Here is a 56,646-nt window from a genome sequence, read left to right as displayed (position 1 = left end):
TCCACAGATCGAAACCGGTCATGAACAGATCGAGGTCGAATTGCACGGACAGACCGAGCAATTCGCTGCGACCGGTGTCGTCGACACCGGCGAACGCCTCGTCGAGGGCGAGCAGTCTCGGCGCGTGCGGATCGGCCGAATCGAGCATCACATGGGCCGCAGCGAACAACGGCAGGTGCAGTGAGACGGACTGCTCGCCGCCGGACAGTGCCGAGTGACGCGCCGGGGTGAGCCGGTCCTCACTGCCGTCCGCACCGATCAGGCTGAACGAAAACACCCGCCACCGACGGTAATCCAGCGTCGAAGCGAGGATCTCGGGATACGACCGCTCGGGGTGCGCCGCACGCTCGGTGCGGATACGCGATGCGAAGTGCGCGCGGATACCCGCGAGATCCTCCGCGGACAGCGCCGAGGCATCCCGATCGAGCAGTTTGCACACCGCGCGCGCCTGCTCGTCGAGGTGGTCGGCGAGCACCCAGTGCACACCGATGGTGTTGCCCGACGACATGTGCCGCTGCCGCATCTCCGTGCCCATGCGGGCGATGAGGTCGCGGGCGTCGGCGGTGCGCTCGTGGATCTGCTGGGCCAGACCGGTCAGCAATGCGTCCTCGAGGATGCGCCGTTCCGAGTCGGTGAGCAGGGCCTCCTGCTCCTGCCGCGCCCGGGCGATGCGCTCGGCGAAACGGGCGACGGAGGTGTAACCCTGTTCGTCCTGCACCTGCACGACGGTCACCCCGTCCGAACCGTCCCAGTGCAGCCGGTAGTCCCGGCCCCGTGCGAGTTCGGCGTCGAACTCCTGCAGCGCGCCGGTCAGGGCGGAGCCGGTGGACTTGCGGGCCGACTCGCCGGCCGCGACGGATTCGGTCGCCGCATCGAGTGCCTGCAGCAACGCGTCCACTTCACCGGGCAGCACTTCCACCGACTCGTCCCCGTGCGGGGAGCGCCGCAGCCGATACAGGACCTGGTCTGCGTCGAGCCACGCCGCCGAACTCGCCGGCCACGTGTGGTGCGTCCCGACACCGAGGAGGGTCAGCAGGTCGGTCCGGGCGAAGGGAGCCAGACCGGCCGCATCCGCCCGCGCTTCCACCAACGCCGATCGCAGGGCCTGCTCGGCAGCGACGTGCGCAGCGTCGGCCTTACCGATGCGCTCGAGCGCCGTCTCGAAGGCTTTGCGAGCGGCGCGCTCGGCGACCTTCGCGGTCTCGATCCGGGTGCGGGCCTCCTCGAGTTGGGCGTCGACGAGTTCGGCGCCGGCGCCGATCGCCTCGCGCAGCGTGTCGAGGCGTTGCTGCTGGTGTGCAAGCGACTCGGCTGCCTCGGCCGCGTGCTCGGCGGCCTCGTCCGCCGTGGATCGCGCCGCGTCGAGCCGGGCCTCGGCCTCGCGCACCCGTTCTGCCGCGGCCGCCTGCTCGCGCAGTGCCCGCATCAGCGCCTGCCCTTGCGACCGGAAGTGGCGGACGGCGGCATCGAGAGCATCCAGTTCACCGGTCGTGACCGGGGCGCGATGCCGCGCGGCGATCGAGCGCACACGCTGCTCCGCGACCGAGACGTCGGCGATCGCCTGGTCGAGGTCCCGTTCGGATGCCGTGGCCGAGTCCTGCGCTGTGCGCAAGGCACCTGCACATTCGGTGACCTTGCGCAGTGCGGACAGCACCGCGCCCGTCCGGGGCACTGCCTCGGCCGCGTGCTCGAGTGCGGTGATCCGCTCGCCGATCGCGCGATCGTGCTCACGCAAGGACTGCACCTCGGCGCGGGCGTCGGCAACGGCGGTCTCGATCTCGGTGATCCGCAGCCGACGCCGGCGTGCACGCGCGGTGGCGCCGATGAACTCCGCATGATCCTTCACGTGCCGCCCGACCTGCACGCCCTGCCGATAGCCACCGCGGGTGTCCACGGCCACTGGCATTCCCGGCCGCGGATCGGTGGTCAGCGCGATCGACGCGAGAACCTCCGCGACCCGGCTCTCGGGCACCGCGGTGTCCGGCTCGGGCACGAGCACGTCGGCCAGGCTCGGGCCCTCGGGACGATGGTCGGCGGGCAGTGCGACGAGCAGTTGATCGGATTCGATGTCCGGAAGCTCCGCGTCGCCGCCGACGATCCATCCGTCGAGCAGGTTCGCGGCCTGCAGCGCCGCTTCGAGGCCGGCTGCGTCCTCGGCGGACACCTCGTCCCGGAAGCGCACCAACTGCCACAACGGGGCGCCGGTCGGATCGTCGCGGCGTCCGGTGCGGGACGCGAAGGGCGGGGGAGCGTCGTCGCGTTCGGCGGCCACCGCAGCCCGTTCCGTCTCGAGTTCGTCGATCCGGGCGGTGAGAGTGGCGATCTCGGTGGCGGCTGCGCGGCGCCGGAAACGCAGCTCTTCGACGACCGGACCGATGTGCTGGGCCAGCACCGTGGCGGGCGCCGGCGCGTCGTCCTGGCCCACCGCACCCAGTGCGGCGTCCACGGCATCGAACACGGCGGACGACAACCCCACGGCAGCAAAGACATCCGTGTGGTCGGTCCACCACCGTCGCAGCTGTGCCGCGGCTTCTCTCCGGGAGAGTTCGACGACGGTTTCCGCCGCCTCCACCGCGGCGTGTGCGGTGTCGCGTTGCGCCCGGCTGCGGGATGCGGTGGCTTCCGCTCGCGCCCGGGCGGTCGCTGTCCCGTCGAGCTGCGAGACGGCGCTGCGCACCGCCCGGACGTCCGCTTCGCGTTCCTCCGCGTGGGCTTCGACCACGGTGACCAGCTGATCGATGCGTTCGACCCGATCGATTCCGGGCCAGACGATGCCGGCGTCCTCCGCGGCGCTGTGCAGCGCGTCCTCGCAGCGACGGCGCGCGGCCGTCGCGACCGTCGATGCCTCGCAGGCACGTTCGTGTTCACCCGTCCGGTCCGCCACGGCGGCCTGTGCGCGGGCCGCTTGTTCGGCCTGGGCGGTGGTGGTGCGTTCGAGATTGGCCACGACCGATGCGAGATCGTCGAGTTGCTGCTTTCCCTCGTACGCACTCGAGCGTTGCAGGGCATCCAGGGTCGTGCGGGCCTGCTCGTGCTCACGCTCGGCGGTCGCGAGGCGCTCCTCGGATTCCGCCCGGGCGGCCGCGGCGCCTTCGCGGTCGGCGGCGGTTGCCCGCAATGCCTGCATGGCCGTCTCCACGGCATCGAGACGGATGGATACGCGGTCGACCGCCGCGCGGGCCTGCTGCCTCATGTACTTCGAATACACGGCGACGAATCGCTGGGCCGCATCATCCGCGGCGGCGAGCGATTCGAGTGTCTTGGCGACCTCCTCCATGTCGGAGAACGACCGGGCGGCTTCGATCACGAGATCGTCGTCGAGCGGCCGCAGACCGTCGGTGAGGGCCTGCGACAGGCCTTTCGGATCGAGATTCTTCGCGAGCTGGGGCCGGCGCAAGGTGAGAATCAGATTGATCAGCTGGTCGTAGCGCTGCGCACCGAGCCCGAACATGCGGGCGTCGATCGCGGCCCGGTAGTCGACCGGTCGATCGGTGATCGCCTCGGCGCCGATCTGCTCGACGAGTTGCTTGCGGGTCAGCGGCCGGTCTTCCTCGTCGAGTAGGGAGAAGTCCACCCCGACCCTGCCGTCGACGACGAAATGCCACCGGGTGACCTTGTCGTTTCCGCGTGTGGCGCGCATCCCGATGCCGACGGTCACCGCTTCCGGATCGTCGGCGCGACCGCGGCAGAACTCCATCCAGACATACGAATGGGCGCTGTCCTGGCCCCGGTACAGCAGATTCGAGCGCATGGTGCGCTCCTCGCCCGCGAACGGATTCAGACGCCGCGGTTCGATACGGCCGTCGAGAACGAACGGGAACAGCACCTCGAGTGCCTTCGTCTTCCCCGAACCGTTCGGACCGCGCAACACGAGCCGTCCGTCGGCAAACGAGAACTCCTGGTCGCGGTAGTCCCACAGGTTGATGATCCCGGCACGTGTGGGGCGGAATCGGGCGCTGCTCATCGGATCTCCGTCGGGTTCGTATCGGTCGGTGTCGGAACGGGGGCGGGCGGGGCGGATCGCGGTGAGGCTTCGGGGAACAGGTCGATCTCCGGATCTCGTTCGCGCACACTCACCGTCACCCCGCGGTAGCGCGCCACGGCGGGCAGAGCGAGGATGCCGGCCGGGACCCGCGCCACCAGATCGAGCCTCTCGAGCATGTCGACGGCAGCGGCGGCCAGACCCGCCGGATCCGCCTGCCACTGTGCGGCGAAGGTCCGGCCGTAGATGTCGACGAGACGCCCGATCGTCGCTGCGAGCCACGAATGGTCGAGAACCGGATGGGTCGCGGGCTCCCGCTCACCCGCACCGTCGTCGACTCCTGCCTCGGCTTCGGAGGTCGCGACCGTCAGGGCGGTGAAGACACCGGCCCGCGGGAGCGCCGCGTCCACCGCTGCGACGAGCGTCTCGTGCAGGTCGACGGGTCGTGCGAGCCGGTCCGGGGCGGGGGCGTCGGAGTCGAGGACACGATCGCAGATCTCGCCGGCCAGCAACAGTGCGACCTGCGCGACGGTGCCGGTACCGGGAAACCGCACGTCCGACAGCCGTCCCGAGGTGTCCACCAGCGCGACCCCTTCGGCCCGCCGCTCGCACACCAGACCGGTGAGCAACTCGACGTCCGCTGTGGTGCGTGGCAGGGCGAGTTGCAGCGCCTCGTCGTCGTCGAGATCCTCGGCGTAGACGACCGGTCGCTGCACCAATGCGCGCCGCACCCGGCGTCGCACCTCGGCGGTGTCGGACTGCGGCGCCCCGGCCGCAGTGAGCAGATCACGCACCGACTCGAGATGCTGCAGTGCGCGCGGCGGGCGGAACAACGCGGCGACGACTTCACGATCGATGTCGAACAGGGCCTCGCCGACGCCCGGATCCGTGGCCCATGCTCCGGTGTCGCCGTCCGCCAGGGTGATCGCTCCGCGTGAATTCAGCCAGGTGATCGCGTCGACGAAGGCGTCGCGATCGGTGGCGCGTCCGGTATCCAGGTCCACGCCGTCCACACGCGTTGCCTCCGCCGCGACGTGCTCGGCCAGTTCGGACAACGTGATCTGCCCGGCACCGCGACCGAGCGCGGCGATCGACAACGCGAGATAGGCGTAGCGGCGTCGATCGAACGGCCGGTCGGTGGCGGTGGTCGTCCCCGAGCCGGCGTCGAGCCGGTCGGCGACGGTGAACAACCGCGCCGTGTTCTCGGTGACTTCGAGCCGGTAGCCGAAGGTGGCCAGCAGATCCTCGCGCAGTTCGGTGGCCCAGCGCCGCACCGCCGGCAGGGCCGACCGGTCCGGGAAGGTCGGTGTCACCAGATGGTGTGTCAGGACGATCCGTGCCGCCCGTTGATATACGTCGAGATCGACGGACGGGATCGAGCGCGCCCTCATCGCACCTCCACCGACAGGCCGTCCAGGTACAGCCGGCCCCGTGCCGTGCGCACCACCGTCGATTCGGCGCTGGGCCGCAGCGTGAGTCGAACTCCGTTCTGGCTGCCGGATGCGCTGTCGTCGTCGCGGACGCGACCGCTGACCGGAACCCGCGCCGAGAGCGCGGCGTCGAGCAGGCCGAGCAGCACCTCGGCTTCCGGCTCGGACAGCTCACGTTCCCGCACGCCTCCGGCCGCGAGCGACTTCGCGGCCTGCGCACGGCGGCGCTGCTTCTCGAGCTGGGCTTCCCGCAACCGCCGGACGCCGGCGTCGTTGCGCTGGATACGGCCCGGAGCACCCGCCGCGGGCCGGCGCCCGGTCTCGGCGAGCGTCCGGGAGATCTCCACCGGCGGGGCTTCCCACCAGGAACGGGTGACGGGAACGAGGTCGGCATCGGAGTGCGCCACGGAGAAGTGCCGGGGCCGGCCGAGGTCGAAGACCGCACCGAAGAGCGCGTGCGCGGCGTCCTCGCTCGGGGCGGCTGCGAACCATCCCGCCAGGTGCCGCAGCTGGGACTCGCGGCTGACCCCGCCGCGGCGCTGCTCGGTCAACCGGCGCAGCAGCGCCAGCACGGCCGAAATCGCGTTGATCGTCGCGCCGCGTAGCCGTTCGGCCTCGCTCGGCGCCGACCCGACCCCGACGAACCAGTGTTCGACGCCGCGCCAGCGCAACCGCCAGTCGGCCTCGCGTTCCTCGGGGGAGAGGAGTACCCGCTCGTCGTGCTGTGCCGCGAGCACCGGCAGTGTGTCGGCTCCGGTGGCGTGTACGCGTGCCAGTGCGGCGGTGAGCTTGGGGGCGTACCGGGCGAGATCGGAGCTGAACTCGCGCATGTGGGTGAGCAGCGCATCCTTCTGCGCGAGGAACAGTTCCGGGGTGACCTCGGTGGTGCGCACCAGGTCGCCGAGCACCAGATAGAAGCGGGCAGCGCGTTCGGCCATGTCCGACAGGGTCGCGTCGAGGCGGCTGAGCTTGCGGTAGACGAGTTCACCGTCGCCGCACGCATTCGCCTCGGCGAGATCGTGCAGATCGGCGAGCAGATCGGCCAGGGCGAGTCGTGAGAGCGACACGTCGTCGCCGCGGGAGGACAGGACGTCCTCGACAGCCCGGAAGGCGCGATAGCCCGACTGCGTGAACTGGTAGACGAAGTGACGGTTGCGGTACTCGGCGAGTGTTGCCGCCCTCGTGCCGTCGTAACTGCGCTCGAGGACACCCCACGCGTGCAACTGCTCGAGCAGCGCGGGAACGTCCGACGCGTGGGGCACCTCGGCGTCGTCGTCACCCGCGATGCGGTCCAGCACGGTCGCGACGTCACCGGCGTGCAGCAGCACCGTGTAGTTGCCCCGGGCATGGTCGAAGGCGCGCAGCACCCACAGATACCGGACGCGTTTCTCGGCTGTGGCGAAGGAGAACAAGCGCAGGCGGTCGTCCCGCACCGTCGGGTCCTCGACCGCCCCGATCCGGGCTCGACCTGTTTCACTCACCGTGACAGGTTAGGCGGATCGACCGACCGGATCGGACAACACCCGGGGTGAGTGTCGGCACGGTCGGCACCCCGTGGACGCCCGGATCAGCAGTGGACGAGCACCGCACCGGCTACCGTCGAGGTAGTGCACTCGACGGATGTACCACTCCTCCGGAACCGAGAACGATGAACGCCCACGAGATGGGACACGGCGCCCGCAGGGTGGGCGATCCGGGACCCGAGACACGCGCGCTGATCGCGGTCGTCGCCGAGTTGTCGGCGACGAGTCATTCCGAGATCACGCGATACATGACCGAGCGGATCTCCTCGGAGATCGAGGCGATGTCCCAGGACCCCCCCACCTCGCGCGCGCTGGAACGGGCAGCCCAGGACGGAGTCGACGCCATCACCCGCTTCCTCCGAGACGGCCTCGACGAGATCGAGATACCGGACGCGTCCTATGCGCTCGTCCGCATGCTGGCCCGGCAGGGACTTCCGGTCTCGGTGGTGGACCGGAGCAACCGGCTGGCTCAGGACAGCATCATGCGCTGGTGCCTCGAGGTCCTGGCCGACCTGAGCGAGGACACCGGGGCCGCGATGCGGGCGGGCGTCGAGATCCTGATGAAACTCTCGGCCGGGATCGACGGAGTGTCACAGACCCTGCTTGCGGTCTACGAGACCGAGCGCGACGCCTGGCTGCTCAACCGAAATGCTTCCCGGACCGCCCGTATCCAGGAGATTCTCGCCGGGCGCCCGATCGAGGTGGGCGAGGCCGAGGCCACCCTGGGGTATCGGCTCGGTCAGCACCATCTCGGTGTGATCATCTGGATCGACGACGTCAAGATGGTGGGCGCCGAGGGGGCCGGTACCGGCTGGAGCGGTCTCGAGCAGGCCGTGGCGACGCTCGTCGAGCATCTCGGACTGCGGGGCCGGGTGCTGTTCGATCAGTTCGACGAATACACGGCCTGGGCGTGGATACCGCTCGGGACGGTCGACACGATCGACACGAGCGGAGTGTCCGAGGTCGTCGCCGGGTGGCAGCACCCCATCGGTGTGGCGCTCGGTGCACCGCACGAGGGGATCGACGGCTTCGTCCGCACACACCGGCAGGCGTCCCAGGCGCGAGAGGTGGCACTGGCCTCGGGTCTTGCGTGTCCCCGCCTGGTCTCGATCGGGGAGGTGGGGGCGGTCGCCTTGATGTGCACGAATCTCGAGTGGGCCCGCGCCTGGGTGGGCGACGTGCTCGGCCACCTCGCCGAGGACAATCCCTCGGCCGCGCAGTTGCGCCACACCTTGCGCGAATTCTTGTCCGGCGGAGGCAGCTTCGTCGCTGCTGCCGAGCAGCTGCACCTTCACAGGAATTCCGTCGCCTATCGGATCAGCAAAGCCGAGGACCAGATCGGGCACAGTGTGCGCGAACACCGGCTCGATCTCGAGAACGCGCTGGCCCTGTGTCACTGGCTCGGACCCGCTGTACTCGCCCCGGACCGCGGGACGGCCACACCGCCGGAGTGAACTCCGCGCGCGAACTCGACTGCCGAGCCCGTCCCCGGCCGTCCTCGTCCCGGACGCCCCACCGATCGTTTCTTCTGCGTACATGCAGGTTGTTTGCCCGGTCTGTTCGGGCTGTGAGCACAGTGGCGGAAGGCGGCACTCGGTGCCGATGAGATGCCGCTCACTGAATGGGGCAGTGGAGCGGCAGGTCAAGGGCACCTTCGTACGGCCGTCCACGAGGACTTCGGCTACCCGAAAGTCCCTGGCGAAGGAGGCCGATTGTGCGCGGACACCAGCGCGGTGTCATGATCTGTGTGCTCGCGTACCGATGGAAACGCACGAGGAGCGACCTACCGTCGAACTCGGACGATGAACGGAGCCACGTCATCGACCCGGCGGGTTTCGACGCCTTTCGAACACAGACGACTGCCGTGGCTCGGATACTCTCCGTTGACGGAAGGACCGCGATGTTCCACCACGCGACGCAGCACAGCATGGAAATCCTGCGCTGTGGGAGTTGTGGCACTCTTCTCGCTCCCGACGCAACCCGCTGCTCTTCCTGCCGATGTGCGGACCTCGAGTCCGCTTGTTGCCCCGCGACCGGCTCCATCGTGTGTTGGAAGGTCATGGAACCGGTCGAGGGCGCCGGGGAGGAAGCAGAGCCGGTGACTCTCGCGATCGTCGAGCTCGACGACGGCCCGTGGGTCTACTCGAAGATCGACGGCACGTTTCCGGAGCACGCCGACGGGCCGGTACGCGTCGAACTGCAGGCGGCGGCAGGTACGGACAGATTCCCGGTGTTCGGGGTCTGTGCCGCCTGAGGGCGCCTTCCTCGGTCCGCGAGGATCGCCCTCAGTCGAGAACGGCGGTCGCCTCGATCTCGACCAGCACGCCGGGTTCGTAGAGCATCTCGACGCCGATCAGTGAGGCCGGCGGCATGGGGGAGGGCAGACCGATCTCCTGCGCCACCGCGTGGACGCCCGCCATGAATGCCTCGATCTTCTCCGGGTGCCAGTCGGTGACGTAGACCGTCATCCGTACGACATCGCGGAAACTCGCATCCGCTCCGGCCAGACCCCGTGCGACGTTGCGCAATGCCTGGGACACCTGGCCGGCCAGGTCGGCCGGGATCGATGCACCGTCGGGCATGTGCGCGACCTGGCCGGCGACATGGACCTGCCGGGTTCCGGTCGCTACGGCCACGTGGTGGTAGGGGGCGTTCGGCAGCATGTCGTCGGGACTGGACAGGGTGACCGGCACGGGATTCTCCTGGGTTCGGGAACTGGTGGTATCGGATTTATACTTGGTGTAGGAAAGTCACTTCAACGAAACCAGGTCGCATGTCGGATACCGTGCACAACGCCGAATCGGATCTCCTCGCCGTCGCGGCGCACCGGGAACTTCTGGGCCAGATCCTGGACAAGTGGTCGCTGAGCGTGCTCACCCGGTTGTGCGAGGCGCCGTGCCGTTTCAACGAGTTGCGGCGCGCCATTCCCGACATCTCGCAGAAGTCCTTGACCGGCACCCTGCGCAGACTCGAACGCAACGGAATCGTGGAGCGGCGAATCATCGGAACCCGCCCGATCGCCGTCGAGTACCGCATCACACCCCTGGGCAAGACCGTGCGAGAACCGATCGACGCTCTGCTGCTGTGGGCATCGACCCACCTTCCCCGAATCGAGCAGGCCCGCAGCAGATTCGACGACACACTCGACGAGTGAACGAGACGTCTCGGAACAGCGGGCTCTGGCGGAGAGTGCATATCGTTCGGCCGCAAGGGATCTCGTGTGGGGAACACTTCCCGGGCCGAGTCGGCTTCCACGTCCGGTCTGCCCGTGAGGCAGGATGGTGGCCATGCAGATCTCACCGTTGACCTTCCGCTCCTCCGTCGTCGTTTCCCGTGAGCCGGAGGAGGTGTACGCCCTCGTCTCCGATGTCACCCGCACCGGAGAGTGGTCGCCCGTCTGTGCGGAATGCTGGTGGGACGAGGGTCGAGGCCCCGAGGTCGGCTCCTTCTTCACCGGGCGGAACGTGACCCCGGAGCGCACTTGGGAGACCCGTTCGGAAGTCGTGGTCGCATCGCCCGGCCGGGAGTTCGCGTGGTCGGTCGGACCCGGGCTGGTGCGCTGGAGCTATCTGATGAAGCCTGCCGAGACCGGCACCGAGCTGACGGAGACCTGGGAGTTCACCGAGGCCGGGCTGAAGTTCTTCCACGAGAAGTTCGGCGCGGACGCTCCTCGCGAGATCGCTGCCCGGGAAGAGGCTGCCCGGAGCGGAATTCCCGCGACGCTCGCCGCGATCGAGCGCATCCTCGAGGGCTGACGCCGCACCGGCCGATCCCTTCCCCTTTCACGTTATCGCGCAGGTGGGGGCTTGCCGCAAGACCCCTGCGAGGTCCCATACTGCTCCTCCATGCCGAGGAGAGGGGCGAGCGTGCACGATGTGGTGATCGTCGGCTGTGGGCCGACAGGAATGATGCTGGCGGGAGAACTCCGCCTGGCCGGGGCGGACGTCGTCGTCGTCGAACGTCGCGTATCGCAGGAACTCGCGGGTTCGCGTGGCGGAGGGGTCCATGCCCGCACGATCGAACTGCTCGAACAACGGGGGATCGCCGATCGCTTCCTCAGCGAGGGGCGAGCGGTGCACACGGCGACGTTCGGTGGTACCCGACTCGATTCGAGCCGTCTGTCCACACGCCACCCCTACACCCTGGCGCTGTTCCAGAACCACATCGAACGGCTGCTGGCGGGCTGGGTCGACGAGTCGGGAGTCCCGATCCGGCGCGGTGCAGAGGTCGTCGGCGTCGATTCGGAGGACGAGGCGGTGACGGTCCTCCTCGCGTCGGGTGAGGCGCTGCGAGCCCGGTACGTCGTGGGCGCGGATGGTGGTCGCAGCGTGGTGCGACGCGAAGCCGGCATCGCCTTCGCGGGCCCGGATGCGACCCGCAGCAGTCTCCTCGCCGAGGTGCAGGTGAGCGAGGCGCTTCCGGAGAACGGGAAGATCGACGAGCGGGGGGTGCACGGCCTGTATCCGATGGGGGAGAACAGAGTGCGGGTCGTGGTGACCGAGGCCGAGCTCGGGCCCATCACGCAGCCCACGCTCGACGATCTGCGGCGAGAGTTGATCCAGGTGTTCGGCACGGACTTCGGCGTCCACGATCCCACCTGGCTGTCGCGCTTCACCGACGCCACGCGACAAGCGGTGACCTACCGCAAGGGACGGGTGCTGCTCGCCGGCGACGCAGCACACGTGCACTCGCCCACCGGTGGGCTCGGGATCGGACTGGGGATCCAGGACGCCGTCAACCTGGGGTGGAAACTCGGTCGGGTCGTGCGCGGTACGGCCGGGGAGGAACTGCTCGACACCTACCACACCGAACGGCACCCGGCCGGAGCGCGAGCACTGAAATTCACCATGGCCCAATCCCTGTTCCAGAAGGCAGATCCGAGGCAGGAAGCCCTCCGCGACCTGCTCGACGAGGTACTCCGTGTCGACGACGCGGGAACCCCGATCGCCGCACTGATCTCCGGCCTCGACGTCGCCTACGATCTCGGCGTGGGACATCCGCTTCTGGGCCGGCGGATGCCGGACCTCGAGCTCGTCGTTCCCGACGGCTCGGTGCGGGTCTTCGAGCTCATGCACCGGGCCCGGCCGTTGGTGCTGCAGTTCGGCGGGCCACCACTGGATCTCGCATCCGGGCGCGACCGAGTCGACCACGTCCGAGCGAGCTACGACGGACGGTGGGAACTGCCCGTGCTCGGCGAGGTGCGCGCGCCCACGGCCGTGCTGGTGCGTCCCGACGGGCACGTGGCGTGGGTGGGGGAGGGTTCGTCGGAGGGGCTTTCCGAAGCGCTCTCGAGGTGGTGCGGTGTAGTGGGGGATCCTCAGTGCGATCCGCGCCCGTCCGGACCGGAGGAAACGCCACCGAACGATGCGGCTCGTTCCGTGAGATGAGTGTGAAGTCGCGCAACGGCAGGTGAGGGTCTGCGCGTCCCGACCGTCAGTCCGATGGCTCGATTCTCTACGCCCGTGTCAGGGATTACCGAAGTGCCGGGTACGGCCGTCTCGGCGGATGGCAGGAGAGCAACACCGAGACCTCGGGCGACCATCCTCGGAAAATCGGAGTGCTGGCCTTCGGCACCGAGACCATCACCGGCGCTGAGGGCAGCATCGCCGGGCTCCTCGGGGCTTCGCCCGGCGCGTCGATCGCGCCGTCGGCCATGGTCGACGTGCTGACACGGTGCTTCCCGGAACAGATCCGCGAATGGCGGCCGTCGCTCGAACGGCTCATGCCGGACCTGTTCCGGGACAGCGACTGAGAAACGACCCGGTTGTCGTCCGGGTCCGGTGCCGGTGGAATCAGACCGGCTGCAGGAACGGATAGTCGGTGTAACCCTCGGCGCCGGATGCGTAGAACAATTCCGGTCGCGGTGCGTTCTCCGGTCGTCCGTCCCGCCAGCGTTCGGCCAGATCGGGATTCGCGAGCACCGCGCGACCCACCGCCACCGCATCGGCGTGCGAGTCCTCGATGAGCTGCACCGCTTCCTCGCGGGTGGTCGGCGAGCCGAATCCGCTGTTGGCGATCATCTTGCCGCCGAATCGGTTCCGAAGTTCCTGCACCAGATCGCCGGTGGGCACCCGGTGGAGCACCGACAGATACGCCAAGCCCAGGGGGCGCAGGGCGTCGACGAGCGCACCGTAGACTGCACGCACGTCGTCACGATCGGTCTCGAGCGCGTCCTGGATGTTGTGCTCGGGAGAGATACGCAATCCGACACGTCCGGCGCCGACAGTCTCCGCGACTGCCTGCACGACCTCGACGACCAGCCGGATCCTGTTCTCCACGGAACCGCCGTATTCGTCGTCGCGATCGTTCGAGGCGGGGGAGAGGAACTCGTGCAGAAGATAGCCGTTGGCGCTGTGGACCTCCACGCCGTCGAGTCCGGCCTCGATCGCTCGGCGAGCCGAGGCGACGAAGTCGTCGACAACGGACCCGATCTCCTCGGTCGTGAGTGCGTGGGGTACCGGATAGGGCTGCTTGCCCTGCATCGTGTGCACTTGGCCGTCGATCGCGATGGCGCTCGGTGCGACGACGCGGCGGCCGCCGTTCACCTCTGGGTGCGTGACGCGGCCACCGTGCATCAACTGCACCACGATGCGGCCGTCCCGCTCGTGCACGGCGTCGGCCACGCGACGCCAACCGGTGACCTGCTCGTCGGTGACGATCCCGGGCTGTCCGACGAAGGCCTGCGATTCGAAGTTCACGTAGGTGCCCTCGGCGATGATCAGGCCGACACTCGCCCGCTGACGATAGTGCTCGACTATCAGATCTCCGGGGACCCCGGCCGAACCACCCCGCAGCCGGGTCAGCGGGGCCATGACGATGCGGTTCGTGAGCTCGAGGTCGCCGAGGGCGACGGGCGTGAACAAGTCCATAGGGGGACGCAACGACACTCGCCCCGGTGAGATTCCCGGCGGAGGCCGGATTGTGAGGTGGGTCATGCTCCGGTCAGCCGGTCCGACCAGTCCTTCAGCCGATCGACGAACTCCGGCGGCGACGCCCGAACCACCCGTCCACCTGACATGCCCACGGCGATGACCGCCCAGTCCATGCTCTCGGCATCGATCTCGACTCGGCACCGTTCGTCGTCGATCGTGACCACCCTCGCCCACTGCCCGATCCTGCGCCGCACCTCGTGGGCGGGCGCGGTGAGTTCGGCGGCGACCTTCACAGTGGAGCGGCTGCGGATCCCGCCCTCCACGAATGCTGCGGCATCACCGGCCGGAAGTACGCGTGGCCGGAACCGGACGCCGGTGGCGGTGGTCTCGGTCATCCGGTCCAGGCGGAAGCTGCGCCAATCGCCGCGGTCGAGGTCGAATGCCACCAGGTACCACCGTCGGCCGAGGGACACGAGTTGTCGCGGCTCCACCCTCCTGCTGGTCGCCGCACCGTCTGCTGCGGTGTACTCGAAGGTGATTCGTTCGTCGTCGCGGCACGCCCGGGCGACGGCCACGAGCTGCTTCGAATCGGCGGCCCGGCTCGCCCACGGAATGTCGGCGGAGACGGTGGCAGTATCGAGCGCCTCGACCTGCCGGCGCAGACGCGGCGGCATGACCTGGATGACCTTGGCCAGGGCCCGCACCGAGATCTCGGCGATCCCCGCGATGGAGGTCTGTGCTGCGGTGAGAAGCCCCACGGCGAGCGCGACCGCTTCGTCGTCGTCGAGCGCGAGCGGGGGAAGCGAGGCTCCCGGCGCCAATTGGTATCCGCCGCCGACGCCGCGGTCGGACCGCACCGGATAACCCAGATCGCGCAGCCGCTCGACGTCCCGGCGCAGTGTGCGCAGGGAGACCCCCATCCGCTCGGCGAGTTCCGCCCCGAGCCAATAGCGATGTGTCTGCAGCAGAGACAGAAGGCGCAGCGTTCGGGAGCTCGTGTCGGCCATGAGGAAATTCTCGCGCACCTCACGGTCGATAAGTGACAGAAACTGTCACCAATGGCGCCTAGCGTGGTGTTCACCGGATCACGACGACGAGGAGCACACCATGTCCGACACCATCACCGAGAACGTCACCCCGACCCTCGATCAGGAACGACGCGATCTGCTGGCGAGTCTCGCCCATGCACGGCACTTCCTGCGGTTCACCGCCCGCGATCTCACCACCGAGCAGGCGCGGGAGCGAACCACCGTGAGCGCACTGACGATCGGGGGCCTCGTCAAGCACGTCACCGGAGTCGAGAAGGGATGGTCGGAATTCCTGGTGGTCGGCGCCGCTTACCTGGAGAAGGACTTCACGGAGTGGACCGAGGAGGATTTCGTCGAGCGGGCGAAGGACTTCCAGCTTCAGGACGGCGAGAGTCTCGAAGCAGTACTCGCCGCCTACGACGAGGTGGCCGCGCGGACCGACGAACTGGTCCGCACACTGCCCTCGCTGGATGTGGTCCACGAGCTTCCGAAAGCGCCGTGGAACATGGACGAGGCATGGTCGGTTCGGCGTGCCCTGATTCACATCGTGGCCGAGACGGCGCAACACGCCGGCCACGCCGACATCATCCGTGAAGCTCTCGACGGGTCGAAGTCGATGGGGTGACATCGGCGCGGCTGGTGCTGCCGGTCGTGCAGGACTGTGCAAGGATCCCGACGCCCTTGTCGTTCTCAGCGCATGACCGGCAGCACAGCCACTCCCGAGCGTCCCGAGGCCGCTTCGACGAACGCGAGCGGGTCGGGCACCGCAGCCAGGATGTCGCGTGCGCGTTCGAGCGCCTCCTGCTCCGGCTGCGGGCCGCCGACCGCGTCCACCACGTCGAGCCAGTGAACCGTCGTTTCGAGAATCGCCATGTCGAGAAAGGCGCCGAGCGTGACCGACTCCAGGACCGGATGCGAGATCACGTCGGCACGGCTCGACCCCGCGAGCTGTTCGAAGGCTGCGGGGAACTCGGATCCGAAACGCGTTGCGAGTGTGCGGCGGTCGACATCGGCAGCGGCCTGCCGGACCATCTCGGCGAGCTGAGCGTGCATCGGTTCGGCGGCGACGGGGTCGGCGTTGAAGACGCGGAGCATCTCCGCCGCGCTGGCGACCTTCGCGTCGCCCTCGACCGTGGGAGCGGCGAGCATCGCGATCATCACGTCGGGGGTGACGTGCACGTAGATGTCGCGCACGGTCCAGCCCGGTAGTCGGGTCTGCGTCGTCCACTGCGTGCCGGACAACTCTGCGGCCCGTTCGGCCCACATCCGCCACAGACGGATCAGCAATGCCCGGTCCCGTTCGAACTCCGCCATCGCAACTCCCTCGTAGGTGTGCGGTCGCTCCGACGGTAGCGCGTGGCGACTGCTACCGCGGCCGGTCTCCGGGATCCCGAGGACCTGCCGGGACGCCGGGCACACGCACGGCGCGGTTCTCGATGAAGTCGATCAGAAGTTCCCGGCGCGCGATCTGCCATCGGTTGCCCGTTCGGCGGTACTCGTCCCGGTAACGGACCGCTATCGCGTCGTCCCGCATTCCGTCGCGGCCCCGGTACAGGTGATGCGCCAGGCAGTAGACCGTGCCGCCCGCGGTGTCGCCGTCGATGTCGATCACCTGCTGGTGCACCGCGTGACGGGTGCCGTGCAGGTGCGAGACGCTCCCGAGGATCGCGGCGGCGATCGCATCGGCGCCGGTCGTGACCGATGCGCCGGCGTCGCGCGTCAAGCCGGGTGGCCGCACGAACTCCGCGTCCGTGGTGAACACTGCAGCGAGGGCGACAGCGTCACGCTCGTCCACTGCGACCGCGTAGCGACCGGCCAGATCCGACGGATGATTCATGTCGGCGATTATCTCGTCGGGGACGACTGCCGAGGTCGTCGAAACCTACTGAGTGGAATTGTGGGTCGCGTTCTGCTTCGCCGTTCATGGACACCGCTCACTCCAGCGCAGCGAAGACTTACCGGTGGAAGGAACCCGGCGGGGGCTGGCACAGATCCCGTGAAGCGCCTTTACTCGATGCATGGGCACTCCTGCACCAGGGGCGCAGGAACGGAGAGAACGCATGAGCATCCTGAACGAGGCCTACACACTGTCCAACGACGTGACCATCCCCAAGCTGGGACTGGGCACCTGGTTCATCGACGACGACAACGCCGCCGACGCGGTACGAGCCGCGATCCGGATCGGCTACCGCAACATCGACACCGCGCAGGCGTACGGGAACGAACGCGGTGTCGGCGAGGGCGTCCGCACCTCCGGAACAGCCCGCGACGACCTGTTCGTGTCGACCAAACTGGCGGCCGAGATCAAGAACTACGAGGCTGCGGTGGCTGCCATCGACGGCTCGCTGACGACGCTCGGACTCGACCACATCGACCTGATGCTGATCCACAGCCCGCAACCGTGGAACGACTTCCGCGGCGGCGATTACAGCGAGGGCAATCGCCAGGCCTGGCGCGCGCTGGAGGAGGCCTACACGGCGGGCAAGCTCCGAGCGATCGGCGTGTCGAACTTCCTGCAGGAAGACCTGGAAAACCTACTGGCGGGCAGCACTGTCGTCCCGCATGCGAACCAGCTGCTGGTCCACGCGGGCAACACCCCGAGCGACCTGATCGCCTACTGCGAGAACGACAACATCCTCGTCGAGGCGTACTCACCGATCGCGCACGGCGAGATCCTGCACAACCCGGACGTGCAGGCGATGGCCGACAGATACGACGTTTCCGTCCCGCAACTGTGCATCCGGTACACGCTGCAGCTGGGCACGGTGTCACTGCCGAAGACGTCGAATCCCGCCCACATGCGTTCCAACGCCGAGGTCGACTTCGTCATCTCGGAGCCGGACATGACAGCCCTGCGCGACCTGCGTGCCCGGGACTACGGCACCTCGAGCGTCTTCCCGGTGTACAGCGGCAAGTAGGAGCGACTCGGCAGTCCGGTCCGACGGTCACGCGATTGTGGTGTGCGTTCCTGTCGGTTTCTCGAATCCCCCTCGGGCAGGTCGACTGCGCGAGATCAACGCTCACTGTTGAGGTAGGTCAGCGCCGCCAGGACCCGCCGATCGCCGGAATCGTCCAGGGGCAGTTTGGCGAAGATGTTCCCGACGTGTTTCCGAACGGCTGCCTCCGAGACGGTCAGCCGGCTCGCGATCTGATGGTTGGTCATCCCCTGAGCGATCAGTGCCAGAACCTCCCGCTCCCTGGGGGAGAGTGTCGAGAGTGTGCCGTGGCGTCCTGCCCGGCCGATGAGCGCCGTGATGATGTCGGGATCGATCACCGTGGCGCCCCGGGCGATCGCGGACAGCGTGTCGAGGAAGTGCCGGACGTGCGCGACCCGATCCTTGAGCAGGTAGCCGAGGCCCGCTCGGCCTGCCGAGGCACCGTCTCCGATCAGATCGTCGAGCGAGGCGACGGTGGTGTATTGGGAGAGAATGAGGATCGGCAGGTCGGGACGGTGGCCACGCAGGTGCAGTGCGGCACGGATCCCGTCGTCCGTGTGGTTCGGCGGCATCCGCACGTCGGTGACGATGAGATCCGGCCGGTGGGCCAGGGTCGCCGCGACCAGATCGTCGCCGGTGCCGACAGCGGCACACACTGTGTGACCGTCCGACTCGACGACGGTGACGATCCCGGCGCGCAGCAGCGGACTGTCCTCTGCCAGGACGATTCTCAGAGCCGAACCGGCCGGGTAGCTCAGGATGTCGGGATCGGGCATCTCATCATTATCTCGGTAGGACCCCGATCCGGGCTGGTGACGGTCAGGGTGCCGTCCACGGCGTCGATGCGCGCCGTCAGAGAATCCAGGCCGCGTCCCGGAAGTACCTGAGCATTGCCGACGCCGTCGTCGGTGACGGTCAACTCCCACCAGGTCCCTGTTCGGCGGGCGGAGATCGCCGCGGTCGTGGCGCCGGCGTGTTTGACGATGTTGGTCAGCGCCTCGGCGATCACCCGGTAGGCCGCGTCCTCGAGTGCGGACGGCAACCGATGCGGGGTCTCGGTGTTTCCGAGATCGACGTCGACGCGTAGCGGGTAGGACCCCACGAGGTCGGTGACGGCGGCGGCCAGTCCGTGCTCGGTCAGGGCTCGTGGTGAGATACCGAGGATCACCGCTCGCAGTTCGGCGAGCGCCTCGTCGAGTTGCCCGTGGGCGAGCCGGGCCAACTGCCCTGCCGGATCGTTCCCGTGGACGGACTCGGCCATGCCGAGGGTCAGTGCGAGCGCGACCAGTCGGTGTTGTACGCGGTCGTGGAGTTCGCTCTCGATCCGGCGCCGTTCGTGTTCGACGGCCTCGAGCAGCGACGCACGAGAGTCGGTCAGTCGTGTGACTTCCCGGCGCAGTACCGAACCGTCGACGATCAGCCACGTTGCCAGGTGGGCGTCCACCACGGCAGCCAGACCCACCAGGTAGGCGGTCACCGCGGTCGTGACCACACCGATCGCCGGAGCGACCCAAGCGTGCCCTTCGGTACCGATCTGCCAGAACAGCACGGTGACGGGTCCGTCGTGGACCAGCCACGGCGCGGCGAGCAGGACCACGTCGATCAGCAGCACGAACAGCGTGAATGCGAATGTCACCGGGCCGATGACCGCCATGAGAAGGATGTAGGCGAGGTGTCGCCGGACCGGGATCGCCTCGCCGGTCGCGGCGAATTCGGCCTCCGCTCGGAATCGCCCGGCGACCTCCCCGTCGATCAGCGACAACCGCGCGGCCTCGACGTTCAGCAGCGGCACCCACAGCGCGGGCCGGGCGCCGCGCGCTGTGCCCGGGACGAGCAGTGGCAGCAGCAGCAGCGTGGTGACCGGCCCGACCACTGCGGCCAGCGCGTTCGCCGTGAACGCCCGCACCGGCCAACCGCTGAGGAGGTAGCGAGGCCCGGTGCGCAGCGCATCCGTCAGGGACAGAGGGCCGGTGGCCGACCGGGTCACTTCGTCAGAGGTCGACCTGGTCACTTCGTCCGTTCCCTCCATCCACACGAGCCGGTTCGCGTCCTCCGGCTGTGTGTCCCGTCGCGACGATCGCCACGACGAAAGGAGTGAGGCCCACGCACAGCAGCAGCGTAGTCGCGTCCGGACCGAAGGAATCGCCGAGGACGAGATAGAGCCCCTGCGAGGCCACGAGGTTACAGCCGGCGTGCAGCATCGCACCGGGCCACACCGATCCGGTCTGCGACCACAACCACCCGATGACGAACTCGAGCAGGATGCTCAACGGCACCCACAGAAGCATGGCCACGACGGCAGCGTCCACCTGTACGTGCCCTCCGAAGTAGCCGATCCAGGGCAACGGCCAGTGCCACACGCCCCAGATCGTCCCCGTGAGAAATGTCGTGGTGATCGGCCGGCCCGGCACCAGGCGGTCTCGCAGATAGGCGGTCCAGCCGTATTCCTCACCCCAGAAGATCGGCGCTGATGCGATGCAGATCAGCGGCCCCACCGCAAGATAGGCCCAGGACGAACCGCTCACGTCCGCGTCCGACGGCGACCAGCCGGCGACGACTGCCGCACCGACCGCGACGAGCAGCACCCCCCACGGGATCGTCACCGCGGTGACCAGGTACGGCCAGTATCGGCGCACGTCCAGTCCCAGACCCGAGTTCACGAATCCCTGCCGTGTCACCCACCGGCGCACCACGCAGGCGGCGATCGCAGGGACGAAGGCTGCCGTCGCGAGCTGGATCAGCACGTTGTCCATGGATCCACCCGCCGCATATACCACCAGCCACGGCAACCATGCGCCCCCGAAGGCGATCAGGAGGAACCACAGGACACCGCGCCTGCGGACGAATGCGGACTCACCGAGTGCGGCGGTGGTCGGGTGGTCCGCGTTGGGGGGGAGGAGATTTCCATGTGATCGTGAGTTGTCCATCGTCATGCTTGTCATTCCACCGGTGCCGGCCCGGCGGGACATTCCCCCACGCGCCCGATCCGAGGTAGCGCACGCGCTACCCGATGCGCCCGGTGGGCGGTCGACGTTCAGGTCGACGATCGGCCACCGACGCCGTTCTCGGCCGGAGTGCGTTGCCGGTAACGCCGTTCGGCGTAAGCCAGGTCGTCACGCCACAATCGGGTGGCCGCGCCACGAATCGCCGGCGAGAGGGCGCGGCGGGCACGGCGTGCGAGCGCGAACGCGGATCGAGGAGAGTCGGCGATCACGGCCTCGGTGACGCGGGTGCGCGGACGGCCATCCATCCCGGGGCCAAGCGGGGTGGCGTGGGTCTCGACGACACTGTCGACGCCTTCACCCTCGACGATCCGCATCACGACGGTGCGGGGTTCGGGACTGGTGAACTCGGCTGTCACCGGGACACCGAGCCGACCGCCGAGGCGGAAGGTCACCGCGACGACGAATCGGTCGTCGTCGTCACCGGTGCGGTGCCGGGCAGGTGCGTCGAGGACGTCGAGGCGGGTGAAGGAATAGGGGTGGAACCACGCACCGTGCCAGGGGTCGAGTCGGTTGGCGATGATGTCGGCCGGTTCGCAGATTCCGGTGAGGGTCACCACCGCCGCCAGGTGGGTACGGGGCGGCGGTCGTCTCGGGACGACCGGTGCGTGCAGCGGGGGTTCGCCGCCGAGGTGATCGAGGCGGACCCATGCCAGGACGCCGTCGTCGTGACCGGGAAACGGGGCCCAACCGTGTCCGGCCTGCGGACCCAGGCGAAGTCCGTGCCACCGGCACACCAAGGTGTCGCAATCGAGGACCGCCGAGGCCAGAGGGGCGCCGAGATGGGGGCAGGAACCGGGGCCCACATGAAGTCGTTGCCGTGAGTCGCGCCAGGCAACGAGTTCGACGCCTGCCACGGTGGCGGCCAGGGGGCGGTCGGTGCGGACGGCACCGCTGGCGGCGAATACGTACCAGTTGCCCGACGGTCGTTGCTGCGCTCGATCGAGAACCTCCGAGATCAAGCGAGGATCGGCAGCCTGGTAGGTGGGCTGCTGCGTGGCCCAGTCGGTCGGCGGTATCGGTTGCAGCGGCCAGCTGGAAGGCCATCGCCGATACAGTGGTTCCAGAATGCTCATGGCATGCGGCTTTCTCGAATGGCCAGTCGCCGGAGCAGCGTCGACCGGCCCCGGATGGGTACGGTGTACAGGTCGTGGCCGCTCAAGCCCCATCGGGCGAGCAGATGATTGGCCGCCGACCAGCCTGTGGTGGCGGCGCGTTCCATCAGTGCCACCGGCAGATCGATGCGAATTCCGTCGCCTGCCAGCACCAATCCGCGGTGCGGAGTGGCCACGGTGGGCCGCTCGGCGAAGTCCCCGGGACCGAGCCGAGGACAGTCGCGCCGGTACAGCAGTCGTTCGCCGAGGATGCGGGCGTCCGCCGTTTCGGGATACAGGGAGTGCAGTCGTGCCAGCATCTGCTGCCGCAGTTCGGCCCGGCCCGGGTCGACGGTCGCCGACGCGGGCAGAGCGTATGCGTGCAGTTCGACGACCGAGCCCCCGTGGCAATGCGCCCATTCGCGGGCCTGACGCTCGTAGCGGTCGACGACGCTGATGTTGTCGAGCGGACGCAGACTCCCGGTGCCCACGAACGCCGGACGATCCTCGCGGACGGGCCGGTCGAGCCACAGTCGCTGTACCAGGAATGCGGGTGCGGTATCCAGGCGGCCGATCCGGCGTCGCCACGCGGGGTCGCCGAGAGTAGGTGAGGCACTTACGATACGGCCGAGCGTGTGGACGTCGGTGGCCAGAACCACAGCGTCGGCGTCCACTCCGGCGCCGGTGGTGTCGAAGAGCCGGAACGGGGCGCCGGTGGTGGTATCGATGGTGGCGATATCGACACCGGTATGAAAGCGCACAGTGCCGGTGCGGGGCCGGCCGCGCCCGGACGTCAAGTATTCGCGCAGGGGTAACCACAGTCCGTCGAAATTGGTGTCGCTCACATCGAAGAGCAATCCCTCGCTCGAGCCGAGGAAATAGATATGGAACATCGTCGCCAGCTCCGCTGCGGACATGTGCGCCGGTTCGATGAAGAAGCTGCGCGAGAACACCTCGAATGCCAGGTGCCGGGCCGCCGCAGGAAAATTGATCCGCTCCAGAAACGTCTCGGCGTCGACCTGGTCGAGTCGATGATAGATATCGGGAACCGACACCGCCGCGAGTGGGGCCGCAGCGCGGCGATCGATGCGCAGCAGATCACGCACGCCGAAGGTGGGGCTGCGCAAGACGAAGGCGAGCGCGTTCCACGGCGGTGTGCGGGGCAACCCGCGGAAGCTGTCTCGTCTCCCGTACGCATCGACCAGGGGGTAGTCGTCGAGCGGTGTCAGGAAGCGGAGTTCGGGGTCGGTGCGGCGCAACAATTCCCGCAAGTTGTAGTACTGCCGGAAGAAGGCGTGGAATCCACGGTTCATCGCGACCGGGGTGCCGTCGGCGAGGTGATCGATCCAGCCCCCGGCGCGCCCTCCGAGATGGCCTTCGCGTTCGACGACGTCCACGTTCACGCCGCGCTCGGCCAGGCCGGTGGCGGCCGCGAGTCCGGCGATACCTGCACCGACGACGACTGCGTGCGGGCGCGTAGGAAGCAGCGCGGCATCGGGGAGGCCCGGTGGTGCGTTGTGCCGGACGCATCGCGGATCGGCGTGTTCGCGGTGCGTCATCGTGATCCGGTCGTCGTGGAAGGTGTCGATGCGGTGCGCGGCCTGCCGCCGGTGGGGAAACTCGGACCGCACGAGCCGGCTGCCGGTAGACGCCGGACCCCCGACCGCGCTGAAGGAGTGTGCGTGATCGAGCGAGCCGACACGACGAATGGGCACTGCCAGGAATCCATCTGACACTCCGTCCAGGGCGAAGGATCTCCGCTGCCTCGAATCGAGCACGCTCCTGTGTACTCAGCCAATCACGACATCGAGCCGAGCACGCTCGAACCGCCCAGAAACTGAGGGAGGGGGCCGGCCGAGTCGGCTCGACCGTCGGTGCAGTATCGAGCGTGCGGAGTGGTCGGCTGTGGCTGGTCCACGGTATCGGCACCTCGGGAGTGAGGGCGGCACCAGCCACGTCGCCTACGAGTCCGGAACGGAACGGGAAGGTCGAGTGGGGGTGAGAACCCTGCGAAGAAAGGCGATCTGGTCGGCCGATACCTGCTGTTGCCAGTATCCGCTGGTGACGTCGAAGTGGTCGATGGGATATTCGCGTAGTTCTGCCCCTGCGCCGGCCTTCGCGGCGGTTCTGCGAGCTGCGGCAGGCGGGGCGAGACGGGCGGGACGTGTGAGCCCGAGCCGCAGTGCGACGCAGGCACGCACCTCGTTGCGCCACGTGGGCCCGGCTTTGGAGGTGTATGCCTTCTCGCCGCCGGGAACGGTCATGATCGCCGACGAGCCGGGCGGTCCGACCACTGGCACATAATGCGGTGTGCGTCTGGTGGCTGCGCCGGCCACATCCCACATCCCATGTCCGATCGAGATCGAAAGAAGAAACCCCGTCGGGATGCAGGGGCACGCCGGCGGGGTCTCGACCACCGCGCAGGGGGATTTTGCGGTGGTGATCGTGACTTTACCGGTTCGGTCCCGAATTGCATAACAGTACTTATGTTCATCGCGTCTCGAAGGGTCGAGTCGGATTGCAGGGGGTGCATCCGCACTCTCGGCGGGCGGGCATGGCCCATCCGGTGGGGTCAGGTGTGCGCCCTGACCGGGGCGGCGAGGTCGACGACCATGGTCGTACCCCCTCCGGGGGTCTCGGTCGCAACGAGGGTTCCGCCCATCGCGTCGACGAAGCCTCGCGCGACACTGAGCCCGAGTCCCGCACCGCCGACGGCACGCTGGTCACCCGACCTGGGAAATGCGGAAAATGCCTCGGCTCCGGCGCTGTGCAGTCCGGGACCGCAGTCGGCGACGGTGATCACCGCGCGGTCGTCGATTGTCTCGGCACGGACGCGGATCGGTCCTTCGGGGGCGTAGCGCAGAGCGTTGTCGAGCACATTGGCCAGGACCCGCTCGAGCAGTCCGCCGTCCGCGTGGATCACGGTGTCCTCGACGTCCACGTCGATCCGTTCACGGATCAGCCTGGCGGTGTCCACCCCACCGCTCGACAGCGTGAGCAGGGCCCGGTGGAGTACCTCCTCCAGGAGGACCGGCTGGAGAACGGGTGTGACCACCCCGGCCGCGAGCCGGGAGGAATCGAGCAGGTTCGACACCAGCGCGGTGAGTTGGTCGGTGGATTCCTCGATGGTCGCCAGCAGTTCGGCCGTGTCCTCGGGGGAGAAGTCGACATCGGTGCTGCGCAGACTGGACACCGCCGCCTTGACTCCCGCCAGCGGCGTGCGCAGGTCGTGGCTCACCGCCGACAGCAGCAGTCTCCGCAAGCGGTCGGTTTCGGTCAGTGCCGTGGCCCGCGCGGCCTCGTCGGCGAGTTCCCGCTGGCGGACGAGGCCTGCGGCCTGCCCGGCTACAGCGGTCAGGATCCGCCGGTCGCGAGCGCGGAGCTGTGGGCCGGCGAGCAGGAGGGTGTAGACGCTGTCGTCGACGTGGCAGACGGTGTCGGCGGTGTCCGCCGAGGTCGGCGGCGCCGACCCGGCCGTGCCCAGCACTTGCGGTGGATCGCCTTCCGTACGAATGAAACTCGCTCCGGTCTGTGCATAGGTCTCCCGCACCTTCTCGAGCAGTACGGGCAGATCCGCACCCCGCAGGACCGCGCCCGCGAACAGGGCGAGCAGTTCGGCTTCCTGGGAGGCGAGCCGAGCGTCGCGGGCTCGCGCGGCGGCCACATCGACCAGTGCGGCGACGGCCACGGCGACGACGAGCAGCACCACCGTGGTGACGAAGTTGTCCGGCTCGGCGATGGTGAAGCTGTAACGCGGTTCCGTGAAGAGGAAGTTGAGCAGCAGACCCGACAACAGTGCGGCCACGACGGCCGGCCCGATCCCGCCGAAGAGTGCGACGGCCAGGATGACGACGAAGAACAGCGCACTCTGCCCCGCCACCCCGACGAGTCGGTCGACTCCGGCCATGAGAGCACTGGCGACCACCGGGATCACCACGGCCGCGATCCAGGATTGCACCCGGCGGTCGTGGCGTCCCAGCAGCGCGATGCGAGGTGCTCCCGTCGTGTGCTCGTGGGTGACCATGTGCACGTCGATCTTGCCGGAGTCGCGGACGACCGCCGCACCGATACCCTCGTCGAAGATCCGGGCCCACCGCGGACGCCGGGACGTGCCGATCACGAGTTGGGTGGCGTTCACCTCCCGCGCGAAATCGAGCAGCGTGGTGGGAACGTCGTCGCCGACGACACTGTGCAGGCTCGCCCCCAGACTCGTCGCGAGAATCCGGACCTTGCCCATCTGAGGTGCCGAGACGCCGGCGAGGCCGTCGCCGCGGACGACGTGCACGACCATCAGTTCGGCGCTGGCCTTGGCGGCGATCCGGCTCGCCCGCCGAACGAGTGTCTCGGATTCGGGCCCGCCGGTGACGGCCACGACGACCCTCTCGCGCGCCTCCCAGGTGTCGGTGATGGCATGCTCCCCGCGGTACTTGATGAGCGCCAGGTCCACCTGGTCCGCGAGCCAGAGCAACGCGATCTCCCGGAGCGCGGTCAGATTGCCTTCGCGAAAGTAGTTCCGAAGGGCCGCATCCACCTTCTCCGGGGCGTACACGTTGCCGTGCGCCAGGCGCCGCTGCAGAGCCTGCGGGGTGATGTCGACCAGCTCCACCTGCTCGGCCCGGCGCACGACGTCGTCGGGCACCGTCTCGCGTTGGACCACACCGGTGATCTGCTCGACGACGTCGTTGAGAGATTCGAGGTGCTGGATGTTCACCGTGGACAGGACGTCGATCCCCGCGTCGAGCAGTTCCTCGACGTCCTGCCATCGCTTGGGATGCCTGCTTCCCGGCGCATTGGTGTGGGCGAGCTCGTCGACGAGGGCGACGGCGGGGCGGCGGGCGAGAACGGCGTCGAGGTCGAGTTCTTCGAGTTCCGCGCCGCGATGGATCACGCGCCGGGGCGGAACGATCTCGAGACCGACGAGCTGCTCGGTGGTGTGCGCCCGGCCGTGGGTGTCCACCGTCGCCACCACCACGTCGGTTCCCCGGGCCTTGCGTCGCTGTGCCTCACCGAGCATCGCGAACGTCTTGCCTGCGCCGGGCGTGGCTCCGAGGTAGATCCGCAACCGCCCCCGGTGAGGCGGCGCAGCCGTCTCCGAGCGTGCTGTACCGGTCACGATGGCATCACCCATCCGATGAGACCTCCTGGCAGTCGGGCGCGGTCAGTCCCAGCGCCACGTTCAGCTCGGGGACGTTGACTCGTTCGGCGCCGAGGAATCCCAGCTGCCGGCCGTCGGTGTGTGCGGCGACCAGCTCACGGATGCGTTCCTCCGGGAGGCCGGCGACTCGCGCAACCCGCGGCACCTGCACAGCAGCGTAGGCGGGGGAGATGTGCGGGTCGATACCGGATCCGGACCCGGTGACCGCATCGACCGGCACCGCGCCGGGGTCGACGTTCTCGCGGACCGCGATCGCCGCGCGCCGGGCCTCGACGAAACCGGCGAGGATCTCGCTGCTCGGCCCCTGGTTGGACGGCAGTGCGGCGGCGGGATCCCCTGGGGTGAAGGCGTCGCCGTCGACGACGGACCCCACGACCCGAGGGTGGAAGAACGGATCGGGTTCGCCGGGGGAGACCTGGGGGTCCACGCCGATCAACCGACTGCCGACGACGCAACCGTTCGCATCCGTCAGCGGTGATCCCTCGGCGCTTGCCCGATCCAGCCGGCCGATCGCCCATACCGCCGCCGGATATGCCACACCGACGATCACGGTCAGAGCGCCCAGCATCAGCAGGCCTGCTCGGGTCTGCCGCATCACACCTGCGAAGAAGCTTCCGAATCCCATCACGATCACCCTATTCCCGGAACGAGACGTACCACGAGGTCGATCAGCCAGATGCCCACGAACGGGGTGATCACCCCGCCGAGACCGTAGACGAGCAGATTGCGGCCGAGTAGCGACGAGGCGCTCGCCGGCCGGTACCGCACGCCCTTCAATGCCAGCGGGATCAACGCCACGATCACCAGAGCGTTGAATACGACCGCCGACAGGATCGCGGATTGCGGCGTCGCCAGTCCCATGATGTTCAACCACGCGAGTTGCGGATAGATCCCGCTGAACAGCGCGGGCAGGATCGCGAAGTACTTGGCCAGATCGTTGGCCAGGGAGAACGTGGTCAGCGCCCCGCGAGTGATGAGCAACTGTTTGCCGATCTCCACGATCTCGATCAACTTGGTCGGATCGGAGTCGAGATCGACCATGTTCCCGGCTTCCTTGGCCGCGGAAGTACCGGTATTCATGGCCACACCCACATCGGCCTGCGCGAGAGCCGGCGCATCGTTGGTGCCGTCGCCGGTCATCGCGACGAGCCGGCCGCCCTGTTGTTCCGAGCGGATCAGTGCCAGCTTGTCCTCGGGTGTTGCTTCGGCGAGGTAGTCGTCGACCCCGGCCTCGGCGGCGATGGCCTTGGCGGTGAGCGGGTTGTCCCCGGTCACCATCACCGTGCGGATGCCCATCGACCGAAGCTGGGCGAACCGCTGCGCCATACCGGGTTTGACGACATCGGACAGCTCGACGACACCGAGCACCGCGGCGCCCCGATCGTCGACCCGGGCCACCACCAGCGGAGTTCCGCCGTCGCGGGCGATCGTGTCGACGACGACGCCGACCTCGTCGGGCGCCGATCCGCCCTGCTCGTCCACCCAGCGGAGTACGGCGTCGGCGGCACCCTTGCGGATGCGGACGGTAGTGCCCTCGGCGCCGGCGATATCGAGTCCGCTCATCCGCGTTCGGGCGGCGAAGGCCACGAATTCGGCACCGCGCTCGGCGGCCGACGGGCGCGGTTCGAGGTGGTACCGATCGGCGCACAACTCGATGATGCTGCGTCCCTCCGGAGTTCCGTCGGCCAGGCTGGACAGACGTACCGCGGAAGCCATCTCGGCGTCCGTGACGCCCGGGGCAGGGTGCAAGGCGGTGGCACGACGGTTGCCGTAGGTGATGGTGCCGGTTTTGTCCAGAAGAAGGGTGTCGATGTCTCCGGCGGCCTCCACCGCACGGCCGGACATCGCCAGGACGTTGCGCTGCACGAGCCGGTCCATGCCGGCGATGCCGATCGCGGACAGTAGTGCTCCGATCGTGGTGGGGATCAGGCATACCAGCAGAGCGATCAGCTCGATCGGACCCTGCTCGACCCCGGCATACGCACTCATCGGCCCGATCGCGACCACCGCGAGCAGGAACACGACGGTCAATGCCGCGAGCAGGATGTTCAGGGCGATCTCGTTGGGGGTCTTCTGCCGGGCGGCGCCCTCGACGAGAGCAATCATCCGATCGACGAACGTCTGTCCGGGCGCTGCGGTGATCCGCACGACGATCCGGTCGGAGAGCACCGTGGTGCCGCCGGTGACCGCGCAGCGATCTCCACCCGACTCGCGGATCACCGGCGCGGATTCACCGGTGATCGCCGACTCGTCGACCGTGGCGATGCCGTAGACCACGTCGCCGTCACCGGGGATCGTCTGTCCGGCCTCCACCACGACGAGATCCCCCACATGCAGCTCGGTGGCCGGGACGGTCTCCTCGGTGGTGCGTCCGGACATCCGGCGTGCTGTGGTGCCCTGCTTGACTTTTCGCAGACTCGCGGCCTGCGCCTTGCCGCGCCCTTCCGCCACCGACTCGGCGAGATTGGCGAACAGCACGGTGAACCACAACCAGGCCGCGATCGACCAGGCGAACACGCTCGGTTCGGCCACCGCCGCCAGGGTGGCGACCACGGATCCGACCAGGACGACGAAGACCACCGGATTCCGTGCCACATGCCGGGGGTCGAGTTTGCGGACCGCCCCCGGTAACGAGGACAGCAATTGGCGCGGGGTGAACAGGCCACCGTCCACGCGTGGTGGCTGGACGGGAGCGGCCTCCCGCGACGGGTGAACATCTACGGTCACTGCAGTGCCTCTGCGATCGGGCCCAGAGCGAGGGCGGGGAAGAATGTCAGAGCGGCGACGAGGACGATCGTGCCGGTGAGCAGGCCGGCGAATGCCGCGCCCGTAGTGGGAAGAGTTCCGGCGCCGGCAGGGGCGCGCCGCTGTGCGGCGAACGAGCCGGCCAGGGCGAGGACGAAGACGATCGGCAGGAACCGTCCCAGCACCATGCAGATGCCGAGGGAGGACTGGAACCAATCGCTCGTCACGGTCAGGCCCCCGAAGGCGCTGCCGTTGTTGTTCGAGGCCGAGGCATAGGCGTAGAGCACCTCGGTGAAGCCGTGGATCGCCCCCGGCGTGCCCGTATCACCCGAGTTGCCGAGATATCCGGTCGTCGACGCGAGGATCACCGAGATGCCGGTACCGGCGAGTACCAGGGCGGGCATCACCAGCACCGTGAGTGCGGCCAGTGTGATCTCCCGGCGGCGGAGTTTCTTCCCGAGGAATTCCGGAGTGCGACCGACGAGCAGGCCACCGATGAAGACGGCGACGATCGCCAGGACGAGAATGCTGTACAGGCCCGTCCCGACTCCGCCGGGGGCGATCTCCCCGAGGAGCATGTTCAGCAGCACGGCACCGCCGCCCAGTGGCGACATGCTGTCGTGGGCGGAGTTCACCGCGCCGGTACTCGTGCCGGTGGTCGACACCGCGAACAGTACCGAGCCGGGAATTCCGAAGCGGACTTCCTTGCCCTCCATCATCGCGCCGGCAGCCTCCGCGGCGGCACCGCGGGTACCGGCTTCGGCGGCGGTCGTGACCGTCAGCACGAGGGCGTACAGCACCGCCATCACCGCGAGGACGGTCAGGCCCTGCCGGCGGTTACCGATCATGGTGCCGAACGTGCGGGTCAGCGCGACCGGGATCAGCAGGATGGCAAGGATCTCCACGATGTTGCTGACGGGAGTCGGGTTCTCGAACGGATGTGCGGAGTTGGCAGCGAGTACGCCGCCGCCGTTGGTACCCAGTTCCTTGATTGCCTCCTGTGAGGCGACCGGCGCCAGCGCTGTGGTGACCGGATTCCCGTCCAGGCCGGTGGCGGTGAAACCGCTGCGATACGACTGGATCACTCCCTGGGACAACAGGATCAGTGCGATGACGAACGCCAGGGGCAGCAGGATCCGTAGAGTACCGCGGGTCAGGTCCACCCAGAAGTTGCCGATCTCACCACCACCTCCGACGCGCGTCAGGCCGCGAATCAGTGCCACGGCGACGGCCATTCCGACTGCGGCGGACACGAAGTTCTGTACCGCGAGCCCGGCGGACTGGGTCAACGGGCTCATCGTCGTCTCGGGGACGTAGGACTGCCAGTTCGTGTTGGTGACGAAGGAGATCGCGGTGTTGAACGCTACTGCCGGACTCGCCGCCCCCAGGTCGTGATCGAGCGGCAGAACACCCTGCAATCGTTGCAGCGCGTAGAGGAAGAGTGCACTCGCGAGCGAGAAACCGAGCACGCTCGCGGCGTATCCGTACCACGTCTGCTCGGCGTGGGGATCGATCCGGCACAGCCGGTACATCACCGATTCGATACGTGAGTCCTTCGCTCGCCGTTCGGTATCGGTCGTGTAGACCCTCGCCATGTAGTCGCCGAGCGGAATATATGTCAATGCCAGAACTGCGACGACCAGAGTGATCTGCAGTCCTGCAGCAACAGCAGGATTCATCGGGCCGTCAGAACCTCTCCGGATCGAGTAGCGCGACCAGCAGGTACACGACCAGGGCCGCCGCGAGTGCGACGAGCCCGGCGCTTGCTGCCCCCGCCCACGTCATCGGTTCTCCCCACGAACATGCAGAGCGCGCAGTGCCAGTGCGCACAGCGAAAAACCCGCCAGGATCAGCACCACATACGCGGTGTCAGCCATCTCGTCTTCCCTTGCCGTAGACACGAACAGGCCCCGGTCGGCGCCCGTGTCGACCCTGGCACCGTGGGGAGCGGTTCGGGCGGATCCATGCGAAATCTTGACGCTCCCCGCCGAGATCCTGACGCCTTCATTACGGCCGGGTGGAAACCGGAGGATCCCGAGTGCTACTCGGCATTGCTCAGTACCGGTACTCAGTGTTACTTTGTACCGGTAGTCAGCAACACCGAGTAGACCGAAGGTGGCAATGGCGAATTCGATGACGGAGATGCTCAAGGGCACGCTCGAAGGCATCGTCCTGGCGCTTCTGGCCGAACGATCCGCTTACGGCTACGAGATCACCGCCCTCCTGCGGGAACGGGGCTTCGCCGATCTCGCCGAGGGCACCGTCTACGCACTGCTCGTTCGTGTCGAACAACGCGGTTACGTAGATGTGGAGAAGGTGCCGTCGGAGAAGGGGCCACCGCGGAAAGTGTTCTCCATCAACGCGAAAGGTCGAGAACAACTCGACGAGTTCTGGAGGACATGGAGCTTCCTCGCAGAACACATCGAACAGCTCCGCCGAGGAGGGAAGTGACCGTGGCCAACTGGATCGAAAGTATCGCCGGGTCGTTCGAGCAGAAGAAGCAGTACAAACGGCATTCCGCCCGTATCGACAGTCTTCCCGAACCGTACGATACGGCGGCGAAGGCCGTGCTGAGATATCTCAACTACTCCAGCGGCCTCACGGACGGCGCGACTCTCGTCACGATGGTGGGAGATCTCGCAGATCTCTGGGAGCGAGCCGCGCTGGACGGCACGCCGGTGCGCGAGATCGTCGGCGACGACCCGGTCGACTTCGCGGAGACCTTCGTCCGGGCGTATACCGGCAAGCACTGGATCGACAAGGAGCGCGCCCGCCTCACCGAAGCCATCGAGAACGCGGAACGAGAACAGCGATGACCGCCGGAGCGATCATTCGGGTGCGCGGTCTGGAGAAGTCGTACAAGGATCTGCCGGTGCTGCGAGGCGTCGACTTCGACGTCGCTCGGGGGAGCATCTTCGCCCTGCTCGGCTCGAACGGCGCGGGCAAGACGACCGTCGTGAAGGCGTTGTCGACACTGCTCGCGGTGGACGCCGGCACAGCCACGATCAACGGCTTCGACATCGCCACCGAACCGGAGCGTGTGCGGGAATCGATCAGTCTCACCGGCCAGTTCGCGGCCGTCGACGACATGCTCAGCGGCCGGGAGAATCTCGTGCTCATCGCGAAACTCCGTCACCTCGGAGATCCGGGCCGGGTTGCGGACGAGTTGCTCGACCGCTTCTCGCTCACCGCTGCGGGCGGCCGGAAGGCGTCCGACTATTCCGGCGGCATGCGCCGTCGCCTCGACATCGCGATGGGTCTGATCGGGAATCCACCGGTCGTCTTCCTCGACGAACCGACCACCGGACTCGATCCGCAAGCACGCCTCGAGGTGTGGCACACGATCGAAGAGCTCACCGACCGCGGCGCGACGGTGCTGCTCACGACCCAGTATCTGGAGGAGGCGGAGCGTCTGGCCGACCGGATCGCGGTTCTCCATCGGGGCCGGATCATCGCGAACGGCACTCTCGCCGAACTCGAAGCCCTGCTGCCGCCCACGAACGTGGAATATGTCGAGAAGCGCCCCACCCTCGAGGAGATCTTCCTCGCCATTGTCGGCGGCAACGGCGAAAGCGCCGGCGCCGACACGAACGACGAGGTCCGAACCGACAGTGGGGAGGGACGATGACCACCTACACCTACTTTTACAAGGACACCGCAGCTCTCACCGGGCGTTCCCTGCGGCACATCCTGCGCAGCCCGGACACCATCATCACCACGGCAGTGACCCCGGTGGCTCTCATGTTGATATTCGTCTACGTCTTCGGCGGGGCGATCGATACCGGAACCACGTCGTATCCGAACTACATGCTGCCCGGCATCCTGCTCATCACGATCGCGTCGGGGGTCTCCTACACCTCGTACCGGTTGTTCATGGACATGCAGAGCGGGATCTTCCAGCGATTCCAGTCCATGCCGATCGCCCGGTCCGGCGCCCTGTGGGCCCATGTCCTGACGTCGCTGGTCGCCAACCTGGTGTCCCTGCTGGTCGTCATCGGCGTCGCACTGCTCATGGGTTTCCGCACCGGTGTGAGCGTGCTGGGCTGGCTCGCGGTCGCGGGCATCCTGATCCTGTTCGTCCTGGCGCTGACCTGGGTCGCTGTCGTCGCCGGCCTCACCGCGAAAACTGTCGACGGCGCAGGCGCTTTCGCCTACCCGCTGATCTTCCTGCCGTTCGTCAGTTCCGCCTTCGTGCCGACCGGCACGATGCCCGGACCGGTGCGGTGGTTCGCCGAGAACCAGCCGGTCACCGCCATCGTCGATACGCTCCGGAACATCTTCACCGGGCAACCGGTGGGTGGTGCCATCTGGGTCGCGCTCGCCTGGTGTGCCGGAATCCTGGTTCTCTCCTACCTCGCGGCGACGGCCGTCTACCGCCTCAGGATCCGCTAGGACGCATTCCGCGGGTCCGGCGTGCACGACGCGCGCGAGAACCCTCGATCGGGGACTCCGGGTCGAGGGTTCTCGGGTGTGTGCGTCGGATCAGAGGTCGAACTCCGCGGGGTTGATACCGACGGCGTGGGCGGCACTGCGAACGACAGCCTTCTCGTCGTCGTCGAAGAACCCGTCGGCGCCGCCGATGATGATGCCGATCTGGATCACCGCGCGAGCCTGATCCTGTTTGGCTTTGAGCTTCGCGATCGTGGCGGTGGCCTCGACCTTGCCGAAGTCGAAGTCGGATTCGAGCTTGCTGCAGTACCAGTCGAACTTCTCGCGCAACTCGTCCGGGGGGAACACCGCGAGGGTGTCGTTGCTCATGATGAGGGCAGCGGTCTTCTGTCGTTCGCTGGGATCGATGCGTCCGTCGGCCGCGGCGATCAGTGCGCACATCGCCATGCTGGCATTGGCGAACTCCTTGTTGCGGAACTGATCGGACTTGGTCTTGAGCTGCGCGCTCAGCTCGGTGGTCTTGGCCTTGAGCTGGTCCCAGAATGCCATCGTCGCCTCTCGGGTCGATTGTCGGATGTGGTGCGCTCCCCACTCTGCCATGCGAGGACGGTGCGTCCTTCCGAGGGCGAGTCCGGGGATGCTGTCAGAGTGGATTCGTGGTTCGTCCCACCAGGTCCGCGATCGACTCGATGATCCGGGTGGGGCGGTAGGGGAATTTCTCGACGGATTCGCGGGTGGAGATCCCGGTCAGGACCACCAGGGTCTGCAATCCCGCTTCGAGGCCGCAGACGATGTCGGTGTCCATGCGGTCGCCGATCATCAACGTGTGCGCGGAGTGCGCGTCGATCGCGCGCAGAGCCGATCGCATCATCAGCGCATTGGGCTTGCCCACGAAATACGGCTCACGGCCCGTCGCCCGGGTGATCAGGGCCGCGACGGCACCGGTGGCGGGCAGTGAGCCCTCCCTCGACGGACCGGTCGGATCCGGGTTGGTCGCGATGAAACGGGCGCCCCGCTCGACGAGGCGGATCGCCGTGGTGATCGCCTCGAACGAGTACGTGCGGGTTTCCCCCAGCACGACGTAGTCCGGATCGCTGTCGGTCAACACGTAACCGATATCGTGCAACGCCGTGGTCAGCCCCGATTCACCCACCACGTAGGCGCTGCCCCGGGGCCGCTGATTGGCCAGGAACGTCGCCGTTGCCAGCGCCGAGGTCCAGATCGCCTTCTCCGGAACGTCGAGCCCGGTGCGCAGCAACCGGGCCCGTAGGTCGCGGGGAGTCCGGATGGAATTGTTGGTGAGGACCATGAACGGGGTGTCGTTCTCGCGCAACTCGGTCAGGAAGGCGTCGGCACCGGGAATCAGATGGTCTTCGTGCACCAGAACGCCGTCCATGTCCATGAGGTAGTTCCACACCGGTGCGGAAACGGGTTCGTCGTTCACTGTTCGAGTGTGGCACCGAACCCTCGGGACACGGACCGGATCTCCTCGACGCGGCGAGCAGTCGGCGCCGAGCACGAACGACCTTCGGGCGGAAGATATTGCCGATCAGGCAAGAGGGTTTGCCGTTTCCGGGAGAGCTCCGCATCCTGGGACTATGACTGAGAACGATAGCTTCGACGTGGTGGTCGTCGGCGGCGGCGCTGCCGGCCTGAGCGGCGCGATGACCCTGGGGCGGTCCCGTCGTCGGGTACTGGTGGTCGACGCCGGCGAACCCCGCAATGCCCCCGCCGGTCACGCCCACAATTACCTCGGCCGCGAAGGCGTGCCTCCACTCGACCTGCTGGCCGACGGTCGAGCCGAGGTGGAGGCGTACGGAGTGGAGGTGACACACGATCGCGTGACGGCCGTGACGCGAACCGACCACGGTTTCGTCGCGACCACCGGAAGCGGACGTGAGGTCACCGCCCGCCGGGTGCTGATCACCGCGGGAGTAGTGGACGAACTGCCCGAGGTGCCGGGCCTCACCGAACGCTGGGGACGCGATGTACTGCACTGTCCGTACTGTCACGGGTGGGAGGTGCGCGACCGGACGATCGCGGTTCTGGCGACCGGTCCCGTCGCAGGACATCAGGGGCTGCTCTTCCGTCAACTCAGCGACGACGTCGTCATCGTCGTCGCCGACGGGGTCGAGCTGCCACCCGCCGATGTGGAACGCATGGCGGCGATCGGCGTGCGGCTCGAATACGGCACTCCGCGCGAAGTCGTCACCGAGGGCGACCGTCTCGTCGGATTGCGGCTGGCCGACGGTTCACTGCTCGAACGCGAAGCGATCGTGGTGGCCTCCCGGCCGCAGGTACGTCTCGATTTCCTCACATCCCTCGGGCTGTCACCGCAGACCGTCGACATGGGCGGTGCAGCAATCGGATCGGTCATCGCGATCGACCCCGTAGGTACGACCTCCGTACCCGGCGTCTACGCGGCCGGTAACGTCACCGACATCAGCATGACGCTGATCGGTTCGGCCGCCCACGGCAACCGGGTCGCAGCCTTCGTCAACGCCGACCTGGCAGCAGAGGACGCCGACCGCGCTGTCGCCGAGCGACGGGCCGAGATGTTCGAACAGCCCGCCTGGGAGGAGCGCTACTCCGGCGAGCGCATCTGGAGCGGACGCGTCAATCCCCAGCTCGAGGCCGAAGCCTCCTCCCTCACGCCCGGACGCGCCCTCGACGTGGGTTGTGGTGAGGGCGCCGACGCGATCTGGCTGGCCCGCAGGGGCTGGTCGGTGACGGCCCTCGATTTTGCCGTCGCCGCCCTGGAGAAGACCACCGCGCATGCCACCGAAGCCGGCGTCGGTGATCGGGTCACCACCCGCCGGGCAGATGTCCGCAGCTGGGAACCCGGCGGGGAACGATGGGACCTGGTCTCGTCGCAATTCGTGCACCTTCCCGACGGCGGCATGGTCGACGTGACCCGGCGGCTCGCCTCCGCCGTCGCCCCGGGTGGCGTCCTGCTCGTCGTGGGACATCACCCCGACGACATGGCGACCGGCCTCCGCCACGGACACCGGTCGTTCCTCTTCACCCCCGAGTCGTTGATTCCGGCCCTGGAGGACGGTGAATGGGAGATCGAAGTCTGCGCCGTCCGGCCTCGCACCGCGGCCGACCCGCACTCCGGCGAGGAGGTCACGGTCCGCGACTCGGTGCTGCGAGCGCGGCGACTCGGCTGAGTTCGAACGGCGACGACGCGAGGCTGCGACCGTTCGGCGGCGGGGTGCCGGTGAGATTCCTGCTCGACTCGTCACGGGAATTCCCCGACCGCCGGACGGTCCCGACTCCGTATCATCGGATGCACGGTGAGGTCAGCGCCCCGCCGTCCTCGGAACCAGCCCGCGACAGCATGTTCGCGACGATCTCGGGAACCGCACCGCCCCATTTCCGAACGACTGGAGCGAGACGATGGGACCTTCCACCGACCACGCGTCGGACAAGCTCGACCGCAACGTCATCGTCACCGGACTCGTGGTCGTGGCAGGCATGATCATGGTCGTTCTCGACACCACCATCGTGAACGTCGCCCTGGACTCGCTGAGTACGGACCTGTCCGCATCACTGTCGACGACACAGTGGGTGGTCACCGGTTATCTGCTCGCGGTGGCGATCGTCATCCCCATCAGCGGTTGGGCCATGGACCGCTTCGGGCAGAAACCGATCTGGATCACCGCGGTGAGCCTGTTCGCTCTCGGCTCCGCCCTCTGCGCTGCCTCCTGGTCCATCGAAAGCCTGATCCTCTTCCGCGTCGTCCAGGGACTCGGTGGAGGGATGCTCCTTCCCGGCGGTCAGGCGATCATCACCAAAGCTGCCGGTCCCCAACGTCTCGGGCGTGCAATGGCGATTCTCGGAGTGCCCATGCTGCTGGGGCCGGTGTTCGGTCCGGTGCTCGGCGGCCTGCTCGTCGAGTACACCAGCTGGCACTGGATCTTCATCGTCAACGTCCCCGTCGGCATCCTCGCGGTCTCGCTCGCGGTGTGGAAACTGCCGCACGGTGACGCGTTGCCCGAACGGCGCCGCCTCGACCTGCTGGGTCTGATCCTGCTCTCCGGAAGCCTCGTCTGCCTGCTCTACGGTCTGTCCCGCGCCAGCTCCCACGGCGGATTCACCCACTGGACCGTGCTCGGATGGCTCCTGGCCGGAATCGTGGGGCTGGCCCTCTACACCTGGCACAGCCTGCGCTGGGGGTCGGAATCGATCATCGACGTCCGGCTGCTCACCGACAGACTCTTCGCCAGCGGATCGGTAGCGGTCTTCCTCGTCGCTCTCGGCATGTTCGGCGGCATGCTGCTGCTGCCGCTGTACTACCAGACCGCGCGGGGGGAGGGGGCGCTCGTGGCCGGTCTTCTGCTCGCTCCGCAAGGGCTCGGTGCGATCACCGCGATCGTCATCGGGGGCCGGCTCACCGACCGGATCGGCGCCGGCTATGTCGTGCCGGTGGGTGTCGTGCTGGCACTGCTCGGCACTCTGCCGTTCACGCACGTCGGCGTCGACACGTCGTACGTGTGGCTGAGCGTGGCACTGTTCGTGCGGGGCATGGGCCTGGGAGCGGTGATGATGCCGACCATGGCCGCGGCCTACATGAACCTTCCCAAGGATTCCGTGACGCGCGCCGCGCCGACGTTGTCGGCGATCCAGCAGGTGGGCGCGTCGCTGGGCAGCGCGGTGGTGGTGACCGTCCTGACGCAGCACTTCGCGCGGCAACTCGCCGATCGCGAGATCGCCTCCGCCGGCAGTGGCACCGACCAGATCAGCTCCCTTCCGCCCGACGCCGTGCGCGTAGTGGGTCCACTGCTGGCCGACTCGTTCGGCTACGCGTTCTGGGTCACCTTCGCGCTCACCGCGGTGATCATCGTCCCGGCCCTGTTCCTGCCCCGGCATCGCGCTCGTGACCGGGATGCCGATGCCGCGCCCACCGTTGCCGGCATCTGAGAACCGTACTCGCGGAGCAACCCGTCGGCACACCGACCCAGGCCGGACCTCCAGCCGAATCCTCCGTCCTCCGGTCGAATACCCGTCCCAGGGCTACTCTCGCGTCATGATCACCTGCGTTGTGGAGTACACGATCGACCCTGCGCACACGGACGAGTTCGAGCGGTTCGCTCGGGCATGGATCGCTCTCGTCGAGAAACACGGCGGTATCCACCACGGGTACTTCCTCCCCGGTGAGGGCGCGAGCGATCGGGCCTTGGCTCTCTTCTCGTTCGAGTCCCTGGCCGAATACGAGCGGTACCGGGCGTTGTTCGGTTCCGACGAGGAGTTCGAAGCCGCCGACGCAATCCGTGATCGGAGTGGTTGTGTACTCCGCTACGAGCGCACCTTCATGCGGCCGATCCTCGAGGGCAGACTCCCTTGAATGTCTGTGCAGGAAGACGAGTTACACCGACCCGATCCCGTTGTACCCCAGCGTTGCCGAAGCGATCGCCGACACGTCGTCCTGAAGTCGATCGGACGGTCCATGTGCGCGGGAGAAGCCCCGCCCCGGGGCGGGCTATGTGTTCCGCAAGAACCTCGGACGGTATATGCCGACCGCGCTTGATTCGCCGGCCGATGCCTACGAGGCCTCGCGCATCGTCAGCCCGCCGAGTTCGATCGTGTACGTCTGCGTCGGCTCGTCCCACCGCACGGAGTAGGTGGTCGGGTGAAGACCCGCGCGCTGATACGCCTCGGGCCGGGGAAGTGGCTCTCGGAGCGTGGGCCGGGACGCGAGCCAGTCCCGGCTCATCATGGGTTCGACGAATGCCTGCTGCCCGTCCCAGGTGCCGTAGACCACGGTCTCGGTGAGGTGGTGCTCCGTCTCGGCGGTGTCCAGCCAGTGCAGGCCCATGCCGGCGACGGTCGATGTCACCGGTTCACCGGACGGTGCGTACCCCTCGGGCAGATAGCGTGGGGCCGGCAGGTGGGAGGCGGCCTCGAGATAGCCGGGCGCGAACGGGTGGATCGACTCCACGGTGGTCCTGTCCAGCAGATAGAAATGCACATCGAAGTGCGGCACGTCGAAACCGTGCTCGGGATTGTGACCGCGCGAATTCCAGTCGACCGTCACGTGATCGAACGCGGTGGCATCCGCCTCCTCGGGCAGGTCGAGCAGGTAGGCCTCGGTGATCGGCAGCACAGCCTCGGGCAGTCCGTCGAGTGCGGCCGCGTCGAGCCGCACCCCGATGGCGGCGGGCGTGCCGTCGGCGTCCACAGTGACGTACGTCCGGGCGCTGCCCGCGCCTACAGGATGCGCCGGGCCTTCGATCGAATCGGAAACGCCCTCGCCGGCTGCGGACGCGGGAGCGACGAGCGATCCGAGGACTGTCGCGGAGACGATCACGGTGAGGTGTCGAGCACGAGGTCGAATATCCATGCGGAATCCTCGATCTTCGTCGTCGAGTGGCGTTGTTCGGATGTTAACTGCCCGGCCGACGAGGAAGAGACGGAGTCGATCGATTCGTGATCCGTGGTCCGCGTGCGAGCTCGGGCCGGCGCATCCTCAGCGCACCGCGAGGTGGTACGTGTCAGGCGAAGATGTCCTGGTGGTATCGGCCTTCGGCCTCGAGATGGCGCACTCGGATCTCGCCGTCGTCGCCGGTCCGCTCGGTACAGATCTGCGCCAGTGCGTGTCGGACGGCCGGTGCCATGTGCAACCCGTCTCCGCAGACGTAGATGTGCGCTCCTTGCTCGAGCAGTTCCCGGATTCGATCAGCCTGGGCGACCAGAGCGTGCTGGACGTAACGGATGGGGTGATCGGGCAACGCGGAGTAGGCGGTGTGCACTCGCACCGATCCGGCTTCGTGCCAGCGGTCCAGGTCGTCGCCGTAGAGCCGGTCGTGTTCCGGGTGACGGCAACCGGTGAACAATTCGACCTGTCCTGTCGACTCCGTGCGGGCACGCTCCTCCAGGAATCCCATCAAGGGTGCGATGCCGGTTCCGGGTCCGATGAGTATCACCGGGACGGTCGGATCGGCAGGTAAACGGAACGATGGTGTGGGAGTGCGGACCTGACCGTAGAAGACCTCGCCCGGTGCCAGATCGGCGAGATAGGTCGAGCACATGCCCCGGTACCGGCCCCCGCCCGACCAGGAGGGACCTTGCACGAGTCCGACGGTGAGCCTGATATGGCCGGGTGTGGCCAGCGGTGAGGACGAGATCGAGTAGTAGCGCGGGCGAATCGGTCCGACGGTCTCGAGAAAGACTGCCAACGGCAGCGTGATCGCGGGAAACCGTGCGAGTAGATCCGTCACGCACACGTGCTTGGCGCGAATCTCCTCGCTGTAGGCATGGCCGAGCGCCGTCAGTCGGTCGCGAGTGTCCGGGCACGAGGTATATGCGGTCAGCGTCTCGAGGTCGGACCGGGTGGCAGGTTCCTGGAGTTCGACGAAGTCGGTCAACAGCAGGCCTGCCGTAACCGGTGTGCCGACCGGCAGGTGGGTGGCTCCGCGAGCGCGTAACCGCACGACCTGGTCGTGGGGGACGCGCAGAAGGTGCAGCGCCCGCCGCACGTGCTCGGGGTCGTTCCTGGCGAAGACGGCGAGGTGATCACCGGCGGCATAGGAGACACCCTCGGGAAGCGCGGCCACGATCGAACGCACCCCGGGGCGGGGCATCTCCTGCGAGAAGTCCCAGAGTCCGGAGGGGTCACCGGTGAGTTCCCGGTTCTCGACCACGGTGAGCGGGACGGCTGCCGCGGAGATCACCTCGGGGCGCGTGTCGGCCTCGGTGAGAATCTCCACTCGGTAGCGGTTACCGCCCGTCACTGCGGCGGTCCCGTACTCGGCGGACAGAGTTGCCCACAGCGCGGTGGTCCACGCGCTGACATCGCCGTCGAAGTCTCCGGCCGCGTCGGCCTCGCCTCGCTCGATCAGGGGTGTGGCTCCCGCGGCGGTCAATGTGGCGAATGCCCGTCGAGGGAAGGCCTGGTAGGTGGGCCACTGGGTGTCGCCGCAACCGAGGAGCGCGAGTCGTACGCCGTGCAGAGGCGGGAATTCGCTGCAGGCATCGAAGAACTGGGCGTTGTCGGGTGCCCGACCGTTGTAGCTTGCGGTGATCACGGCGAGGATCCCCTGACCGGGCGGGTCGGCAGCGAGTTCGTCGAGAGTGACCAGGCGGACGTCGAAACCGGACCTGCTTGCGCGCTCGGCGAGTCGTTCGGCGATGTCGGCGCAGGTGCCGAGGTTGGAACCGTACGCGATCGTGAAGGTGATACCGGCGGAGACCGTGTCGACTTCTTCTTCACGGGTCGCTGCCATCGCGACGGGCGTGTGGTGGGTGGCCCGTTCGTGAGCCTGGCGTTTCCGGACGCGGACGGTGAAACCGTCCGGCTTGAGGGTGAGGGTCTGCTTGACCCTCATTCGGTAGGCATGTGGGTCGCTGATTGCGAATTGCCGAAGGATCAGCGCGAGAGCGAGTTTGGCCTCGGTGAGAGCGAATTGGCGTCCGATGCAGGCGCGTTCGCCGTTCCCGAACGGTTTGTAGCCGGCGGGATGGTGCGTGGTCCTGTTTTCCGGGAGCCATCTGTCGATGTCGAAATCGTCAGGTCTGTCCCAGGCCTTCGGGTGGCGGTGCAGGGCCGGTAGTAACACGAAGACCTGCTGACCTTTGCATACCGGATGACGACCGATCTCGGTGTCGGCGAACGGCTTGAGAATGATGCCGGGGATGGGGGACCAGATCCGTAGCGTTTCCTCCAGCACCCGGGGGATCACGTCCAGCTTCATGATCATCTCGTAGGTGGGCACGGTGCCGGCGGGAAGCAGCCGGTCGACCTCGCGGTACGCCTGGGCGAGTACATGCGGGTTGCGCAGCAGGTTGTACAGGGCGAAGGAGAGCAACCCGCTGGTCGTCTCGTGCCCCGCGATCAGGAATGTCAGCACCTGATTGCGGATGTTCTCGTCGGACAACGCGTGTCCTGTGCGCGGGTCGGTAGCGTCGAGCATCAATCCGAGGAGGTCGGTCCCGCTCTCGTGGTCGCGTCCGCGGCGGCGGCGGACGACCTCGTCCACCAATTCCTGCATGACACGGATGTCGGCCCGGTATGCCTCGTCGCGTTTCGTGCGCATTCTGGTCACCAGTTGCGGTTGCCGGGCGCGGATCATGGCCTCGGTCAGAGCGTTGCTCATCGCTGTGAGGAACGGATGAAGGTCCGGAGAGGAGAACGAATCGAATCGGTAGCCGAAGCCCGTGAGGGCGATGGTGTCCAGGGTCAGGCGAGTCATGTCGTCGGCGACGGTCAGGTCTTCGCGCTGTCTCCGGGCCCAGGATGCGATCAGGTCTTCGGCGACCTCGAGCATCTGCGGGAAGTAGGCCTTCATGGACCGTTGGCCGAAGGCGGGCATCAAAATGCGGTGTGCCCGACCCCACACCGGCTCGCTGCCGCGTGCGGTGAACAACCCGTCGCCGGCGAAGTCGCGCACGAGCGAGAGCGGCGGGGCGATGCTCTTGTAGAACCGTGTCTCGTCGCAGACCTCGGCGACGAGGTCGGGGTCGTAGACGAACACTGCCCGGTGGCCGAGGATGTCCACCTGGTAGATGCCGTCGGGATGTTCGCGGGCGGCGTCTACCAGGAAATCGGTGGGAACGTCGCCGGACAGCTGGAGCGCGTTGCCGAGGATGGGTATTCCTCGCACGATGGGGATGGAGCGAGACGCGGACACAAGGAACTCCTTCGGACCCGGGCCGGCGGTCGTTCACCACCACCAGCCATACGCTGTATGGCGATCGCTAGCATACGGCGTATGGCTGCCAGCGCGCATCGGGGTGCACCCTTGACTCCCGAAGAGATCTATTCGACTGCCCTGCGCCTCATCGATGTGGGCGGCGTGGACGGTCTGTCCATGCGGAAGCTCGCGGTCGAACTCGACGTCAACCCGATGTCGCTCTATCACCACGTCGACAACAAGACCGCACTTCTCCGGCGGGTGTGTGCCTTGGTCGCCTCCCACCTGGACGTGCCCGAGGATGACGACGCCCCGTGGACGGAGCAGCTTCGGGACCTGGGCTTCGCGTGTCGTGTCAGCGCACGTCGCCATCCGTCTCTGTGGCTCTACGCCCTGTCGCATCCGGAGGTGACCGGCAACGACCATCTCATCTGGACGGCGCTCGACCGAATTCTCGCCGACGCCGGCGTCGACGAGAAGGCGCAGGTCTACGCCCGCAAAACTCTTTTCGCCCTCTTGTCGGGTTTCATCCTCGGTGAGACGACCGGAGCGCTGAACGAGCAGGGAGGCTCTGCCGACCCCGACAAGACCTTCGAAGCTTTCCTCAACTTTGCGATCGCCGGTCTGTCCGCATTCTGAACGAATTACCCGCTGCGCAGTACGCTTTCTCGTCCGCCCGGCAACATCACATCAGGACTCGAGGAGCGTTCGGAGTCGTTCGAGATCCTGGATGACCATCTGGGTGTCGCGATCGAATTCTTCGTCGGACAAGCCGATCTGCCGGATGGTGAACACGATCTCGGCGCCGTCCGGATGCGCGAGGACCCGGACAGGATTGTTCACCGTCTCGCCGGACGGCAGGGTGACGTCGTGATCGAGCACGCCCAGATCGTTGCGGGGCGTGAACCGCACACGTACCCGACCCATCGGGGAATCCGCCAGGACGACGTCGCCCTCGCGCTCGACCATGCTCTGCGCCAACCCTCCCGCCCACTCGGGTAGGTTCTCGGGGTCGGCAACGAAGTCGTACACCCGCGCCGGTGGGCAGTGGATGACCCGACCGACATGGCGGCTCCGAGTGCCGGCAGCGCTCGTATCGGTGCTCATGCACGGAACTGTAGTGCGTAGACGGCCCGCAGGACCGAGAACCTCTGCTCATCGACATCGGTGGTGCCACTGAGAGGGATCGTCCTGCTCACTGCGTGCGTCCTGGTTCAAGCTGAGGGGTGACCACGGCCTGGCAGACGGTGAGGCCACGGAAAGGGGAGTCGACTGTGAAGCTCGGTGTTGTGATGCCCGTCGAACTGGGGATGGCAGGGGATCCGGAGGCGGTGTTGAAGTTCGCTCGTGCAGCGGAGGACCTCGGGTTCGACGAGATCTCGGCTGTCGAGCACGCGGTGGTGATCGCGAATACCGACAGCAGGTATCCCTACTCGGCCTCGGGCAAGTCGCATCTGCCCGACGACTGCCCCCTGCCCGACCCCCTCGAGTTGCTCTCGTTCGTCGCAGGTGCGACGACTCGCCTCGGCCTGGCGACGGGAGTGCTGGTCGCGCCGAACCACAATCCCGTCGTGCTGGCGAAACGTCTGGCCACGCTCGACCGGCTTTCCCAGGGCCGCACCAGAATATGTCTCGGGGTCGGGTGGATGCGGGAGGAGATCGAAGCCTGCGGAGGCGACTTCGGGCGCCGCGGCAGGGCCACCGACGAAGCGATCGCGGTGATGCGTGCATTGTGGGCGGGCGGCAGCGAGGGTGTCGACTTCGCCGGGGAGTTCCACTCCTTCACCGGGGCCTACTCGTTCCCGAAGCCGTACCGGGACGACCGGGTGCCGCTCTACATCGGCGGGCACAGCGCCGCAGCGGCCCGGCGTGCCGGACGGTTCGGCGACGGGTTCCAGCCGCTCGGGCTCGTGGGGGAGGAGTTGGCGGAAACCGTGGACACCATGCGAGCCGCGGCGACGGAGGCCGGCCGCGATCCGTCCGAGGTCGCACTGGTCCTCGGGCACGTCCTGCCGCGGATGGACGAGTCGAAGATCGAGTGGGCCCACTCGCTCGGATCCGAGCACATCCTGTTGTCGGCTTCCCGGCACGCCGCCGACCTCGATGATGTCATCGACGAAATGGCCGCCTGCGCCGAGCGGTTGTCGCTCGTCTGAGCCCGCCTCACCGAACCCGGCCGAGTCGCTCGCGCTGAGACCCGGTACTCCGACGGAGTACCTAGATTTCGAAGCGGTATCCCTGGCCGGGTTCGGTGATCAGGTGGCGAGGGTGGGTGGGGTCGGGTTCGAGCTTGTGGCGGAGTTGGGCGAGGTAGACGCGCAGGTAGTGGGTGTGCCCGGTGTAGGTCGGACCCCACAACTCGGTGAGCAGCTCGCGTTGGCCGACGAGTTTGCCGTGGTGGCGGGCGAGCATGGCGAGCATGGCCCATTCGGTGGGGGTCAGATGCACGGTGGTGCCGTCACGGGTGACTTTTCGGGCGGCGAGGTCGATGGTGAAGTCGTCGGTGACGATGGTGGGGTCGGTGGGTGTGGTGGTGTCGGTGCGGCGTTCGGCGGCGCGGATGCGGGCGAGGAGTTCCCCCATGCCGAAGGGCTTGGTGATGTAGTCGTCGGCGCCGGCGTCGAGGGCGGTGATGGTGTCGGTGGCGTCGGTGCGGGCGGTCAGAACGATGATGGGGGCGGTGCACCAGCCGCGGAGTCCGGTGATGACGTGCATGCCGTCGAGGTCGGGGAGGCCGAGGTCGAGGATGATGATGTCGGGGTGTTCTCGCGCGGCGGTGTGCAGAGCGGTGGCGGCGGTGGTGGCGGTGAGGACGGTGTAGTGGCGGGCCGTGAGGTTGATGCGTAGGGCGCGCAGGATCTGAGGTTCGTCGTCGACGACGAGAACACGAGTCATCGGGTGGTCTCCTGCGGTGTGATGGCGAGGTCGGACCTCACGGTTGTACTCCTACCTCAGGACTCCCGGAACGACGGGTCGGGACGGACGAACCGTTCGTCGATGTCGGCGATCGACCGGGCACCCGCCAGCGCCATCGTGAGGTCGAACTCTGCGAGCATGTTGCGGATCACCTCTTCGACCCCACGCTGCCCTGCGACCGCCAGCCCGTACATATAGGGCCGCCCCAGCAGCACCGCATCGGCTCCGAGAGCGAGCGCGACGAACATGTCGGATCCGCTTCGGATCCCACTGTCGAGCAGGATCGTCGGATTCGGGCCGATCGCAGCGCGGATCTCGGTCAGCGCATCGAGTGACGCGATCGATCCGTCGATCTGGCGTCCTCCGTGATTCGACACCACGATCGCATCGACACCGAGCTCGACGGCCCGGTGTGCGTCCTCGGGATGCAGGATCCCCTTGAGCACGATCGGCAGCCGGGTGCGCTCCCGCAATGTCGCGAGGTGATTCCAGCTCAGCCCCGGGTTGGAGTAGATATCCAGGAAGGTCTCCGCGGCGGCGCGGGGCACCGGCGAGCGCAGGTTGTCGAGGAACCTACCGGGATGGTTACGGGTCATCGAGATCAGCGTGCGAATCGCGCCCAGCGTCATGTCGGGCCGCTCCGTGGGGTGGTCCCGGGCCGCGTCTGTGCGCCGGCGGACGATGTCACGGAAATGTCGATCCGAGGTGTACTGGGCGATGCCCTCGCCACGGGCGAACGGCAACGATCCGAGGTTCAGATCCTGCGGACGCCACCCCAGCATCGTCGTGTCGAGGGTGACGACGACGGCTCCCGCACCGATCGCCTCGGCTCGCTGCAACAGACTGTCGACGAGATCCTCGTCGGAACTCCAGTACAACTGGAACCAGCGCGCGCCCGTACCCATCGCAGCGGCACAGTCCTCCATCGGATTGCAGCCCTGATTGGAGAAGATGTACGGCACGCCCGTCGCCGCGGCTGCCCGCGCTATGGCCAGGTCGCTGTCCGGCGCCATCAACGCGCCCGCGCCGATCGGGGCGAGCAGCAGCGGCGACGACAAGTGCGTGCCTGCGACCGTCGTGCTGCGATCCCGTTCGGTGATGCCGTGGGCCATGCGAGGAACGATCGCCCACCGGTCGAACGCGCGCCGGTTGTTGCGCATCGTGCGTCCCTCACCGGCCCCGCCCGCGACATATGCCCACGCCCGTTTCGAGCTGGCGCGCCGCGCGGCACGTTCGAGGTCGCCGAACGCGGTAGGTACGGCGGGACGGCGGCCCAGCGCACCGTCGCGGTAGACGACGGATTGGCGGTCACGGCCGGGGTCGGCGGATGCGGGTGTGGTGGTGTCGGTCACGAGGTCTCCTCTCGAACGCGGTGGTGCGTCGATCCTTCCTCACCGGTGGGGTTGGGGAAACAGTTGTCGAACTCTGTGGTGGCTGTGAATGCCGGTGCCCGTGTCGTCGGGGTCTGCGGCTGAGACAGGTGTGAATGCCAGGAAGCTTGTCCCACTTACCCACTGGCGTCGTGGGTGAAGCAGAACTGCCCCTGTGTCCTCGGACACGAAGAGATCACGACAGGGGTGCGGGAGGCGACTACCGTGACCGTTCCGTGTCGGATGAACGGGGTCCGGCTCGGCCGCCGTCGGCGCTCCGGCAGGTGCGCCGGAGAGGGGTGGGGACGGTGGAGTCTGGTGGTTTCGAAAACCCTTGCTGCTGAACGGATACGGGGCGGGCGCGCACCCTTTTCGCAGGTCGAGTGGATGAAGATCGAATTCCGTGGATTCGACCCCCGGGGCCGTGCTGTCGAGCGGTCCGAAATGGTCCGATCGAAGCTTCTGTGCGGCGTGGGCCACATGCGAGGCGTGGGAATGGCCTCGAGCACGATGCCTTGAAAAGCCTCCCACCTGCGACGTTATCTGGTTGTGACCTCAAGGCCGCTCGATCGTGATCTGACGAGGAACAGTGATTTCCCTTCGGTAACGCCCGCGGCCCCGCACAGAGGCCGAATCCCTCTCGGCCGATCTTGGAGCACTGCACTACTCATGTCCGTTTCATCTTCGCGCCGTTTCCGTGCCGCCATCGCCGCTGCCGCCGTGATCACCACCGCTGTCGGGGTCGGTACGTCGGCCGCCGCCGCTGATCCGGCACCCTCCGCCCCGACCAAATTCCAAGACCCCGGCAACCTGCTCGAGGCATTGGATATGCAAGCCCTGTCCACCAGCGGCTGGACGGGGGCCGAAACCCCCGCAGCCGTCACTCCCGCGGCACCCCCGGAGGCCGTCGACATCGCGCCGGCACCCGCCCCTGCACCCCCGCCGCCCGCGGTCACCCACGAGGATCTGGCGCGGATCGTTCCGGGTATCCCGCCCGAGCGCCTCGATCAGTTCATCGGCCCCTTGAACGACGCGATGGTGCGCCACGGTATCGATACGCCGGTGCGCCAGGCGGCGTTCATCGCCCAACTCGCCGTCGAGTCCGATTCCTTCCGGACGTTCGAGGAATACGCATCCGGACGCGCCTACGAGGGTCGGGCCGACCTCGGAAACAACCAGCCGGGTGACGGTGAACGTTACAAGGGCCGGGGCGCCATCCAGATCACGGGTCGCCACAACTACCAGAAGGTGAGCGAGCACACCGGAGTCGACTTCGTGGCCCATCCCGAGTTGCTCGCCGCACCGGAGAACGCCTTCACCACGGCAGCCTGGTACTGGACCTCGCGCAATCTCAACGAGGTTGCGGACACTGCGGGCATCGTCCGGGTGTCGGAACTGGTCAACGGCGGCCACCACGCCCTGTCCCGGCGTATCGCCGACTTCGAGCGCGGCCTGAACGTGCTGCTCCAGCCGTAGTCGTCACGGGACACCAGCGACAGCGACCACCGGGACCCGAGATGCGGAGGCGTACGCTCGCCGCAGCTCACGCCGACCACGAACGCCAGCACAGCCGGTCGATCGTGATCACGGGTCCCGGTGGTCGCTTCTCGCGATACTGCGGGTACTTGCCGGCCAGGGCGTCGAGCCCGGTCGCGCCCACCGCCGTGTCCGCGTCGTGGACCGTGGCGATGCCGTCGATGCGGATCCACCACAGCTGCGACCAATCGTCGCTGTAATGGTCGACGAGCACGCTCACCCGGGGATTCTCGGTGATGTCGCGAAGGCGGCGCAGGCGCTGGGTGGTCTTCGGCTTGTCGTCGACACACGTGTGGATCGTGCCGCCGTCGAGGGCGAAGACGATCGGTATCAGGTGCGGTTCGCCGGAGCCGTTCACCGTGGCAAGCCGGGCCACCCGGGCAGCGGCGACGCGCCGGCGGACGTCCATGCACCCGACGGTAGCGCCATCGGGACGAGTCCCGGGGCCCGAATCGATGAGTTCGCAGCGCATCCGAGGTCTACCCGATCATGAGAAGACTGATCTACAGCTTCGGCGTGTCCCTGGACGGCTACATCGCCGATCGCGACGGCAACATCGACTGGACCGATCCCGACGAGGAACTGCACCAGTTCCACAACGACCGCTATCGCGAGATCGAGATATCGCTGCACGGTCGCCGGCTCTACGAGCTGATGGCCGACTACTGGCCCCACATACCCGACGACGCCACACCCATCGAACGAGAATTCGCGGAACTCTGGACGCAGAAGCCCAAGGTCGTCTTCTCCCGGACACTCACCGAGGTCCACTGGAACAGCCGCCTGGTGAGCGAGAACGCCGTCGACGAAATCCGCACGCTCAAGGCCGCGGGTGACGGGGTCATGGAGGTCGGCGGCGCGAACCTCGCAGCATCGCTCATGCCGCACGGCCTCATCGACGAGTACCAGCTGTTCGTCTCACCCGTGGTCCTCGGCGGCGGCACACCGATGTTCCCACCGTCGGACAAGCGTCACGGTCTGAGACTCGTCGAGACCAGGGCGTTCGCCCCCGCGGTGATGCTGCGCTATCTCGCCGATTGAGGACGCCGCCGGATCCGTCGAGTCCCCGTCTTTCGGTCCCGACGGCTCAGTCCGGCAGCGAGCCGTAGAGTCGCGCCACATCGGGGGAGTCGAGCCACTTGGAATAGGTCGGGGATTGCGGCCACCCCTCGGGGGAGTCCTGCCACTCTTCCTGCCTGCCCCACGGCAGGATGTCGATCAGGGCGAAGGTGTAGCTGAGCTGCTCGGTTCCTCGTCCGGTGGTGTGCCAGGTGCGGTAGACCGTGTCGCCGTCGCGGAGGAACACGTTGACCGCGAAGCCTCCGTCCGGCGGTGCGTCGACGTCGGCACCGAACGAGCTCTCCGACGAGGAGAACCAATCCATCCTGTTGCCGACCTTCGCCCGGTAGGCCAGCGCTTCGTCGATCGGGCCGTTGGTGACGACGACCATGCGGGCGTCGTAGTTGTCGAGGATGCCCAGTCGTGTCCACTGCGAGGTGAGACCGGTGCAACCGCCGCACTGCCACTCCGCTCCGTCGGACCACATGTGGTTGTAGACGATGAGCTGCGAGTGTCCCTGGAACACGTCGACGAGCCGGATCGGACCGTCCGGGCCGATCAGCGTGTAATCGGGCAGTTCGACCATCGGCAGTCTGCGGCGCTGTGCCGCGATGGCGTCGAGTTCACGGGTGGCGGCCTTTTCCCGTCGTCGCACGTCGTCGAGGGCTTCTCGCCATGTCTGCTCGTCGACGATCGGGGGAAGGGCGCGGCCGGTCTGCTGAGTCATGACGTCTCCCGGGGTCGGATGGATCCGTTCACCGGTGTCGACTCGGTCCGGCTCCGGAAGTCATCGCGAACCGTTCACCGCGCTTGCCCGATAGCGCAGACCACTGCCGCGAGACAGGCGGTGGTCAGCCGTAGTGGCAGACGTAACTGACGGCTTCGGTGACCTCGATGTCGAACGAGGAGTCGCCCGGCACCGCGAAGCTGTCGCCGGCACCGTAGGAGCTCCAGTCCTCGCTTCCGGCCTGCCGGACCCGGCACGCACCGCTGTGGAGTTCCATGACCTCGGGAGCTCCGGTGCCGAAGGTCAGGGAGGCCGGGAGGATGACCCCGGCCGACTTGCGCGTCCCGTCGGCCAGATGGAACGTGTGGCTCACGCACTTGCCGTCGAAATAGACGTTGGCGCGCGGGTCGAGCGTCACGTTGGCATAGGTCGAGGTCTGCTCAGTCATGAGCAGGAGAGTATCGGTGCGGGAGTGGTCCACGGATCGCAGGGGTCGGTTCGTTCCGGGCTCACACGGGCATCTCATCCGGCGCTGCCGGCCACCTGCCTCGGCTCTTGGCGACGTCGATGATCGCCTGTCCGGCGCTGGTCATCAGCCCCTGCGCGATCATGCGGGTGGCGCGCGTGCGGTTCGGTGCACTCCACGCGCTGTTCGGTCGCCGGGGTGTGAAGCGCAGTCGCGAGCTGTGGGCGTCGTGCTTGCGATGCAACCCGTCGATCCAGCCGTAACAGAGAGCATGCTCGACCGCCTCGTCGTAGCGCAGGCCGGGCGTCGGGCTGTTCTTGTGGGGATGATCAACCAGACCTCACGTTCGGATCGGCCGTACCTCTCCAGCCAGGCACGCCATACGTCGACGCTGCTCGCCACGACATCCATGTCACGCTCCCTTCGTGGACGCGACGGTGTCGAGATAGTGCTGGTTGTACATCACGCCGAGGACGTTGCCGAACGGATCGACGACCGACGCGGTGACGAACCCTGCGCCGCGTTCGGTGACGTCCTGATGTGGGGTGGCTCCCAGGGCCAGCAATCGTTCGTACGCGGCTTCGACATCGTCGACGGCCCAGTAGGTCAGCGCGGTACCGACGTCCGTGCCGGTGCCGCGCCAGGGTGCGAACCGGGCGTCGAGGAACCCGAGTTCGTGCTGGAAGTCGCCGATGCGGAACTCGATGTAGGCGGGCGTGCCGTCGGCCTCGCTGACGAAGTACGGTTCGACGCCGAGCAGTTCGGTGTACCAGGCGACGGCAGAGCTGAGATCGTCGACGACGAATGTGGTGGTGGTCAGTCCTCGCAACATGGTGATGATTCCTTCCCTGTTCCTGTCGATGGAACCCACTCTCGCAGTCGAAGTGCTCACCCCTCGAGCACTTTTCCGGAGATAGTGGAGGCATGCGCGCAGACCGCCTCGTCGCCGCCCTGTTGTTTCTGCAACACCGGGGGCGGGTGACCGCTGCGGAGCTCGCCGGGGAACTCGAAGTGTCGGTGGCGACCGCCCGCCGCGATCTCGAAGCGCTCTCGACGGCAGGCATTCCCGTCTATCCGCAGCCGGGGCGCGGCGGAGGCTGGTCGCTCGTCGGTGGTGCCCGCACGGACCTCAGTGGACTCTCGGCCTTCGAAACGCAGGCATTGTTCCTCCTCGTCGGCCCCGCAGCGTCGATCTCGGGGGAGGCGAGGACCGCTCTCCGCAAACTGGTCCGTGCCCTGCCGCATACCTTCCGCGCCGACGCCGAAGCGGCCGCAGGCGCCGTCATGACCGACCGGACCGGATGGAGCGGGCTCGACCGAGCCCGGCCGGACGTCATCGAGCTGCTACAGAATTCGGTGGTCCACCGGCGGAAAGTGCGGCTCACCTACGACAACGCCGCACGCGAACGGTCCGTGCGACTGGTCGACCCCTGGGGACTCGTCGACAAGGACGACAGCTGGTACCTGATCGCCGGGACCGAAGGCGGGCAGCGCACCTTCCGAGTCGAACGGATCGTCGCAGCCGAGGCGACCGACGTACCCGCCCCACGTCCCGACGACTTCGCCCTCGACCGCGCCTGGCGGGAAGTGGTCGGAGTGGTCGAGCGCAAGCGTTCCCGTACCTGGGCGAGCGTGCTCATCGACACCGCGTACGTCCCGATCCTGCGCGACCATTTCGGTCTGCATTGCCACCGCGACGCCGACCTCGACGACGGCCGTAGCCGGGTCCGGATCGCCGCGCCGACGCCCCGCGACATCGCACGCACTCTCGCAGGCTGGGGCGCAGAGGTCGAGGTCCTCGAACCCGTGTCGGTGCAGGCCGAACTCGCCCGGATCGGGACCGAGCTCGTGCAGCGATATGTCGCTGCCCCACGTACAGCAGCACTGCGGAGTACGTGAGGATCCGGAGTGCTTCCTGCCGCCGGCCCCTTACCGCCGGTGCCGACGTGAACCGGCGGCGAAGCGCTCGGTGAGAAGAGCGGTGCCGATGCCGAGCATCCACACGTCCTTGGCGACGGCGGTGCCGTCCGAGGTGGGTCTGATCGAGCCCGGCTCGTGCATGCCCGGCGTCCTCCAGTACATGGTCAGCAAACCCGCGCTGAACGCGGTCAGCGCGGCTCCCGCCAGGACGGACGGCACGATCGGGGTCAGAAGTACGGTTCCGAGGGCGATCTCGGTGGCACAGAGGGTGGTGCCGAAGGTCTCGGGCCGCATCGTGCGCACCGCGGGGAAGGCGTTGGCAGCCATGCTCTGCAGGCCGGCGGCGGCATCGGAAGAAAGCTTCCGCTTGCTCAGCCCGGAATTGAGGATGAAGGCGCCGGTCGTCAGGCGCAGGGGAAGATGGCTTGCTTGCACAACGAGTCTCCTTCGGGCGAGCGGGGCAGAGAGGCCCGCTCAAGGCACAGCGGTATTCGTCGTTCCTCGAACTCTCCCACATCGAGTACCGGCGATGTGGGAGAAGCGGAGCTGTACGGTTCGTGCGCGGATCACCACGGCCGTGGCGCTCTGTCCACTCGCTCAGAGGGTGCGGACCGAGGTGGGCTCGTAGACGATGACCGAGCTCGCGGCCGGTCCACGGCAGGTCAATCGGCACGGCGGGGAGCGGTGTGCCTGCAGTTCGACCTCGACACAGTGCGGGTGGGGTGAGCGGCCGGTCAGGAGGATCCGCCAGTGGTCACCCTCACGAGTGGTCTCGGCGATCGTGTAGTCGGTGCGCCCCGCAGGGCCGAAGCGGCGGAGTGCGGCCGCGACGGCGGCCTGCTGCGGGGGGAGGAGATCGGTGTATCCGCGTAGATGATCAGGATGGATGCGGTCGGAGAGGTGCTCTTCGATCGTGGTGACGGACGAGTCGGCATCGAGACCGCCGTAGTAGACACCGTCGGGCACGACGACCAGGTTGGCTGCGAACCTGTCCCCACCGACATGCGTGCATTCCCACACATCCTCCGGCCAGCGGTCTGCGAGCGCCCGTGCCACGGGCCGTCCACGTAGGGCACAACACGGATCGTGCCGACCATGAGTGCAGATCAGAAGGACCGGTGGGCCACCGGCATGTCCGGGCACGGCGAGGGCGGCGGCGATCTGCGCCAGATCCTCGTCACGACTCCACGTTCCCCACTGCTGGCGATGGACACCGGAATGCTCGTGGCGCAATACCGCCCACTTGTCGGGTCCTTCATGTCGACGACGACCGGGGCGCCGGACCAGAAGTATTCGTGCGCGTGCCGCCTGCGCAGCGGTGGATACGAGCGCTTTGATCGTGGCCTCGAGATCGAGTCCGTCGAACCCGTCGGTGGGCCATGCGCGGCGGTATTCGACGAGAATCCAGACGAATCCGCGCGGTGCTGTACCCGCGATCGGGTCACCGCGAGTTCGGGCGGCGTCTGCGCAGAAGAAGCGTTCCGCGGCAGGCACAGTGCACCATCACCGTTCCGCAGGGGTGAGGATTCCTGCGCGCAGGAATCGTTCGACCAGGTCTACTCCGAGGGTCTTCGCGCGATGGGTCTCGCCGTCGAGCAGGCGCGTGACGCCTGGTAGATCCTCCTTCGGCACAGCGAACCGGCCTACGCGTGTGACCAGGTATGATCCCTCCAGGCGTGCGTGCAGCGCGCCTCGAAGCCGGACTGTCGTGTCGGGGTGGAGATCGAGCACGGCAGCGAGTTGGGAAAGGGGCCCCAACGGGGCCGGCCGTCCCTGTTCCCGCCGGATCCGATCGAACGGGGAAGTAGGGTCCGCCTCGACCAGGGCGGTCATGAGACGCTCACGGACGGCGCCGATCTCGTCTCCGATTCCGTCGAGTCCCACCGGTAAGGTCCGTCGCATCTCGGGATCGTCCCCCAGCGCGTCGAGCGTGGCCCGGACGAGTTGTTCGGCCAGTGCATGACGCGTCCAGTTGTGGACGCCGACCGTGAGGTGGATGGAGGTCTCGTCCCGGGCTTCGGCGGCATGAATCCAGCCACGTGGCAGATAGAGGCAATCACCAGGTTCGAGCAGGGTGTCGATGCATGCCGGCCCTGCCGCGGTTCGGGTGACGGCGGCGCGATGATCGGTCCACGGCTGATGGCGCAACGGAGCGGGATGCACCGGTTCGTGGATCACCCATCGCTTGGTTCCCTCGATCTGGACGACGAAGACGTCGTGGACGTCGTAGTGGTGGTCGAAGCCTCGGCCCCCGGGCGGAGTGATGTAGGCGTTGACCTGGATCGGATGTCCGAGCTCGGTGCTCAGATCGGTGCCGAAGCGCGAGATCGGTTCCCACGTACGGTGCAGAGCGTGCAGCACGAGGGTGGCGCCGTCGGCGAAACTGCGCCACAGCATCGTGTCGTCGAGCTGGTCGCCGATCGTGGCGCCCGCGCCGGCGGGCGAGGTGAACGACGAGTCGGGTAGTGACGTACCGTCCTTGGCCACACGGAGAAAGGGTGTGCGGAGTCCTCGGCGCGAGATCAGTTCGTCGATCCCCTCGGCAGTGCACAGGTCGGAGAACTCGCCGGCGCGACGCGTGAGCAGCGGTGTGCGGCCCCAGATCTCGCGCGCGAACTTCTCACGTCCGATATCGATCAGTCGTGATTCCAGCACACCGGGCCGGGTCCGCATTCCGGAGTGCTGCGCGCGAGGGTTGCTCACACCTGGCTGCCGCCGTCGGCACCCCCGTCGGCACCCCCGTCCGCTCCGCCGTCGGCACCCCCGTCGGCACCTCCGTCCGCTCCGCCGTCGGCACCTCCGTCCGCTCCGCCGTCGGCACCCCCGTCGGCACCTCCGTCCGCTCCGCCGTCGGCACCCCCGTC

At 67.6% G+C, this 56,646-nt stretch carries 54 protein-coding genes (1 of these 54 cut by a window edge); 20 read left to right on the top strand and 34 right to left on the bottom strand.

Features of this window, described 5'->3' with window-relative positions; all coding sequences use genetic code 11:
- The 3 genes in view from MOM01_RS21520 to MOM01_RS21510 are tightly spaced (each overlapping or abutting the next) and all read right to left on the bottom strand, a layout consistent with a single transcriptional unit that may run on beyond the window.
- Nucleotides 1–3,964: the 5' portion of a TIGR02680 family protein gene (locus tag MOM01_RS21520; protein ID WP_241387482.1), read on the bottom strand. The gene continues 203 nt to the left of window position 1, outside the view; the window shows 3,964 of its 4,167 coding nt (coding positions 1–3,964); the start codon lies at nt 3,962–3,964; its stop codon lies off the left edge, out of view.
- Nucleotides 3,961–5,373: a TIGR02678 family protein gene (locus MOM01_RS21515; RefSeq protein ID WP_241387481.1), complete on the bottom strand. Its 1,413-nt coding sequence runs from the start codon at nt 5,371–5,373 to the stop codon at nt 3,961–3,963. Before MOM01_RS21515 ends, MOM01_RS21520 begins: the two co-directional genes overlap by 4 nt.
- Nucleotides 5,370–6,830, bottom strand: a complete 1,461-nt coding sequence (locus tag MOM01_RS21510) for a TIGR02677 family protein (protein WP_241387489.1) — start codon at nt 6,828–6,830, stop codon at nt 5,370–5,372. Before MOM01_RS21510 ends, MOM01_RS21515 begins: the two co-directional genes overlap by 4 nt.
- Nucleotides 6,831–7,060: 230 nt before the next feature.
- Here MOM01_RS21510 and MOM01_RS21505 point away from each other — a divergent pair, with 230 nt between their 5' ends.
- Together MOM01_RS21505 and MOM01_RS21500 are read left to right on the top strand one after the other, a co-directional pair.
- Nucleotides 7,061–8,389: a PucR family transcriptional regulator gene (locus tag MOM01_RS21505; RefSeq protein ID WP_241387480.1), complete on the top strand. Its 1,329-nt coding sequence runs from the start codon at nt 7,061–7,063 to the stop codon at nt 8,387–8,389.
- Nucleotides 8,390–8,994: 605 nt separating this feature from the next.
- The gene (locus MOM01_RS21500) at nt 8,995–9,189 is read left to right on the top strand and encodes a hypothetical protein (RefSeq protein WP_241387479.1); all 195 of its coding nucleotides are present in this window, start codon (nt 8,995–8,997) and stop codon (nt 9,187–9,189) included.
- Between the two features lie 31 nt (nt 9,190–9,220).
- On the opposite strand, the gene MOM01_RS21495 is transcribed toward MOM01_RS21500, so the two are convergent.
- Complete coding sequence (locus tag MOM01_RS21495; protein WP_241387478.1) at nt 9,221–9,628, bottom strand: RidA family protein; 408 nt, start codon at nt 9,626–9,628, stop codon at nt 9,221–9,223.
- 80 nt (nt 9,629–9,708) lie between these two features.
- Between MOM01_RS21495 and MOM01_RS21490 the strand changes: the two genes are divergently transcribed.
- The 4 genes from MOM01_RS21490 (at nt 9,709) to MOM01_RS21475 (ending at nt 12,687) form a co-directional block, all read left to right on the top strand.
- The gene (locus MOM01_RS21490) at nt 9,709–10,089 is read left to right on the top strand and encodes a winged helix-turn-helix transcriptional regulator (RefSeq protein ID WP_241387477.1); all 381 of its coding nucleotides are present in this window, start codon (nt 9,709–9,711) and stop codon (nt 10,087–10,089) included.
- 124 nt (nt 10,090–10,213) lie between these two features.
- The gene (locus MOM01_RS21485; RefSeq protein WP_374112353.1) at nt 10,214–10,690 is read left to right on the top strand and encodes an SRPBCC family protein; all 477 of its coding nucleotides are present in this window, start codon (nt 10,214–10,216) and stop codon (nt 10,688–10,690) included.
- A gap of 90 nt (nt 10,691–10,780) precedes the next feature.
- A complete protein-coding gene (locus MOM01_RS21480) occupies nt 10,781–12,322 on the top strand; it encodes an FAD-dependent monooxygenase (RefSeq protein ID WP_241387475.1) in 1,542 nt (513 codons plus the stop codon).
- 62 nt (nt 12,323–12,384) lie between these two features.
- On the top strand, nt 12,385–12,687 hold the full coding sequence (locus MOM01_RS21475) for a malate:quinone oxidoreductase (RefSeq protein ID WP_374112354.1): 303 nt from the start codon (nt 12,385–12,387) through the stop codon (nt 12,685–12,687).
- A 40-nt stretch (nt 12,688–12,727) separates the two neighbouring features.
- Here the strand turns inward: MOM01_RS21475 and MOM01_RS21470 are convergent, their stop codons facing one another.
- Together MOM01_RS21470 and MOM01_RS21465 are read right to left on the bottom strand one after the other, a co-directional pair.
- Nucleotides 12,728–13,804: an alkene reductase gene (locus MOM01_RS21470; protein ID WP_241387474.1), complete on the bottom strand. Its 1,077-nt coding sequence runs from the start codon at nt 13,802–13,804 to the stop codon at nt 12,728–12,730.
- Nucleotides 13,805–13,866: 62 nt separating this feature from the next.
- The gene (locus MOM01_RS21465; protein WP_241387473.1) at nt 13,867–14,814 is read right to left on the bottom strand and encodes a helix-turn-helix transcriptional regulator; all 948 of its coding nucleotides are present in this window, start codon (nt 14,812–14,814) and stop codon (nt 13,867–13,869) included.
- 100 nt (nt 14,815–14,914) lie between these two features.
- Here MOM01_RS21465 and MOM01_RS21460 point away from each other — a divergent pair, with 100 nt between their 5' ends.
- A complete protein-coding gene (locus tag MOM01_RS21460; protein ID WP_241387472.1) occupies nt 14,915–15,460 on the top strand; it encodes a DinB family protein in 546 nt (181 codons plus the stop codon).
- 65 nt (nt 15,461–15,525) lie between these two features.
- On the opposite strand, the gene MOM01_RS21455 is transcribed toward MOM01_RS21460, so the two are convergent.
- Nucleotides 15,526–16,149, bottom strand: coding sequence for a maleylpyruvate isomerase N-terminal domain-containing protein (locus MOM01_RS21455; protein WP_241387471.1), 624 nt, complete (start codon nt 16,147–16,149; stop codon nt 15,526–15,528).
- Nucleotides 16,150–16,201: 52 nt separating this feature from the next.
- Nucleotides 16,202–16,672 carry a nuclear transport factor 2 family protein gene (locus MOM01_RS21450; protein ID WP_241387470.1) on the bottom strand — a complete coding sequence of 157 codons (471 nt, stop codon included), beginning with the start codon at nt 16,670–16,672 and terminating at the stop codon, nt 16,202–16,204.
- A gap of 223 nt (nt 16,673–16,895) precedes the next feature.
- On the opposite strand from MOM01_RS21450, the gene MOM01_RS21445 reads away from it, so the two are divergent.
- Nucleotides 16,896–17,753, top strand: coding sequence for an aldo/keto reductase (locus MOM01_RS21445; protein ID WP_241387469.1), 858 nt, complete (start codon nt 16,896–16,898; stop codon nt 17,751–17,753).
- A gap of 95 nt (nt 17,754–17,848) precedes the next feature.
- On the opposite strand, the gene MOM01_RS21440 is transcribed toward MOM01_RS21445, so the two are convergent.
- From MOM01_RS21440 to kdpF, 11 genes are all read right to left on the bottom strand, one after another.
- Nucleotides 17,849–18,547, bottom strand: a complete 699-nt coding sequence (locus tag MOM01_RS21440; protein ID WP_241387468.1) for a LuxR C-terminal-related transcriptional regulator — start codon at nt 18,545–18,547, stop codon at nt 17,849–17,851.
- The gene (locus tag MOM01_RS21435) at nt 18,526–19,782 is read right to left on the bottom strand and encodes a sensor histidine kinase (protein ID WP_241387467.1); all 1,257 of its coding nucleotides are present in this window, start codon (nt 19,780–19,782) and stop codon (nt 18,526–18,528) included. The genes MOM01_RS21440 and MOM01_RS21435 overlap by 22 nt, the downstream gene beginning before the upstream one ends.
- Nucleotides 19,763–20,704, bottom strand: a complete 942-nt coding sequence (locus MOM01_RS21430) for a CPBP family intramembrane glutamic endopeptidase (RefSeq protein WP_241387466.1) — start codon at nt 20,702–20,704, stop codon at nt 19,763–19,765. The genes MOM01_RS21435 and MOM01_RS21430 overlap by 20 nt, the downstream gene beginning before the upstream one ends.
- Before the next feature lie 101 nt (nt 20,705–20,805).
- The gene (locus tag MOM01_RS21425) at nt 20,806–21,849 is read right to left on the bottom strand and encodes a DUF5914 domain-containing protein (RefSeq protein ID WP_241387465.1); all 1,044 of its coding nucleotides are present in this window, start codon (nt 21,847–21,849) and stop codon (nt 20,806–20,808) included.
- Nucleotides 21,846–23,426 carry an FAD-dependent oxidoreductase gene (locus MOM01_RS21420; RefSeq protein WP_241387488.1) on the bottom strand — a complete coding sequence of 527 codons (1,581 nt, stop codon included), beginning with the start codon at nt 23,424–23,426 and terminating at the stop codon, nt 21,846–21,848. Before MOM01_RS21420 ends, MOM01_RS21425 begins: the two co-directional genes overlap by 4 nt.
- A gap of 402 nt (nt 23,427–23,828) precedes the next feature.
- A complete protein-coding gene (locus tag MOM01_RS21415) occupies nt 23,829–24,161 on the bottom strand; it encodes a hypothetical protein (RefSeq protein ID WP_241387464.1) in 333 nt (110 codons plus the stop codon).
- A 278-nt stretch (nt 24,162–24,439) separates the two neighbouring features.
- Complete coding sequence (locus tag MOM01_RS21410) at nt 24,440–26,995, bottom strand: sensor histidine kinase (protein ID WP_241387463.1); 2,556 nt, start codon at nt 26,993–26,995, stop codon at nt 24,440–24,442.
- A complete protein-coding gene (locus MOM01_RS21405) occupies nt 26,988–27,647 on the bottom strand; it encodes a potassium-transporting ATPase subunit C (protein ID WP_241387462.1) in 660 nt (219 codons plus the stop codon). Before MOM01_RS21405 ends, MOM01_RS21410 begins: the two co-directional genes overlap by 8 nt.
- Before the next feature lie 5 nt (nt 27,648–27,652).
- Nucleotides 27,653–29,749 (bottom strand): potassium-transporting ATPase subunit KdpB, encoded by a 2,097-nt coding sequence (gene kdpB, locus MOM01_RS21400; RefSeq protein ID WP_374112352.1) that lies wholly within the window; start codon nt 29,747–29,749, stop codon nt 27,653–27,655.
- Nucleotides 29,746–31,446 carry a potassium-transporting ATPase subunit KdpA gene (gene kdpA, locus MOM01_RS21395; protein ID WP_241387461.1) on the bottom strand — a complete coding sequence of 567 codons (1,701 nt, stop codon included), beginning with the start codon at nt 31,444–31,446 and terminating at the stop codon, nt 29,746–29,748. Before kdpA ends, kdpB begins: the two co-directional genes overlap by 4 nt.
- 7 nt (nt 31,447–31,453) lie before the next feature.
- A complete protein-coding gene (gene kdpF / locus MOM01_RS21390; protein ID WP_241387460.1) occupies nt 31,454–31,552 on the bottom strand; it encodes a K(+)-transporting ATPase subunit F in 99 nt (32 codons plus the stop codon).
- Nucleotides 31,553–31,888: 336 nt separating this feature from the next.
- Between kdpF and MOM01_RS21385 the strand changes: the two genes are divergently transcribed.
- From MOM01_RS21385 to MOM01_RS21370, 4 genes are read left to right on the top strand one after another with little or no spacing between them, the layout of a single operon-like run.
- The gene (locus MOM01_RS21385; protein ID WP_241387459.1) at nt 31,889–32,218 is read left to right on the top strand and encodes a PadR family transcriptional regulator; all 330 of its coding nucleotides are present in this window, start codon (nt 31,889–31,891) and stop codon (nt 32,216–32,218) included.
- Nucleotides 32,215–32,583 carry a DUF1048 domain-containing protein gene (locus tag MOM01_RS21380; protein WP_241387458.1) on the top strand — a complete coding sequence of 123 codons (369 nt, stop codon included), beginning with the start codon at nt 32,215–32,217 and terminating at the stop codon, nt 32,581–32,583. The genes MOM01_RS21385 and MOM01_RS21380 overlap by 4 nt, the downstream gene beginning before the upstream one ends.
- Entirely contained in the window at nt 32,580–33,395 is an 816-nt protein-coding gene (locus MOM01_RS21375) for an ABC transporter ATP-binding protein (RefSeq protein WP_241387457.1), read from the top strand. The genes MOM01_RS21380 and MOM01_RS21375 overlap by 4 nt, the downstream gene beginning before the upstream one ends.
- Entirely contained in the window at nt 33,392–34,159 is a 768-nt protein-coding gene (locus tag MOM01_RS21370; protein WP_241387456.1) for an ABC transporter permease, read from the top strand. Before MOM01_RS21375 ends, MOM01_RS21370 begins: the two co-directional genes overlap by 4 nt.
- A 90-nt stretch (nt 34,160–34,249) precedes the next feature.
- Here MOM01_RS21370 and MOM01_RS21365 read toward each other — a convergent pair whose 3' ends face one another.
- On the bottom strand, nt 34,250–34,756 hold the full coding sequence (locus tag MOM01_RS21365; RefSeq protein ID WP_241387455.1) for a TerB family tellurite resistance protein: 507 nt from the start codon (nt 34,754–34,756) through the stop codon (nt 34,250–34,252).
- Between the two features lie 43 nt (nt 34,757–34,799).
- A complete protein-coding gene (locus tag MOM01_RS21360; RefSeq protein WP_241387486.1) occupies nt 34,800–35,558 on the bottom strand; it encodes an HAD-IIA family hydrolase in 759 nt (252 codons plus the stop codon).
- A gap of 196 nt (nt 35,559–35,754) precedes the next feature.
- Here MOM01_RS21360 and MOM01_RS21355 point away from each other — a divergent pair, with 196 nt between their 5' ends.
- The 3 genes from MOM01_RS21355 to MOM01_RS21345 all read left to right on the top strand — a co-directional run bounded on the left by MOM01_RS21355 (nt 35,755) and on the right by MOM01_RS21345 (nt 39,503).
- Nucleotides 35,755–37,326: a bifunctional NAD(P)/FAD-dependent oxidoreductase/class I SAM-dependent methyltransferase gene (locus MOM01_RS21355; RefSeq protein WP_241387454.1), complete on the top strand. Its 1,572-nt coding sequence runs from the start codon at nt 35,755–35,757 to the stop codon at nt 37,324–37,326.
- A 229-nt stretch (nt 37,327–37,555) separates the two neighbouring features.
- Nucleotides 37,556–39,079 carry an MDR family MFS transporter gene (locus MOM01_RS21350; protein ID WP_241387453.1) on the top strand — a complete coding sequence of 508 codons (1,524 nt, stop codon included), beginning with the start codon at nt 37,556–37,558 and terminating at the stop codon, nt 39,077–39,079.
- A gap of 106 nt (nt 39,080–39,185) precedes the next feature.
- Nucleotides 39,186–39,503 (top strand): NIPSNAP family protein, encoded by a 318-nt coding sequence (locus MOM01_RS21345; protein WP_241387452.1) that lies wholly within the window; start codon nt 39,186–39,188, stop codon nt 39,501–39,503.
- 198 nt (nt 39,504–39,701) lie between these two features.
- Here MOM01_RS21345 and MOM01_RS21340 read toward each other — a convergent pair whose 3' ends face one another.
- Both MOM01_RS21340 and MOM01_RS21335 read right to left on the bottom strand, forming a co-directional pair.
- Nucleotides 39,702–40,499 (bottom strand): DUF5602 domain-containing protein, encoded by a 798-nt coding sequence (locus MOM01_RS21340; protein WP_241387451.1) that lies wholly within the window; start codon nt 40,497–40,499, stop codon nt 39,702–39,704.
- Between the two features lie 151 nt (nt 40,500–40,650).
- Nucleotides 40,651–43,785, bottom strand: a complete 3,135-nt coding sequence (locus MOM01_RS21335; RefSeq protein WP_241387450.1) for a bifunctional cytochrome P450/NADPH--P450 reductase — start codon at nt 43,783–43,785, stop codon at nt 40,651–40,653.
- Nucleotides 43,786–43,866: 81 nt separating this feature from the next.
- Here MOM01_RS21335 and MOM01_RS21330 point away from each other — a divergent pair, with 81 nt between their 5' ends.
- Nucleotides 43,867–44,427, top strand: a complete 561-nt coding sequence (locus MOM01_RS21330; RefSeq protein WP_241387449.1) for a TetR/AcrR family transcriptional regulator — start codon at nt 43,867–43,869, stop codon at nt 44,425–44,427.
- 51 nt (nt 44,428–44,478) lie between these two features.
- Here the strand turns inward: MOM01_RS21330 and MOM01_RS21325 are convergent, their stop codons facing one another.
- Nucleotides 44,479–44,895 (bottom strand): SRPBCC family protein, encoded by a 417-nt coding sequence (locus MOM01_RS21325; protein WP_241387448.1) that lies wholly within the window; start codon nt 44,893–44,895, stop codon nt 44,479–44,481.
- A 167-nt stretch (nt 44,896–45,062) separates the two neighbouring features.
- Between MOM01_RS21325 and MOM01_RS21320 the strand changes: the two genes are divergently transcribed.
- Complete coding sequence (locus MOM01_RS21320) at nt 45,063–45,944, top strand: LLM class F420-dependent oxidoreductase (protein ID WP_241387447.1); 882 nt, start codon at nt 45,063–45,065, stop codon at nt 45,942–45,944.
- A 61-nt stretch (nt 45,945–46,005) separates the two neighbouring features.
- Here MOM01_RS21320 and MOM01_RS21315 read toward each other — a convergent pair whose 3' ends face one another.
- Nucleotides 46,006–46,683, bottom strand: coding sequence for a response regulator (locus tag MOM01_RS21315; protein ID WP_241387446.1), 678 nt, complete (start codon nt 46,681–46,683; stop codon nt 46,006–46,008).
- Between the two features lie 56 nt (nt 46,684–46,739).
- A complete protein-coding gene (locus MOM01_RS21310; RefSeq protein WP_241387445.1) occupies nt 46,740–48,056 on the bottom strand; it encodes an alpha-hydroxy-acid oxidizing protein in 1,317 nt (438 codons plus the stop codon).
- A gap of 687 nt (nt 48,057–48,743) precedes the next feature.
- On the opposite strand from MOM01_RS21310, the gene MOM01_RS21305 reads away from it, so the two are divergent.
- Entirely contained in the window at nt 48,744–49,550 is an 807-nt protein-coding gene (locus MOM01_RS21305; protein ID WP_241387444.1) for a glycoside hydrolase family 19 protein, read from the top strand.
- Nucleotides 49,551–49,617: 67 nt separating this feature from the next.
- On the opposite strand, the gene MOM01_RS21300 is transcribed toward MOM01_RS21305, so the two are convergent.
- Nucleotides 49,618–50,019 (bottom strand): TIGR03668 family PPOX class F420-dependent oxidoreductase, encoded by a 402-nt coding sequence (locus MOM01_RS21300; RefSeq protein WP_241387443.1) that lies wholly within the window; start codon nt 50,017–50,019, stop codon nt 49,618–49,620.
- Nucleotides 50,020–50,099: 80 nt separating this feature from the next.
- Here MOM01_RS21300 and MOM01_RS21295 point away from each other — a divergent pair, with 80 nt between their 5' ends.
- On the top strand, nt 50,100–50,651 hold the full coding sequence (locus MOM01_RS21295; protein ID WP_241387442.1) for a dihydrofolate reductase family protein: 552 nt from the start codon (nt 50,100–50,102) through the stop codon (nt 50,649–50,651).
- A gap of 46 nt (nt 50,652–50,697) precedes the next feature.
- On the opposite strand, the gene MOM01_RS21290 is transcribed toward MOM01_RS21295, so the two are convergent.
- The 4 genes from MOM01_RS21290 to MOM01_RS21275 all read right to left on the bottom strand — a co-directional run bounded on the left by MOM01_RS21290 (nt 50,698) and on the right by MOM01_RS21275 (nt 52,694).
- Nucleotides 50,698–51,396, bottom strand: a complete 699-nt coding sequence (locus MOM01_RS21290; protein ID WP_241387441.1) for a DUF899 domain-containing protein — start codon at nt 51,394–51,396, stop codon at nt 50,698–50,700.
- Between the two features lie 124 nt (nt 51,397–51,520).
- Nucleotides 51,521–51,844 (bottom strand): pyrimidine/purine nucleoside phosphorylase, encoded by a 324-nt coding sequence (gene ppnP / locus MOM01_RS21285; protein ID WP_241387440.1) that lies wholly within the window; start codon nt 51,842–51,844, stop codon nt 51,521–51,523.
- A 61-nt stretch (nt 51,845–51,905) separates the two neighbouring features.
- Nucleotides 51,906–52,106: a YdeI/OmpD-associated family protein gene (locus MOM01_RS21280; protein ID WP_241387439.1), complete on the bottom strand. Its 201-nt coding sequence runs from the start codon at nt 52,104–52,106 to the stop codon at nt 51,906–51,908.
- Between the two features lie 168 nt (nt 52,107–52,274).
- The gene (locus MOM01_RS21275) at nt 52,275–52,694 is read right to left on the bottom strand and encodes a VOC family protein (RefSeq protein ID WP_241387438.1); all 420 of its coding nucleotides are present in this window, start codon (nt 52,692–52,694) and stop codon (nt 52,275–52,277) included.
- A gap of 92 nt (nt 52,695–52,786) precedes the next feature.
- Here MOM01_RS21275 and MOM01_RS21270 point away from each other — a divergent pair, with 92 nt between their 5' ends.
- Nucleotides 52,787–53,761 (top strand): helix-turn-helix transcriptional regulator, encoded by a 975-nt coding sequence (locus MOM01_RS21270; protein ID WP_241387437.1) that lies wholly within the window; start codon nt 52,787–52,789, stop codon nt 53,759–53,761.
- A 30-nt stretch (nt 53,762–53,791) separates the two neighbouring features.
- Here the strand turns inward: MOM01_RS21270 and MOM01_RS21265 are convergent, their stop codons facing one another.
- The 3 genes from MOM01_RS21265 to MOM01_RS21255 all read right to left on the bottom strand — a co-directional run bounded on the left by MOM01_RS21265 (nt 53,792) and on the right by MOM01_RS21255 (nt 56,485).
- Nucleotides 53,792–54,217 (bottom strand): hypothetical protein, encoded by a 426-nt coding sequence (locus MOM01_RS21265; RefSeq protein WP_241387436.1) that lies wholly within the window; start codon nt 54,215–54,217, stop codon nt 53,792–53,794.
- Between the two features lie 162 nt (nt 54,218–54,379).
- Nucleotides 54,380–55,276: a sucrase ferredoxin gene (locus tag MOM01_RS21260; RefSeq protein ID WP_241387435.1), complete on the bottom strand. Its 897-nt coding sequence runs from the start codon at nt 55,274–55,276 to the stop codon at nt 54,380–54,382.
- Between the two features lie 9 nt (nt 55,277–55,285).
- Nucleotides 55,286–56,485, bottom strand: coding sequence for a cupin domain-containing protein (locus tag MOM01_RS21255; protein WP_241387434.1), 1,200 nt, complete (start codon nt 56,483–56,485; stop codon nt 55,286–55,288).
- Nucleotides 56,486–56,646 lie beyond the last annotated feature (161 nt).

Origin of the sequence: Rhodococcus sp. CH91, assembly GCF_022554085.1 — a bacterium.
Taxonomy (GTDB): domain Bacteria; phylum Actinomycetota; class Actinomycetes; order Mycobacteriales; family Mycobacteriaceae; genus Rhodococcus.
Note: the sequence above shows the minus strand (reverse complement) of the source record. Positions and strands in the feature narration are given on the sequence as shown.

Coding starts and splice junctions, on each gene's coding strand:
- MOM01_RS21420 (WP_241387488.1), bottom strand. CDS start 23,426: ATGACGCACCGCGAACACGCCGATCCGCGATGCGTCCGGCACAACGCA.
- MOM01_RS21295 (WP_241387442.1), top strand. CDS start 50,100: ATGAGAAGACTGATCTACAGCTTCGGCGTGTCCCTGGACGGCTACATC.
- MOM01_RS21490 (WP_241387477.1), top strand. CDS start 9,709: ATGTCGGATACCGTGCACAACGCCGAATCGGATCTCCTCGCCGTCGCG.
- ppnP (WP_241387440.1), bottom strand. CDS start 51,844: ATGACTGAGCAGACCTCGACCTATGCCAACGTGACGCTCGACCCGCGC.
- MOM01_RS21405 (WP_241387462.1), bottom strand. CDS start 27,647: ATGGGATTCGGAAGCTTCTTCGCAGGTGTGATGCGGCAGACCCGAGCA.
- MOM01_RS21350 (WP_241387453.1), top strand. CDS start 37,556: ATGGGACCTTCCACCGACCACGCGTCGGACAAGCTCGACCGCAACGTC.
- MOM01_RS21480 (WP_241387475.1), top strand. CDS start 10,781: ATGCCGAGGAGAGGGGCGAGCGTGCACGATGTGGTGATCGTCGGCTGT.
- MOM01_RS21430 (WP_241387466.1), bottom strand. CDS start 20,704: ATGACGATGGACAACTCACGATCACATGGAAATCTCCTCCCCCCCAAC.
- MOM01_RS21325 (WP_241387448.1), bottom strand. CDS start 44,895: ATGAGCACCGATACGAGCGCTGCCGGCACTCGGAGCCGCCATGTCGGT.
- MOM01_RS21425 (WP_241387465.1), bottom strand. CDS start 21,849: ATGAGCATTCTGGAACCACTGTATCGGCGATGGCCTTCCAGCTGGCCG.
- MOM01_RS21375 (WP_241387457.1), top strand. CDS start 32,580: ATGACCGCCGGAGCGATCATTCGGGTGCGCGGTCTGGAGAAGTCGTAC.
- MOM01_RS21275 (WP_241387438.1), bottom strand. CDS start 52,694: ATGTTGCGAGGACTGACCACCACCACATTCGTCGTCGACGATCTCAGC.
- MOM01_RS21450 (WP_241387470.1), bottom strand. CDS start 16,672: ATGAATCATCCGTCGGATCTGGCCGGTCGCTACGCGGTCGCAGTGGAC.
- MOM01_RS21300 (WP_241387443.1), bottom strand. CDS start 50,019: ATGGACGTCCGCCGGCGCGTCGCCGCTGCCCGGGTGGCCCGGCTTGCC.
- MOM01_RS21315 (WP_241387446.1), bottom strand. CDS start 46,683: ATGACTCGTGTTCTCGTCGTCGACGACGAACCTCAGATCCTGCGCGCC.
- MOM01_RS21515 (WP_241387481.1), bottom strand. CDS start 5,373: ATGAGGGCGCGCTCGATCCCGTCCGTCGATCTCGACGTATATCAACGG.
- MOM01_RS21290 (WP_241387441.1), bottom strand. CDS start 51,396: ATGACTCAGCAGACCGGCCGCGCCCTTCCCCCGATCGTCGACGAGCAG.
- MOM01_RS21360 (WP_241387486.1), bottom strand. CDS start 35,558: ATGGACATGGACGGCGTTCTGGTGCACGAAGACCATCTGATTCCCGGT.
- MOM01_RS21470 (WP_241387474.1), bottom strand. CDS start 13,804: ATGGACTTGTTCACGCCCGTCGCCCTCGGCGACCTCGAGCTCACGAAC.
- MOM01_RS21460 (WP_241387472.1), top strand. CDS start 14,915: ATGTCCGACACCATCACCGAGAACGTCACCCCGACCCTCGATCAGGAA.
- MOM01_RS21370 (WP_241387456.1), top strand. CDS start 33,392: ATGACCACCTACACCTACTTTTACAAGGACACCGCAGCTCTCACCGGG.
- MOM01_RS21485 (WP_374112353.1), top strand. CDS start 10,214: ATGGTGGCCATGCAGATCTCACCGTTGACCTTCCGCTCCTCCGTCGTC.
- MOM01_RS21270 (WP_241387437.1), top strand. CDS start 52,787: ATGCGCGCAGACCGCCTCGTCGCCGCCCTGTTGTTTCTGCAACACCGG.
- kdpF (WP_241387460.1), bottom strand. CDS start 31,552: ATGACGTGGGCGGGGGCAGCAAGCGCCGGGCTCGTCGCACTCGCGGCG.
- MOM01_RS21500 (WP_241387479.1), top strand. CDS start 8,995: ATGGAACCGGTCGAGGGCGCCGGGGAGGAAGCAGAGCCGGTGACTCTC.
- MOM01_RS21505 (WP_241387480.1), top strand. CDS start 7,061: ATGAACGCCCACGAGATGGGACACGGCGCCCGCAGGGTGGGCGATCCG.
- MOM01_RS21445 (WP_241387469.1), top strand. CDS start 16,896: ATGAGCATCCTGAACGAGGCCTACACACTGTCCAACGACGTGACCATC.
- MOM01_RS21355 (WP_241387454.1), top strand. CDS start 35,755: ATGACTGAGAACGATAGCTTCGACGTGGTGGTCGTCGGCGGCGGCGCT.
- MOM01_RS21455 (WP_241387471.1), bottom strand. CDS start 16,149: ATGGCGGAGTTCGAACGGGACCGGGCATTGCTGATCCGTCTGTGGCGG.
- MOM01_RS21365 (WP_241387455.1), bottom strand. CDS start 34,756: ATGGCAGAGTGGGGAGCGCACCACATCCGACAATCGACCCGAGAGGCG.
- MOM01_RS21340 (WP_241387451.1), bottom strand. CDS start 40,499: ATGGATATTCGACCTCGTGCTCGACACCTCACCGTGATCGTCTCCGCG.
- MOM01_RS21345 (WP_241387452.1), top strand. CDS start 39,186: ATGATCACCTGCGTTGTGGAGTACACGATCGACCCTGCGCACACGGAC.
- MOM01_RS21440 (WP_241387468.1), bottom strand. CDS start 18,547: ATGCCCGATCCCGACATCCTGAGCTACCCGGCCGGTTCGGCTCTGAGA.
- MOM01_RS21410 (WP_241387463.1), bottom strand. CDS start 26,995: ATGGGTGATGCCATCGTGACCGGTACAGCACGCTCGGAGACGGCTGCG.
- MOM01_RS21385 (WP_241387459.1), top strand. CDS start 31,889: ATGGCGAATTCGATGACGGAGATGCTCAAGGGCACGCTCGAAGGCATC.
- MOM01_RS21465 (WP_241387473.1), bottom strand. CDS start 14,814: ATGGCCGACACGAGCTCCCGAACGCTGCGCCTTCTGTCTCTGCTGCAG.
- MOM01_RS21330 (WP_241387449.1), top strand. CDS start 43,867: ATGGCTGCCAGCGCGCATCGGGGTGCACCCTTGACTCCCGAAGAGATC.
- MOM01_RS21305 (WP_241387444.1), top strand. CDS start 48,744: ATGTCCGTTTCATCTTCGCGCCGTTTCCGTGCCGCCATCGCCGCTGCC.
- kdpA (WP_241387461.1), bottom strand. CDS start 31,446: ATGAATCCTGCTGTTGCTGCAGGACTGCAGATCACTCTGGTCGTCGCA.